This window comes from Novosphingobium lindaniclasticum LE124, from assembly GCF_000445125.1.
In the GTDB taxonomy this organism is placed as follows: Bacteria; Pseudomonadota; Alphaproteobacteria; order Sphingomonadales; family Sphingomonadaceae; genus Novosphingobium; species Novosphingobium lindaniclasticum.
In genome coordinates this window covers 1-55,003 of the sequence record NZ_ATHL01000095.1, presented here as the reverse complement: position 1 = coordinate 55,003, position 55,003 = coordinate 1, and the positions used below count along the sequence as shown (strand labels likewise).

Here is a 55,003-nt window from a genome sequence, read left to right as displayed (position 1 = left end):
CGATGGTAGCCAGCATCGCGATAGAATACCTCGGCGAGACGCATTATCCGGAAGCGGTAACGGTCCACGGCGCCGTGGAGCGTATCGGGCGAACCAGCCAGCAGATCCTTCAGGTGGTGACACAGGACGGCAATCCCGTGGTCTTTGCCCGCACCGTGATCGTCATGGTCGGCCCGAACGGCCCGGCCCCGCTGACGGATGACTATCTGGAAAACGCCCGGCAGTGGATGCTGGCGGCATGAGCGCGTCGGCTCACGATCTGGCCAGGGCCGCGCAGGCGCTGGCGAAGACCGGAGGCGACAATGTCCGGCGCCACATCTTCCTCTGCGCCGAGCCGCAGAAAGGCGAGTGCTGCGCGCCGGAGCAGGGCTCGGCCTCGTGGAAGTATCTGAAGAAGCGGCTCAAGCAGCTTGGCCTCGATGCTCCGGCAAGGCCGGAAGGCACGGTGGCCCGGACCAAGGCCGATTGCCTGCGCATCTGCTTCGCCGGTCCCATCGCCGTCGTCTGGCCGGACGGGGTCTGGTATCACTCCTGCACCGAAGAGGTCCTGGAGCAGGTCATCCAACGACATCTGATCGGCGGTGAACCGGTGGAAGAGTTCCGGCTGCGTCCTGCAGAGACCTGAGGGCGACTCACAGTTCGTGATCGTCGTCCAGAGGATTGACGACGGATTCGTCGTGTCCGGTGCCGCTCGACAGGAACGCCAGGCCCATCAGTGCCGAGGCGAGCAGCATCGTGAACCCGATCCCCAGGGCCGCCGCGATATAGAAATGCACCGAGACCATGCCGTTCGAGCGGTAGAGCAGAATCACCGAAGCGATCACCAGCGCCACCGTCACCGTCAGCATGTAGGTCATGATGCGGCGATAGCGTGCCCAGGCGTGGGCGGCCTTTTCGGGATCGTCCAGGGGCGAACGGGGTATCATCGGCTCCATGTGCGCTTTCGCGGCGCTACTCGCAAGGGTCGCGAAAGCGACTCATGGAAGATCGGCCAAGGCTGTGATACTCTCCCGATACAAGCCCCCGAAGAGGGTGCGGGAACGCGGGTCGAAGACCCGATACGGGAGAATGCGAAGATGACGATCGAGCGGATCATCGCTGGCCGAGAGGCCGTTATCACCTGCCAGTCCGACTGCACCGTGAGCGAAGCGGCGTCGCTTCTGGCCGACCGCCGGATCGGTGCGCTGCCGATCTTCGAGGGCGACCGGCTGATCGGAATTTTCTCCGAGCGCGATCTGATCTACCGCCTGCGCGAGTTCGGACCCAGCGTGCTGGGCATGCAGGTCAGCGAAGTCATGACGGCTCCCCCGGTTACGGTGACACCTTCGGCAACCGCGCTGTCGGCCCTGGCGCTGATGACGCAGCGCCGCGTCCGCCACCTGCCGGTGATGGTGGACGATCGCATGGTGGCTTTCGTCTCGATTGGCGACATCGTGAAGTATCGGCTGGAAAAGGTGGAGTCCGAAGCAGCGGCGATGCGGGACTACATTCAGACGGCGTAAGCCGCTCCGGCACTCCGTTTAAGCTCCAAGCCGCAGGATGGCGCGCGTCCTCTCGCCCCATGCGCGGCTTTCGTCCCAGAAGCGGCCCCGCGGACGCACGCTCCCCTCCTTACCCACGCTCCCCTCCTTACCCACGCTCCCTGCCGCAAGCGCGCTCTCCCTGGGTCATGGCGAGCGCAGCGAAGCAATCCAGGGGCACTCCGGCGCCGCTGCAGATCGCTTGCCACCTTCCCCGCCTGACGGAACCTTCAGGCCGCAGCCACCCTGCTACCTTGCCGCAAGCGGCCGGGAGGCCTACATCGCGGCCATGGACCAGCAAACCGTCACACTCAGCCCCTCGGCCGCCTCACGCGTGGCCGCCATTGCCGAAAAGCAAGGCAAACCGGCGATTCTCCGCCTTTCGGTCGAGGGCGGCGGCTGCTCGGGATTCCAGTACAAGTTCGGCCTCGCCGAAGCACCCGAAGCGGATGACACAGTGGCTGAAACCGACGGTGTGCGGCTGCTGGTGGATTCCGTCAGCCTCGATCTCGTCAGCGGCTGCGTGGTGGACTACGTGGAATCGCTAGGCGGCGCGGCCTTCCGGGTCGAGAACCCGCAGGCCGCCGCAGGCTGTGGATGCGGCTCGAGCTTCTCCATATGAAGAAGATCGCCACGTTCAACATCAACGGCATCAAGGCCCGCTTGCCGCGGCTCCTCGAATGGCTGGAGGAGACCCGTCCGGCGGTCGCCTGCCTTCAGGAGATCAAGACGCAGGACGAGGGCTTCCCGATCGCCGAGTTCGAGAAGATCGGCTACAAGGGCATCTGGCACGGCCAAAAGGGATTCAACGGGGTCGCGATCCTAGCCGATGGGGAAATGCCTGTCGAAGTCCAGCGCGGTCTTGCCGGCGAGCCCGAGGACGAACACGCGCGCTATCTCGAGGCCGATGTGTTCGGGCTTCGCGTGGTCTGCATCTATCTGCCGAACGGCAACCCGGTGCCCGGGCCCAAGTTCGACTACAAGCTGCGCTGGATGGAACGCCTGCGCCGCCGCATGGACGAGATCAAGGCCGAGGAAGTTCCGGCGATCGTCACCGGCGACTTCAACGTCATTCCCACCGATCGCGACGTCTGGTCTCCGCCGGCCATGGCTGCCGATGCCCTGATGCAGCCGGAGTCGCGCGATGCCTATTACCGCCTGCTCGGCGACGGCTGGACGGACGCGATCGCCACGCACAACCCGCGCGGCGGCGTGTGGACATTCTGGGACTACCAGGCCGGTGCCTGGCAGCGCGACCACGGCTTCCGCATCGACCATGCGCTGCTCTCGCCCGAATTGGCCGACAGACTGGTGGCCAGCGGCGTGGACAAGAGCTATCGCGGCCGCGAGAAGGCCAGCGATCATACCCCGGTCTGGGTTCAGCTGCGGGACTGAACGCGCTGGTTGCCTGGACTCACGACGGGGCGGCTTGAAACAAAAAGGGGAGCGAAACGGCCCGTTTCGCTCCCCTTTTTTCATGCCGCCGAAAGCGTGATCTCAGCGGTAGAAGATATGATTGTCCACGCGGGCGAGCCGCGTCAGCCGCCAGTTCGGTTCGACACGCGTGGCGTGGAAGAACAGCGCGCCCTTGACCGGGCTCTTCCAGCTCTTTTCCACGGCGATCTTGGCGATCGCCACAGCCTCGCGCCAGCCGCTGGACTGTTCGCGCACCTTGGGCATCTTCTTGCCCTGGATGAAGGAGAACTGCGAGGGCTGGTAGACGACGCCGCAGTAGCTGGCCGGGAAACGGCCCGATTCCGCGCGATTGATGATAACGCGGCCCACCGCCAGCTGCCCTTCCAGGGTTTCGCCGCGCGCTTCGAAATAGATCGCGCTGGCCAGGCAGCGCATTTCGCTGTTCAGGCGACCGGGAACGGACTGCTGCGCAACGAGCTGCGCGAGCGTATCGGCATCGACCGGAGTGTCCTGCGAAGCATCATCCTGATCTTCGAGCGCGGTTCCGTCCGTCGCATCTGCCCCATCTTCCGAAGGGAGGGACTGGACGACCGGCTTCGAAACGAAGATCGGATCGAGGTTCGATTGAGCCTGGACCAGAACCGGTGCCAAGGCCGCGGCGCCCGAACCCTGTGCGCCGAAAAGGGTGGTCATGATCGTAGCGGCCAGCGCCAACGCGCTTGCCCACTGAACTTTGCTCCGCATCAACTCTAGATCAAGGGCGGTGAACCAGTCCGACGCAGGCGGGAACGAATTGCCGTCAAGCGGCGTTCAATTCCAGACAGACCTGCCGACGATTCCCCGTCTGCGTGCTAGCCGGGCTGGCCGAAATGCTGCCCGAGCCGCTTCCGCGTCTGGGACAGGCCATTAACTTGCACGGCCTGCAAGTCAACCCGGTTATACACCAAGGCCGATGAACCGTTCGGGCTTCGCGACGTCCAGTTCCACGATCCACAGGTCCGGATCCTGGAATCCGCGCTTTTCAATATAGTCGGAAAAAGCGAGTCTCGAGTCGATCAGGGCCGAAAAATCTGCGCCGGGTTCCTGCCGCCTGGTGCAATGCCAGGCCCGTGTTCCGTCCAGGCCGGGCATGCGTTCGTAGGCGCGGGCGTGTTCACCATTCTCGACCAGAACAAGCATTATCGTCCCGGCGTCCCGTTCGCCTTTGCTGAGAACCGTACCGAAGCCTCCCTCCGCCTGGACAGCACGAATGAAACCGGAAACTTCGACGTGGGCAGGAAGCCTCGCCTCCATGGATCAGACCACGACTTTGGAGGCCGAATATCCGGGCAGGCCGGACAAGGCGATCCGCGAGCGCATGAAAGTGCCGGTGCCGCGACCGACTTCATCGCCGTCCCGATCGACCAGTCGCGCTTCCGCGACGAGCACGCGCCGACGGCCGCTGACCCATCGCCCTTCGGCAACGATCGTCCCACCCTTGATCGGCTTGCTCAAAAGCAGGTTGAATGAGGTAGTTAACAGAAAGCGGTCGGTCACGAGCGTATTCGCCGCATAGAAGGCGGCATCGTCCAGCATCTTGAAGTAGATCGTGCCGTGCGCCGCACCGGCGGCATGGAAGCTGTCAGGCTCTACGTCGAACGTGATGCGCGAGGTGCCTTCGCCGGTAATCTCCAGCCGCGAACGAAACATCTCGTTGATGGGCGCAGAGGCGTAGAGGCTTTCCAGCGCCCGCCAGTGCAGGGCAGCGCCGGACATGTCCGCAGCGCCGCCTCCGGATGCGTCAGGCTGCATCGCGATCGATGACGTTGCTGAGCAGGCTGTAGAGCGCTTCCGGACCCGGCGCCTCGATCAGCGCCGCGTGCATGCGCTCGTCGCGCATCATGCGGGAAATGGCGGCAAGCGCGTGAAGATGAGTGGCACCGGCATTTTCCGGCGAGAGCAATCCGAACACCAGATCGACCGGTACGCCGTCGGCGGATTCGAAATCGACCGGATTATCCAGCCGCATGACGACCGCCACCGGGCGGCCGAGTGCCGACATCCGCGCATGGGGTATCGCCACGCGGCGACCGAAGCCGGTGCTGCCCATTTCCTCTCGCTCATTGATGCGTGCCAGGACCTTTTCGCGATCGAGGTTATAAACCTCGGCGAACATGTCGGCGAGCTGGCCGAGAATCAGAGCTTTGCTGTCTGCGCTGGAAGTGACGACGGCGTCAGGCAACAGGGTAAAAAGACTGCTCATTGTGCGTTTCTGGTTCTGGCCCAAATAAGGGTTGCCTAGGATCAAACGTCCATAACCCCCGGAAATCCGGGGGTTATGCCTGCTCCTTGAATAAGAAGTGTAGACGCCTGATCAGCGCCCCGGTTGGCTTCAGTGCGGCTCAACCCAGCCAATCGAACCGTCGCCGCGGCGGTAAACCATATTATGGCGTCCCGTACCAGCATTTTTGAACAGCAATGCCGTGGTGTTGCGCAAATCGAGCATCATCACCGCATCCGAAACGGTAGCTTCGGGAACGTCGACGCGAGTCTCGGCGATGACGACGGGTGCATCGGCCTCAAGCTCCTCTTCCTGCTCAGCCGCCTGCTCTTCGAAGATCGTGTAGGCGGCTTCTTCCACGGCCACCGCGTGCGCTGCCTGCTCGTGGCGATCATGGATGCGTCGCTTGTAGCGACGGAGCTGCTTGTCGATCTTTTCGGCAGCCTGATCGCAGGCGAGGTGCGCGTCCTGCGCCATGCCGGTACCTTTGAGCACCAGATTCTGCATCACGTGGACCACGATATCGCAGCGGAAAGCTGCGGCAGGGGCGCGGCCGAACGTGACTTGCGACGACAGCGCACGGCTGAAGTACTTGTCGACGATGGCGGTCAGGCGCTCGCTGGCGTGGGTCTGGAGGGCTTCACCGGTGTCGACCTGATGGCCGGAAACGCGGATGTCCATGGGTGATTACTCCTCTGCTGTGATTCAGGCGCCCCAGAGCGGGGCATCGACCGATTTGAGAAACTCCGCGTGGATGAGAAGTTCCTCTTCGGTAGCCGCGTGGGGACGCGGCTGACGGAATGGACGGTCCTTTCGAATCAGGATCCGCGATTCCGTCGTGGCCTCGGCGGTTTCGGCGAGAAGCTCGAGGCCGATCTGGCGACCGCCCCGCAGCTCCACATAGACCTGCGCGAGCAGCTCGGCGTCTAGCAAGGCGCCGTGCTTGGTACGATGACTTCGATCAATTCCGTAACGGGTGCAAAGGGCGTCGAGCGAGAGCTTGGCACCGGGATGGCGAACCTTGGCAAGCGCCACGGTATCGACCATCCGGGTCAGGCAAACCTCGGGCAACCCGCATTTCGCCAGTTCGAAGTTGATGAAGTTGAAGTCGAAGCTCGCATTGTGCGCGATCATCGGCGCGTCGCCGATGAACGCGACGAAATCCTGCGCGCAATGCGCGAAAAGCGGCTTGTCGGCGAGGAAATCGTCCGAGAGACCATGAACCGCTTCCGCTTCGGCCGGCATGGTGCGTTCGGGGTTGAAATAGGCGTGGTAGGTCTGGCCGGTCGGCACTCGGTTGATCATTTCGATGCAGCCGATTTCCACCATCCGGTCCCCGTTCCTGGGGTCGAAACCAGTCGTCTCGGTATCGAAGATGATCTCTCTCATCCCTCTCCATATCTGCCTGCCCGCCACACTTCGCAAGGGCCAGCCAGTTAATAATCTGACTCGGCCAGCGCATCCACGATGCGGCCCACCTGCTTGCGGGTTTCTGCCAGCGACGCACCGGTATCGATGACGAAGTCCGCCCGCGCGCGTTTCTCCGCGTCAGGGACCTGCAGGCTCAGGATCTGCTCGAATTTCTCAGCCGTCATGCCGGGCCGGGCGAGAACCCGTGCGCGCTGGACCTCGGCCGGCGCCGAAACCACCGCCACGCCGTCCAGCCCACGATCTCCCGCCTTCTCGTAGAGCAGGGGGATATCGAAAACGACCAGCCGTGCGGCACGGTGCTCCGCCAGGAAGCGGCGCCGCGCTTCCGCGACGGCGGGATGGACGATTCCCTCGAGTCGCGCGAGCGCGTCACGGTTTCCGAAGACTGCCGCACCGAGAGTCTGGCGCAGGACCCCTTCCGGCCCGGTGGTGCCGGGGAAAGCCGCTTCGATTGGCGGAACCAGCGCGCCGCCAGGCCCTTGCAATGCATGAACCACCGCATCCGCATCGAAGACCGGAACGCCCCGCTCCCGGAACATATCGGCCACGGTCGACTTGCCCATGCCGATCGAGCCGGTGAGTCCCAGGATCTTGGGCCCGGCCGTGCGGGTCATGCCAGAAGCCGCTCGCGCAGTTCGGTGTCGAACGCGCGCGGCGCCTTGACGCCGAAGAAGCGCTCGAAAGCGACATCGGCCTGGCCGATCAGCATCGAGAGGCCATCCACCGTGTCGAATCCCGCCGCGCGCGCATCCTTCAGGAAGGGCGTGTCGAGCGGCGCGGTGACGATGTCGTAGACCACGCTGCGCGGCGGCGCGTGACTGAAATCGAAGGCGAGCGGCGGCTGACCTGCCATGCCGAGCGGACTGGCATTGACGACCAGGTCGAGACACTGCTCGCGGTCGTCGAAGGCGAAATCGGTAGGCTCGGCGAAGTGCCCCAAATCGATGGCGTGGTGATCCTTCTGGGTGGTCAGTTCGTCCAGCATGGTCCGTGCCTTGGCCGGATCGCGACCGGCCAGAACGATGACGAACCCGCGCTGTGCCAGAGCCGCCACGATCGCGCGCGAAGCGCCGCCGGTACCCAGCACGCGCGCCATGCGGAACAGGTGAGTCTGGTCCAGCAGCGGCTGCAGGGGCTCGAGGAAACCGGGAGCATCGGTGTTGTAGCCGGTCAGCGTGCCGTCGGCTTCGCGTACCACGGTGTTCACTGCGCCGATCTTCGCCGCCAGGGGGTCGAGACGATCCAGCAGCGGAACGATCGCCAGCTTGTGCGGCATGGTCACGTTGCAACCGCGCCAGTCCGGATCGCTACGCCGCTGCGCCAGATAGTCCGCAAGCCCGTCTTCCGAAACGCGTTGCCGCGCATAGCGGCCGCGAAGATCGAGCTTTTCCAGCCAGAATCCGTGAATCACCGGCGACTTGGACTGTTCGATGGGATCGCCGATCACTTCGGCATAGGGCAGGGTCATTGTGAAATCGCTCCCAGACGGCGCAGCGCCGCCTGAACTTTCAGCAGCGGCATGCCGAGAATGGTGAAATAGTCTCCGTCGATCTTCTCGAAGAGCTGAACCCCGCGTGCCTCGATGCGGAAGACGCCGACGCAGCCGGCCACTTCAGGCCATTCGGCGTCCAGATAGTCGGCGATGAAGCTTTCCGAAAGAGGGGCGACATGAAGCGCCGCCACGGCATCCTCGGCCCATAGCACGTCACCGTCGCGAACGAGGGCCGCGGCGCTATGGAGCTTCATGACTTTGCCGGAGAAGAAGCGAAGGTGATCGGCCGCAGCCTCACGGCTCGGGGGCTTGTCGAAGCGACGGCCGCCGCACTCGACCAGGGAATCGCTGCCAAGCACCATTTCGCCCGGCGCCGTTTCGGATACTGCCGCAGCCTTGGCACGGGCGAGTTGCAGCGCGATTTCGGCCGGCGATCGGCCGCCCAGACCCGCCTCGATCGCGCGTTCGTCGACATGGGCCGGCTGGGCACGGAAGGGAATGGCGGCGGCTTCGAGCATGGCGCGCCGGGAGGCGCTTTGCGATGCCAGAACGATCATGGCGTTATCCTGAAAATGTCAGATCGGCTTGGGGCCGACCGGATCCTGAGGCCCTTCGGCCTTGCGTTCGTTGTAAAGATTGATGATCGCCGCTGCGGTCTCCTCGATCGAGCGGCGCGTCACGTCGATCACCGGCCAGGAATTGTCCGCGAACATGCGCCGCGCATATTTCAGCTCGTTCTCGACTCTATCGCTTTTCACGTAATCGGTATCGGGAGACTGGCTCAGCGACAGCAAGCGATTGCGGCGGATCTGGATCAGACGCTCGGGCGCGGTTGTCAGGCCGACGACCAGCGGGCGCTTCAATCCGTAAAGCAGCGGCGGCGGCGGACTTTCCACCACGACCGGGATGTTAGCGACCTTGTAGCCGCGATTGGCCAGGTAGATCGAGGTCGGCGTCTTGCTGGTGCGCGAAACTCCCGCCAGCACGATATCGGCCTCTTCCCAGTCCTCCCAGGCGATGCCGTCGTCATGGGCGATGGTGAACTGAATCGCATCGACGCGGGCGAAATAGGCATCGTCCAGGCGGTGCTGGCGGCCCGGCCGGCCTTTTGCCTCCTGGCCAAGAGCCGCCTCGAGCGCGTCGGTCACGCCGTCGAGCACCGCGATCGCCGGCAGGCCGAGCTGCTGGCAGCGCTCTTCAAGGCGCCCGCGTGTCTCCTCGTTCACCAGGGTGAAAAAGACGAGGCCCGGATGGGCGGCGATTTCGCCCATGATCCGGTCGAGGTGCTGCTGCGAGCGCACCATCGGCCAAAAATGCCGCAGAACGTCGGAATCGTCGAACTGGGCGAGGGCGGCCTTGGCGATCATTTCCAGCGTTTCGCCGGTGGAATCTGACAGCAGGTGGAGATGAAAACGCGCCATTCGAGGCTTTTTCCGGACTCTTTCGGGTGAAGAACCTCCGAGACAACCCGGCGGTCTGTGGATATGTGGCGGCATAAACCACGGGACAGTGCTGGTGACAACTCGCTTCCCGGTTTCGCTCCACATTGAACCGATTTCGTCGCGAGAGTCGTAAACATGATTCAAATCCGCCCCACACCCTGTGGGTAACCGGGATAAAGAGTCTTTGACTCACGCGCCCCGGAGAGTCGCTGCGCGAATTTGAACCTGTTCGTCGTGGAATGAATCGGGCAAGATTCAAAACTCCCCGATATCCACAGGACCAACAGACTCCATCATCCTTCTAAGAATCTTTTATTTTTTTGATCGGACCTGAATCTCGATGCCTGGCCTCCTTCTCGAAAACCTGCTTGGAACGAACACGAGCAAGCGTCCCGTCTGGCTGATGCGCCAGGCCGGAAGATACCTTCCCGAATATCGTGCCTTGCGCGCCGAAAAGGGCGGATTCCTGGCGCTCGTCTACGATACCGACGCTGCAGCCGAGATCACGTTGCAGCCGATCCGCCGTTTTGGATTCGATGGCGCGATCCTGTTCTCGGACATTCTGATCGTGCCTTATGCGATGGGACAGAATCTCGAGTTCCTCGCAGGCGAAGGTCCGAAACTGTCTCCGCGTCTGGTGGACTCAGCTCTCGAGAATCTCACCGCGGTTCCCGAGCGTCTGACTCCCATCTACGAAACCGTGCGCAAGGTTCGCGCCGGGCTGGATTCCGACAAGACGATGCTCGGTTTCGCCGGGAGTCCCTGGACGGTCGCCACCTACATGTGCGCAGGCGAGGGCAGCCGGGACCAGCATGAGACTCGCGCCATGGCCTATCGCGACCCTTCGGCGTTCGCGGCGATCATCCAGGCTATCGTGGGGGTGACTGTCGAATATCTCAGTGGCCAGATCCAGGCCGGAGCCGAGGCCGTGCAGTTGTTCGATTCATGGGCGGGCTCACTCTCGCCGGCACAGTTCGAGCGCTGGGTCATCGCTCCCAATGCCGCCATCGTTTCCGCGATCAAGGCGCGCCATCCCGAGACTCCGATTATCGGCTTTCCCAAGGGCGCCGGCGAAAAACTTCCCGCCTATGCCCGGGAGACCAGCGTGGACGCGGTCGGAATCGACGAGACCATCGATCCGATCTGGGCGGCGCGCGAACTGCCCGGAGGGCTTCCGGTGCAGGGGAATCTCGATCCGCTGCTGCTGCTTTCGGGCGGCGCCGACCTGGAGAGTCAGGCCCGCCGCGTGCTCGACGCTTTCGCCGATCGCCCGCATGTCTTCAATCTGGGCCACGGAATCGGCCAGTTCACGCCGATCGAGAACGTGGAGCGACTGCTGGGAATCGTCCGCAACTGGTCCCGTTAGTCCTACCCGGTTTGGTGGGGCGATGAAGAGACGACACCGCCGCCCCGCCTCCCTAGCGACCTAGATTCATGGCGGAATCGTCTTGCCCCGCGTCGACCAAGGGTGCAGGAGGGCCGCCCCTGAACCGTCGAGACTCGTGGGATCCATGCAGGAAGTTCTGTCCATGCTCTATCTCTGGCTCAAGGCCGGACACGTCATCTTCGTGATCTTCTGGATGGCCGGGCTGTTCATGCTCCCGCGCTATTTCGTCTATCACCAGGAGTCGGAAGCCGGCTCTGCAGAGGAACTGCGCTGGATCGATCGCGAGGCCAAGCTGCGCAAGATCATCCTGACGCCCGCGCTGATCATCACCTGGGTTCTCGGCATCGCCACCGCCACGGCGATGGGTGCCTGGGGCGAAGGCTGGCTCCATGCCAAGCTGCTCTTCGTGCTGGGTCTCTCCGGCTATCACGGGTGGCTGGTGGGCTACGGCAAGAAGCTGGCGCGCGGCGAACGCCCGCTGACCGGCAAGAAGCTGCGCCTGCTGAACGAGGTTCCGGGCCTGGCCGCAGCGGTGATCGTGATCCTGGTCGTCGTGAAGCCGTTTTGAATCGGCCATTAGCGTCGTCCCGGACTTGATCCGGGACCGCTGGCCAAGCCGCGCCTCGCTCGCGAAGTGGCCCCTCAAGAGCAGACCACGGTCCTGGATCGGGTCCGGGACGACGAACGGCGCGATCCATTCGGCCCGCCCCAGTGCCGCTTGACGGATTGACTCGTTGACCGAAACCGGCGGAACGCTTATCTGAGCCTTGTTCCGGCACAGGGCGGCGAGCCCTTTCTCCCGCCCGGATCCGCTTTCCCCAAGCCCTTCGATCCCGCCGGCCGACACGCAATTTCCATCCGGAATCCAGACAAATGCATCTCAAAGAGCTCAAGAAGAAATCATCGGCCGATCTGGTCGAAATGGCTGAGGAACTGGGCGTCGAAGGCGCTTCCACGCTCCGCCGCCAGGACCTCATGTTCGCCATTCTCAAGGAAGTGGCCGAGGACGGTGAGGAAATCATCGGCCAGGGCACGATCGAAGTGCTGACGGACGGCTTCGGCTTCCTGCGCAGCCCCGAGGCGAACTATCTTGCCGGCCCGGACGACATCTACGTCTCGCCGAACCAGGTCCGCAAATGGGGCCTGCGCACGGGCGATACCGTCGAAGGCGAAATCCGCGCCCCCAAGGACGGCGAACGCTACTTCGCCATCACCAAGCTCATCAGCGTCAACTTCGACGATCCCGACGTGGTGCGCCACCGCGTCAACTTCGACAACCTGACGCCGCTCTATCCCGATCAGCGCCTGAAGCTCGATTGCCTGGACCCCACGGTCAAGGACAAGTCGGCCCGCGTGATCGATCTCATCTCGCCGCAGGGCAAGGGTCAGCGCGCCCTGATCGTGGCGCCGCCGCGCACCGGCAAGACGGTGCTGCTGCAGAATATGGCCAAGGCCATCACCGACAACCATCCGGAAGTCTTCCTGCTGGTGCTGCTCGTCGACGAGCGCCCGGAAGAAGTCACCGACATGCAGCGTTCGGTGAAGGGCGAGGTCATCTCCTCGACCTTCGACGAACCGGCCCAGCGCCACGTCCAGGTCGCCGAAATGGTGATCGAGAAGGCGAAGCGCCTCGTCGAGCACAAGCGCGACGTGGTCATCCTGCTGGACTCGATCACCCGCCTCGGCCGCGCCTACAACACCGTGGTGCCTTCGTCGGGCAAGGTGCTGACCGGCGGTGTGGACGCCAACGCCCTGCAGCGCCCCAAGCGCTTCTTCGGCGCCGCGCGCAACATCGAGGAGGGCGGTTCGCTCTCGATCATCGCCACGGCCCTGATCGACACCGGCAGCCGCATGGACGAAGTCATCTTCGAAGAGTTCAAGGGCACCGGTAACTCGGAAATCGTCCTCGACCGCAAGGTGGCGGACAAGCGCATCTTCCCGGCGCTGGACGTCGGCAAGTCCGGCACCCGCAAGGAAGAGTTGCTCGTCCCGAAGGACCAGCTCACCAAGATGTGGGTCCTGCGCCGTATTCTCATGCAGATGGGCACCGTCGACGCGATGGAGTTCCTGCTCGACAAGATGAAGGACTCGAAGACCAACGAGGACTTCTTCTCCACCATGAACCAGTAAGAGGAGATCGGGGGCTTGAGTATCCTTCAGACTCTGGTGGCCACCTCATCCTTGGGTGGCCCCGCCGAGATCTGGCAGCACATCGTCAACGATTTTTCGAACCTTGGGACGCCGGCAGCGATGTCGGCGTTCTTGCAGGTGCTGATGATCGACGTCGTGCTGGCAGGCGACAACGCTATCGTCGTCGGCGCCCTGGCTGCCGGGCTTCCGGCCGACCAGCGCAAGAAGGTCATCGCCATCGGGGTGATCGCGGCGCTGGTCCTGCGCATCGGTTTCGCGCTGATGGTGACCTGGCTGCTGGGAATCGTCGGCCTGATCTTCGCGGGCGGACTCCTGCTGCTGTGGGTGGCGTGGAAGATGTACCGCGAACTTCATGCGGGTGCCCACTCTCCGGGCTCGCCGGAGATCGAAGGCGACGAGCACTCCGGGGTGAAGCCCGCCAAGAGCTTCCTTGGAGCGGCGATCTCGGTGGCCGTGGCCGATATCTCGATGTCGATCGACAACGTGCTGGGCGTGGCCGGCGCGGCGCGGGACCATCCCGGCATCCTGATCGTCGGGCTGGTCTTCGCGGTGGCGCTGATGGGTATCGCTGCCAACTTCATCGCCCGGTATATCGAGCGCTATCGCTGGATCGCCTGGCTCGGCCTTGCGGTGATCCTCTATGTGGCGGTGAAGATGATCTACGAGGGGTGGGTGGATCCCCATCTCGGGATCGTCACTCTGATCTGACGGAAGAGGGCTCGGGTTTCCGAGCCCTTTTTCTATTCGGCTAAGGGAAGTCCTGAGGGATGACCGCCTAGACCCTCGAATGTCGGCCGTGCGCGTCGGCCGGTCATGGAGTGCAGCCGAATTGAACCCTGCCTTTCCTCTTCATCGCTTCAGGGAATCAGCACCGTAGACCCGGTGGTGGCGCGAGACTCCAGCGCGCGGTGCGCTTCGGCAGCGTCTTCCAGCCTGAAGGTCTGCCCGATCTGCGGCTTCAGAATCCCGTTGGCGATCCGGTCGAACAGCTTCTTTGCGCTGATCGCAAGTTGCCCAGGAGTGGCGACATAGTCCGCCAGAGTCGGCCGGGTGAGATAGATGGAGCCTGCCTTCATCAGGTCCAGCGGCGGCAAGGGAGGGACGGGGCCGGAAGCATTGCCGTAAGTCACCATCAGTCCGCGTCTGCGCAGCGAAGCGAGCGAGGCCGACCAGGAGGCGGCGCCCACGCCGTCATAGACGACATGGCACATCTCGCCTTGCGTGATCTCCCTGACGGCGGCGGCCAGGTCGTCGAAGGCGCAGTGGAGCGAGTGCTCCGCAGCGACGCCGGCGGCTTTCTCGGCCGAGCCGGAATGGGCGATGACGGTGACGCCGCGATCGAGCAGCCAGGGCACCAGCAGCGATCCGACTCCGCCTGCTGCGGAATGGACCAGCGCGATATGGCCCTTTTCGGCCGGGAACGTGTCTTCGGCAAGATAGCAGGCCGTCAGTCCCTTGAGCATGACGGCGGCGGCGATGTCGGGTGCGATGCCCTCGGGGATGCGCATGGCCTGGGCAGCATCGATCAGGCGATGAGTGGCATAGGCACCGCCCGCGTGAGGCGTGCCGACCCGGTCGCCGATCGCGAACCCGGTCACTCCGTCACCAAGCGCTGCGATCCGGCCGACGCTTTCGGAGCCGAGCTGGATCGGCAGCGGATCGGCGTAGAGTCCCTTGCGGTAGTAGGTGTCGATGAAGTTGAGTCCGACGGCCTCTGTTTCGATGAGCAATTCACCGGAGCCGGGGGAGGGGACTTCGAAGTTCTCGCGTTCGATCACTTCGGGACCGCCGTGAGTCCGGGCGATCATTCGATATCCGGTGGTCATCGTCTTGTCCTTGAATTCGCGGTTGGAAGACGCTGCCCGGCCGCGCCTCTGGAAAGCGTTCGCCGGGCAGCCGTCATCTCGTCAGCCGACGTGTTCGGCGAAGAAATCGGCGGTGCGCTTGTCGGCCAGCTGCGCACCGGCTTCGTCGCGGCGCGCGCCGATCTCGGCGGCGAAGCCATGATCGAGGCCTTCGTAGTCCCACAGCGTGACGCGCGGGTGGTCGTCCAGGCCCTCGTGAATCGCCTTCTGCGCGGCGGCATCCACGAAGTGGTCAGCGGTGGGAATATGCAGCATGAGCGGGCGGGCAATGGCATGCTTCTCGTTAAGCATCTGGTCGATCATGACGCCGTAATAGCCCACCGAGGCATCGATGTCGGTGCGCGCGGCGACCATGTAGGCGATCTTCCCGCCCATGCAGAAGCCGACGAGGCCGACCTTGGGCACGCCTTCCTCGCGGCGGATCCAGTGAATCACGGCCTCGAGATCGCGGATGCCGAGATCGAAGTCATGCGCCGCCATGTGGTCCAGGGCCTGCGCCATTTCCTCCTCGACATAGGGGCTCAGCTCGATTCCCGGCTTCTGCCGCCAGAAGCTGTCGGGTGCGACGGCGAGGTAGCCTTTGGCGGCCCAGCTGTCTGCCTTTCGACGAATGCCGGCATCGACGCCGAAGATCTCCTGCTGGACGATGATGGCGCCGCGCGGGGTGCCTTCGGGACGTGCGACATAGGCCGGGATCAGGCCCTTGCCGTCGAGAGTCGGGATTTCCGTGTTGGTCATGGATCAGTCTCCTTCAAAGCGGCCAGGAAGCCCATTCAGCGCGCGAACCTAGGCACGAGCGATGGACTTTGCCATCGCCATGTGCCACCCAGGATGCACGAATTCCAAATGGGAGGCCGTGATGAAGGTCAATGTCGAGGTTGAATGCTCGCCTGAAGAGGCACGGCGGTTCCTCGGTCTGCCTGACGTCACCAAGGCGAACGACGTCTATGTCGATGCGCTGGCCAACGCGATGCAGGGCGTCGGCAATTTCGATCAGTTGCAGGAATTGAGCAAGCAGGTCGCCCCGATGGGCCAGATGGGCCTGAAGCTGTTCCAGCAGATCCTGGAAAGCGGCGCGGCCATGGCCATGAGCGGTGGAAGCGGCAACAAGCCGAAGAAGGCCGACTGACCGGGCAGGGCTTCACCTCGCGGCCGTGCTCCTGTAGCGCGGCGCTCATGCCACAAGACTTTCAGGACACGATCTTCGCGCTTTCCAGCGGCGCGCCGCCCGCCGCGATCGGCGTGGTGCGAGTGAGCGGGCCTCGGGCCGGCGAAGCGCTGACCCGTCTGGCCGGCAAGCTCCCGAAGCCACGCTATGCCCGCTACCGCGTGCTGCAGGACGCGCAAGGCGCGGTTCTCGATCAGGCTCTGGTTCTCTGGTTTCCCGGACCGGCTACGGCCACGGGCGAAGACCTTGCCGAACTGCATCTTCATGGCGGCAGGGCCGTGGTGGCGGCAGTGGAGGCGGCGCTTTTGGAAGTCGCTGGCCTGCGGCGCGCCTTGCCTGGCGAATTCACGCGAAGGGCGTTTGCGAATGGCCGGATCGACCTTTCCGAAGCGGAAGGCCTCGGGGATCTCCTGTCCGCCGAAACCGAATTGCAGCGCCGCGCCGCGCTCGCCATGGCCGGAGGGGCGTTCTCCCGGCAAGTGGAGGACTGGCGCGAGCGGGTCTTGCGGGCATCAGCCGCAGTGGAAGCCGTGCTCGACTTCGGTGACGAGGACGATGTGGCGGAGTTGCCTCGCGACTTCATTGAAACGCTCGGCCGGTTACAGGGCGAGCTGAGGGCATGGCTGATCCGTCCCCGTGCGGAAGCTCTGCGGGAAGGGTTCCGCGTGGTGCTCGCGGGTCCGCCGAACGCCGGGAAGAGCACTTTGTTCAACGCCCTGGTCGAGGATGAGGCGGCAATAACCTCGCCTTTGGCCGGGACGACTCGCGATGTGCTCACGCGGGCCGTATCTATCGGCGGCATTCCTTTCCTGTTCGGCGACACCGCGGGACTGCGAGACGAGACCGGAGACGAGATCGAAGCGATCGGCATCTCACGCGCCCTGGCCGAAGTCGATCGAGCGGATCTCGTGCTATGGCTTGGACCCGAGGGAGAAGGGCCGGAAAGGGCTTGGGAGATCGCCGCGCAGTGCGATCGGTTCCACGTGGAACAGAAAGCTTCGGCACGGCACCGGGTTTCGGCGGTGACGGGAGAGGGCGTCGATGCCCTTCGCCGTGATCTGATCTCGGCAGCGACTACCGCCATGCCCCGCCCGGGTGACGCGGCCTTGAACCAGCGGCAACATGCTCTTGTCAGCGATGCGGCGGCGGCTTTACAGAGGGCCGGTGAAGAGAGAGATCCCTTGCTTGTCGCGGAATCCCTGCGGCTGGTGCGCGTGGCTTTCGACGGACTCATCGGGCGAGCAACGACCGAGGATATGCTCGATGCCCTGTTCGGGCGGTTCTGCATCGGCAAATAACGATGTTCCACGTGAAACAGTCTTAGCATCTTTGACGTATCGCGCGGCTTCGGGTAAGCGCGTCACCCATGCATTCCTTCGATGTAATCGTGATCGGCGGCGGCCATGCCGGCTGCGAGGCGGCGGCCGTCGCCGCGCGGATGGGTGCTCGGGTCGCCTTGATCAGCTTCGATCTCGACACGGTCGGCGCCATGAGCTGCAATCCGGCTATCGGCGGTCTCGGTAAAGGGCACCTGGTCCGCGAAGTTGACGCGTTCGATGGCTTGATCGCCAGGGCAGCCGATGCCGCGGCGATACATTACCGCATGCTCAACCGTTCGAAAGGCAGCGCGGTGCAGGGACCGCGCGTCCAGGCGGACCGCAAACTGTTCAAGGCTGCGATTCACCGGTTGCTTGAGGAGCAGGGTGACCTGACTCAGATCGCCGGAGAGGCGGCGGCGCTCGTGATCGAGCAAGGCCGTGTATTGGGGGTCGATCTCGCAGACGGTACCCGCATCGCCGCGCGGGCTGTGGTTCTCTGTACCGGCACATTCCTGGGCGGCACTCTGTTCCGGGGCGAGGAGCGCCTGACCGGCGGACGCATCGGCGAGTCTTCCGCGCAGCGATTGTCCAGCCAGATGCGCGATGCGGCCTTGCCGATTGCCCGACTCAAGACCGGAACGCCCCCTCGACTGGATGGGCGCACCATCGATTGGGCCAGGCTGGAGGAACAGCCCTCGGATCGCGAAGACTGGACCATGTCCGCCATGGGAGAACCGGGAGCCGGGCGGGGTCGGCAGGTGCCGCAGGTCTTCTGCGCGATCACGCGGACGAATGCGCGTACGCACGATCTGATCCGGGAGAACCTTCACCGATCGCCGCTGTTCACCGGGGCGATCGGGGCGTCCGGCCCGCGATACTGCCCCTCGATCGAAGACAAGATCCATCGTTTCGCCGACCGCGACGGCCATCAGGTGTTCCTGGAACCGGAAGGACTGGACAATCCGCTCGTCTACCCGAACGGTATCAGCACCTCGCTTCCTGCAGACGTTCAACTCGCCATGCTCCAAACCATGGCGGGGCTGGAGCGTGTCGAGATGGTCGTGCCGGGCTATGCCGTTGAATACGACCATATCGATCCGCGCGCCTTGCGGTCGAGCCTCGAACTGCGCGAATTGCCGGGGCTTTATTGTGCCGGGCAGATCAATGGCACGACCGGTTATGAGGAAGCGGCCGCCCAGGGGCTGGTCGCCGGCATGCATGCAGCGGCCATGGTGCTGGGGCGTGAGCAGCCGGCGCTCGATCGAGCCAACAGTTATATGGCCGTGATGATCGACGACCTTACGCTGCATGGCGTAAGCGAGCCCTATCGCATGCTCACGGCGCGCGCGGAGTATCGCCTGCGCCTGCGCGCCAACAATGCCTCGACGCGCCTGACCCCGCTCGCCATTGCGATAGGCGCGGCCGGTGCGGCGCGCAGGGCCTGGTTCGACCGGCGTCTCGCCGAACAGGAAAAGCTGGATAGCGCGTTCGATTTCCAGATCTCCGGCCATCAACTGGTTCAAGCCGGATTGCCCGTTCGTCCCGACCTCGGCCGTCTGCTGGTAAGAGAATGGTTGCGATTCGGCGGTGTCGATCTGACGGCACTGTCGCCCTGGATCGACCCGGAACTCCTGCAGGATCGGGATCTGGTGGAAGAGATGGTCGAGGACGCGGCTTATGCTCCATATCTCGAACGGCAAGAGCGCGAGCTTCGCGAGCTTCGCACGAGCGAAGGGATGCGGCTCTCGGACGACTTCCGTTACGAGGCGGTTCCGGGTCTTTCGCGCGAGATGGTCGAGAGGTTGAGCAAGGCTCGTCCGGAGAACCTGGCCGCAGCCGGACGCATACCCGGAATTACCCCGGCGGCGCTTGCGGCGCTGCTGGTCCATGCCCGCAGGGAGGCGGCGTGATTACCACAGAAGACGAAGCGCGGGATTGGCTGCGTAAACTGCCGGAGTGCGACGAGGCGGCCTGGGTTCGGCTCGAGACACTAATCGCCATGCTGGTGGAGGAGAACCGGCAGCAGAATCTCGTCTCCGCCGCCAGCCTGGAGCAGGTATGGCTCCGCCACATTGTCGATAGCGCCCAGCTTCTGCCTTATGTTTCACGTGAAACATCACGCCCCTGGCTGGACCTGGGGACCGGCGCCGGATTTCCCGGACTGGTGGTCGCTGCGCTTCGTCCCGAGTGCGAAGTGGTCATGGTGGAATCGCGAACACGGCGGATAGAGTGGCTCGATCGTGCCCGGGTCGCCATGGGCTTGGACAATGCGCGCATTGCAGGTCAGCGTCTGGAACTGGTGGAGAGCTTCCCGGTCAATGTGATTTCGGCCCGCGCTTTTGCGCCACTTGAAAAACTTCTGACAATTTCCGCACGTTTTTCCACAAGCGACACGGTTTGGCTGTTGCCCAAAGGGCGGTCAGCAAAGCAAGAACTGGAGGACCTTCGCAAGTGGCGGCACATGTTCCACGTGGAACAGTCCCTGACGGACCCGCAGGCAGGCATAATTGTCGGCAAGCTGGCCGACAGGAAGGGTAAGACCGAGTGATCCGTATCGCTATCGCCAACCAGAAAGGCGGGGTGGGTAAGACGACGAGCGCGATCAACGTCGCGACCGCATTGGCTGCCACCGGCTGGAAGACCTTGCTCATAGATCTCGATCCTCAGGGAAATGCATCCACCGGGATCGGCGTATCGGCTTCCGACCGCGACCGCACGTCCTACGATGTGCTTGTCGATCGCGCGCGCGTGGCCGATTGCGTCATGCCCACCAGCATTCCGGGCCTGGACCTGCTCGCCGCCACCGTGGATCTATCGGGTGCGGAAGTCGAGCTGGTGAATGCCGACGATCGTGCCAACCGGCTTCGCTCGGCCCTGCGGGGCGATCTGGGCTACGACGTCTGCTTGATCGATTGCCCGCCGTCGCTGGGGCTGCTGACACTTAACGCCTTGACCGCCGCCGACACGCTGCTGGTGCCGCTCCAGTGCGAATTCTTCGCGCTGGAAGGGCTCAGCCAGCTGCTTCAAACGGTCGAGCGCGTGCAGCAGCGTTTCAATCCCGACCTCGGGATCATCGGCATCGCGCTTACCATGTTCGATCGCCGCAACCGCCTGACCGATCAGGTTTCCGAAGACGTTCGCTCTTGTCTGGGCCAGCTTGTTTTCGAAACGACGATACCGCGCAACGTGCGTCTCTCCGAAGCGCCCAGCCACGGTGTGCCGGCGCTGATCTACGATCATGCCTGCGCGGGCAGCCGCGCCTACATGGCCTTGGCCCGCGAACTCATCACCCGAATGCCCGAGAAGAGGAAGGCGGCATGAACGACGAATCGATCGTCCGCATCAGCGTACCCAATGCCCTGAAAGCCGTCAGCGGTGCCGCAGCGAAGCAGAAGCCGAAAGGGCTCGGTCGCGGGCTGGGCGCCCTGCTGGGCGAGACTCGGCGTGAGGAGCCTTTGGGCGCGACCGGAAGCGCCGAGAGCAGGGGCCCGGCCTTGCGGGCAGGGGGGCTTGCCGTCCTTTCGATCGCCGACATCACGCCGCACCCGGATCAGCCGCGCCGGATCTTCGACGAGGAAGCGCTTGAGGAACTGGCGGCGTCGATCGCGCATCGCGGCGTGATTCAGCCGATCATCGTGCGGCCGATGGACAATGGACGCTACCAGCTCGTCGCCGGTGAACGTCGCTGGCGCGCGGCGCAGAAGGCGCAGCTCCATGAGATCCCGGCACTCGTCCGCGAGCTCACCGAGCGTGAGGTCATGGCACTGGCCCTGATCGAGAACCTTCAGCGCGAGGATCTCAATCCGATCGAGGAAGCGCGGGCCTACAACCGCCTTGCCGAGTTCGAGGGCATGACCCAGGCCGAGATCGCCCGAATGGTCGACAAGAGCCGCAGCCATGTCGCGAACTTCCAGCGTCTGCTGGCGCTGCCGGACGGCGTGATCTCGATGGTGGAAAAGGGCAGCCTGTCGATGGGCCATGCCCGCGCTCTGATCGGCTGCGACGATGCGGAAGAAATCGCCGATGCAGCGATCAACAAGCAGATGTCGGTGCGTGAAGTCGAGAAGCTGGTGCGCAAGAAAGCGCGCGGCGATGTTGCGCCCCGCCGGGCGCGTACGGCCCGCAGCACACATGAGGATGCCGACATCGTCGCCGTGCAGAGCCACCTGGAGGAGTTCCTTGGACTGCCGGTGAAGATCAATGCCGATGCCGATCCAAAGTCGGGCACGGTGACGATCCGTTACGCTACTCTGGATCAACTCGATCTGATCTGCCAGCGGTTGACAGGCGGCGCGATCTGAATCGACCCCAGCAGGGGAAGGACATTCCGTCCTACTGGGCGCTTTGCAAGTCCCCGTTTGTTGCCGGGCGGCGGGGGATTGAACGCCGGGCCGGGCGGACCCTGGATTCTTCGGCATAGGCGATCGGCTTCCCGGCACTGTCGATCGCCTGGACGACCGGGATCGAAACCATGCGCGGAGCGACGGGATTCTGGTACTGCACCGGATAGATATAGACATAGCCCGGCGCGGCATGTCCCTGTACCGGCACGGCGACTTGACCTTGCCGGTAACGGGCGAGATAGTCGTCCAGGTGGGCCTCGCACTCGCCATGATTGCCTTGGCCTTCGCGAACGGTCCCGGATCGCGGCCGGTTCGCCGCGACGGTACGATGGCAATCCGCCAGCCATGCTTCCCGCTGCGCAGGCTCGAACTCGTAATGGCGTGAGGGGGCGGCCGCGCGGGGCGTAGCGTGCCCCTCCATGTAATCAGCGCCTGGACGCTCTGCAGCAAGAGCCGGTATGCTGACCAACCAGGTTAGCACGAGACTTGCGGTGCAGAGAGTCGAACGCATTCGCTGGGCCTTTTCACGGGTTCATGGGCATTAGCCGCGTCTGTTAACAAGACGTTTAGCATGAGAGCCCGTGAAAGGCCAAGCATCCCAGGTCAGTCATCGATCCCGGAGAGAAACGGTCAGATCGAGGCGGCCACGATCGCGGCCAGGGCCTCGATACCGGCGGCGTCTTCGGCATCGAAGCGATCTGCGATCGGGCTGTCGAGATCGATCACTGCTACGACCTTGCCGCCTTGCAGAACAGGCACCACCAGTTCGGAACGGCTGTCGGCATCGCAGGCGATATGGCCGGGGAAAGCGTGGACGTCCGGCACGACCTGAGTCTCGCCGCTCGCCGCAGCCGTGCCGCAGACGCCGCTGCCGAAGGGAATGCGAATGCAGGCCGGTTTGCCGACGAAGGGACCGAGCACCAGCTCGTCCTCGATCGTGCGGTAGAATCCGGCCCAGTTCAGGTGTGGCAGGAACTGCCAGATCAGTGCGGCGACATTGGCCATGTTGGCCACGCCATCGGGTTCGCCCTGGACGAGCGCTTTGGCGGCTTCGGCAAGGTCTGCGTAGAGTTCGGGCTTGGGCTGGTCGCCCCGGGGAGCAAAGTCGTACATAGCGCCTTCGATACTCCAAGTCCTTGTTGCCGCATAGGCGGTAGCGGCTTATCTCAGCCACATGCGCTCCATTCTCATCAAATCTGCCTTGGCCCTCGGTGCCGTCGTTCTCGTCGGCGGCGGCGTGATCGCCTGGTCCCAGTATTCCAACACCTCCGATCTGCCGTTCGACGACACGGTGGGCAAGGACCCCAGGCTGGTGGAGCCGGACCCCCAGTGGATTCCCAGCGTCAAGCTGGTCGAGACCGTAGGCTGGGCCGCCAGGGAAGCGCCCAGGCCCGGGGAAGGGCTTGCGGTCGCGCGCTTCGCCGAAGGTCTGGACCACCCCCGCACCATGCTCACGCTGCCGAACGGCGACGTTCTGGTGGCGGAAACCAACGCGCCTGCGGGTAACAAGCCCAAGGGCCTGACCGGCGTGGTGATGAGCTGGATGTTCAACAAAGTCGGTGCCGGAGAAGCCTCGCCCGACAGGATCGTGCTGCTGCGGGATGCCGATGGCGACGGAAAGGCGGAGCAGCGCTTCGATTTCCGCAGCGCCGACATGCACTCGCCCTCCGGGATGGCCTACCAGGACGGCAAGCTCTACATTGCCAACCATGACAAGGTGCTGGAGTTCGCCTTCCAGCCCGGTGCGACCAGGCTGGACGGCAAGCCGCTACGCACGATGATGGACCTGCCGCCCGCCGGCAACCATTGGATGCGCAACCTCCTGCTGAGCCAGGACGGCAAGCAACTCTATGTCGCCGTGGGCTCGGCCAGCAACATCGCCGACGAGGGCATGGAGGCGGAGACCGGCCGGGCCGCGATCTGGGAAATCGATGTCGGCACTGCCCGTCGTCGCCAGTTCGCGGCAGGCATGCGCAATCCCAACGGCCTCGGTTGGAACCCCTCGACCGGCGAGATGTGGGCGACGGTGCAGGAGCGTGACATGCTCGGCCCCGATCTCGTGCCGGACTATCTGACCAACGTGCCGGTTGGCGCGCAATACGGTTGGCCCTGGATCTACTGGAAGACGACGTTCGACGAGCGCGTCCAGTGGCCGATGCAGACCTACATGCTCGAATATACCCGCAAACCGGAATATGCGATGGGTGCCCACGCCAGCACGCTCGGCATGGTCTTCGCGAACGGCGGCAACCGCATGGGTTCCAAGTTCGCCAATGGCGCCTTCGTGGCGCGCCATGGCTCTTGGAACCGCCGCCCGGCTGTCGGCTACGATGTGGTCTTCGTACCCTTCGATGCCAATGGCAATCCGCAGAACGGCAAGCCGATCCCGGTACTCTCCGGCTTCCTCAAGGACGCCTCCCATACGCACGGTCGCCCGACCTGGCTGGCCTGGGACAAGAGCGGCAGTCTGCTGGTCAGCGACGATACCGCCGGTGTGGTCTGGCGCGTGCAGGCGCCGGGTGCTGCGCCTTCCGCTGCGGTCAAGCCGGTGGAGACGGAGCACATGAAGCCGCTGAAGGAGATCAAGGATCCGACGATTCCGGGGGCCAGGGGGAACCTGGAGGCGGGGTTTACCAAGGGGCCGGACAAGTTGCTTCCTACGGGGCACTGAGCGGGAAGGGGCCCTGGCGTTCTTTTTTGGAACAAGGAAGTGACCAGGGCCATCGCCCCCGAGCCCCCTGCTGCCGGCGTGTGCGCGCATAGGCGTGGTGCGCGTAACCTCTACGGTGATGGGGGCAGGGGGCTATGTTCCCCTGCGTTCTGTTAGATCACCTTGCCCGCGCGCCCGGCGACTTCAGTGACATACTGCCAAGCGACACGTCCCGACCGCGCTCCTCGGCGGCGGGACCATTCCAGCGCATCGTGCTCGTCGAAGGTCAGGCCGAACTGCTGCGCATAGCCTTCGATGATCGCGAGGTAGGAAGGCTGGTCGCAGTTATGGAAGCCGATTGAAAGGCCGAAGCGGTCGGCAAGGGCGAGCCGGTCGTCCACCACGTCGCGCGCGTTGATGGGGTCGTCCTGTTCAGACATCGAGCGTGAGACGATCGCACGGCGGTTGGCGGTGACGGCCAGGCGGACGTTGTTCGGGCGCGCCTCGACACCGCCTTCCAGCCAGGAGCGGAGCAGGCGCGGTCCGGCCCCGTCGTTTTCCTCGAAGCCGAGATCGTCGATGAAGACGAGGAACTGGCGGTCCACTGTACCGAGCAGGGCGAAAAGGGCGGTCACGCCGTGGAGAGCTTCCTGCGCCACCTGCACCAAGGCGATGCGGCCGGGGTGCGCGGTCTGCGCGGCAACGATCGAGGCGCGTATAACGGCGGACTTGCCCATGCCGCGCGACCCCCAGAGCAGCATGTCATGCGCGGCATGGCCGGCGGCGAGGCGCTCGACATTGCCGACGACGCGTTCCTTCTGGGATTCGATGCCGCGCAGCAGGCCGAGGGGCGGCGCGAGCAGTTCGGCAACGCCGCGTGCCTCGCTGCCGGTCCAGACATAGGCGGGGTGGGCCAGCCAATCGACTTGCGGGGCGGCAGGGGGCGCAAGACGTTCGAGGGCGTCGGCGATGCGGTTAAGCACTTCGATCTGGTCGATCATGATTTGGGTTCTTCGCCTCTGTCGGTTCGTAGATGTCAATTCGTGGAAGAAGAGGCCCACCTTTTCGCATGAGGCGGGGTGTGGGCCCCAGATGGTCGATAAACAGCGGCGCCGCCATCTTTTTCGGAGGGGAGGGCTGGAGGCAATCTAGATTGTTCCACGTGAAACTTGGATCGCGCGGTCAAGGTGATCAGGCTCATGCTCGCGGTTTTTCTTGGCTTTCGGGTCCGTGGCCTATAGCGGCGACGTATGGAGCGCAACTTTGGACCCGAATTGCTGGCACCGGATCACGCCGGTGTCGCACGAGCTGCAGAAATGCTGGTCGAGGGCAGGCTGGTCGCAGTACCGACCGAAACGGTCTATGGCCTCATGGCCCGTGCCGATCGGGATGAATCGGTGGCGGCGATCTATCGCGCCAAGGGCCGGCCGAGCTTCAATCCGCTGATCGTCCATGTCGCCGATCCGGCTTCGGCGCAGGATCTCGCGGTGCTGGACGATCGGGCGCTGGCGCTGGCGGAAGCGTTCTGGCCCGGCGCTCTGACTCTGGTGCTACCCTTGCGGGACGGCGCGGCGGTGGCGCCGGCGGTGACCGCAGGCCTTTCTACCGTGGCGCTACGGTGTCCTGCTCATCCGCTGATGCGCTCGGTGATCGCGGCCTCGGGTCTGGCGCTGGCCGGACCGTCCGCCAACCGCAGCGGCGGGGTGAGTCCGACTCTGGCGGAGCATGTCGTTTCGTCTTTGGGCGCGAATGTCGATGCGGTGATCGACGGTGGACCTTGCGATGCCGGCGTCGAATCGACGATCGTGGCTCTGCGCGAGGGCGGCCGTTGGCAGATCCTGAGGCCAGGGCCGATCCCGCGCGAGGCTATTCGCAAGATTCTGGGCACAGAGAGCGATGCCGTGACCTCTCAGGCGATCGAGGCGCCGGGGCAGCTTGCCAGCCACTATGCGCCGGGCAAGCCGGTCCGGTTGAACGCCGAACAGGCAGAGGCGGACGAATTTCACATTGGGTTCGGCGGTGTGGCGGGAGATGCGAATCTCTCTGGCTCGGGCGATCTCGTGGAGGCAGCGTCGCGGCTCTATGCCTTGCTGCATGAAGGTGCGGCGGCGGGTAAACCACGCATCGCCGTGGCGCCGATTCCGGGTGAGGGTGTGGGGGCTGCCATCAACGATCGGCTGAGCCGAGCGGCGGCCTGAACTTCGCCGTCGTCCCGGACTTGATCCGGGACTGCTGGCGGTGAACAGCCCAACTCTCGTCAGAGCGTCTCGTCGCCCGCCGGCGCGTAAAGACCGCCAGCGGCGCCGGATCAAGTTCGCGACGACGAGGGCCCTGGAGTCAGCGCCTCAGGTACTGCATGTCGGCATAGTCGTTGCGGGCCTTGTCGCAGGCCTGCTGGTCGCCGCGATCGCATTGACGCAAGTGCTTGTCATACTGCCGCTGCATCTTGCCGAGCTTCTCTTCGCGTTTCCGCAGTTCGCGGCCGCGCTTTTCGTCGGCTTCGGATTGGCTGGTGGTGACCGCGTCCACGGCAGAGCCGGCGACGCGCACCGGCGCGGTGATGATCTTGCCGGCGGTGCTCAGACAGCCCGAGAGCAGAAGTGCAGCAGCAGGAGCGAGGAGAGCGAGGGTGCGTTTGGTCATCACCGCCGAGCCTCTCACGGAGTCGCTGTCTCTGCAATGAACATCCGGACCGCCAATAACGAAAGGGGCCGCTTCCGATGTGGAAGCAGCCCCCTTGCGTGCGAGATGACGCTGCGTCTGATCAGACTGCTTCAGCGCTCTCGTAGTACTTCGGCGCATACTCGTTGAGGATCGAAAGGATCTTCTTCAGAGCCGCCGGTTCATCGGTCTTTTCCATGGCCGCGAGTTCGCGGGCCAGGCGCGAGGAAGCCGCCTCGAAGATCTGGCGCTCGGAATAGCTCTGCTCCGGCTGATCGTCGGCACGGAACAGGTCGCGAGTCACTTCGGCGATCGACACGAGATCGCCTGAGTTGATCTTGGCTTCGTATTCCTGGGCGCGGCGCGACCACATGGTGCGCTTCACCTTCGGCTTGCCCTTGAGCGTGTCGAGTGCTTCGCGCAGGGTCTTGTCCGACGACAGCTTGCGCATGCCGATCGATTCGACCTTGTTCACAGGAACGCGCAGGGTCATGCGCTCTTTTTCGAAACGCAGCACGTAGAGGTCGAGCTGCATCCCGGCAATTTCCTGCTTCTGCAACTCGATCACACGGCCTACGCCGTGCTTGGGATAAACGACGTAATCTCCAACATCGAAGGCATCGGCCCTGGTTGCCATGTATCGTCCTTTCACCTGCAGGTATTCGTTGCCATACTTACGGTGAGAGAAACCCGGGTGGATGCGACTTGAAGATGCGTAAAGCCTCTTCGCCGCCCGGTCAGATCACTCTCCCAGCCGTTTGCTTTCGAACCCTGCCTCGCAATGCAAATGCCTGCCAGACGGGCAGAAGGCCCGGGCAGTTGCTGGATTATATAGCATCGATGTGACAAAATTACCAGAGGCGAGCAGACGGTTAGCAGTCGCTCGCCTCCGGGTATGTCGGTGCGAAGCCGAAAGCCTCGCCAAGTCCCTCATTCACTAGGGAAAGCGGTGTTCCCGAATGAGGTTGCGGTGCAGCAAATCAGTCGCCTTCGCCGGGCTCGGGCGAGAAATATTTTTCCAGCTTGCCTTCTTCGCCGCGCATCGCGTCGGCGTCTTCCGGCGCGTCCTTCTTGGTGGTGAGGTTGGGCCATTCCGCCGAATACTTGGCGTTCAGCTCCAACCACTGCTCCAGGCCGCTCTCGGTATCGGGCAGGATCGCCTCGGCCGGGCATTCCGGTTCGCAGACGCCGCAATCGATGCACTCGCTGGGGTTGATGACGAGCATGTTCTCGCCCTCGTAGAAGCAGTCCACCGGACAGACTTCAACGCAATCCATGTACTTGCACCGGATGCAATTGTCGGTGACGACATAGGTCATGGCTGCGTATTCCTCTTAGAAGGCCTCGTTTCGGTTGGCCGCTGCTATGGGAACATCGGCCCCCGCGTCAAGCACTCTATAGCAGGCCTGGGCTTCCGGGGCGGGTCCGCGGCGCTGCGGAAGGGATAGGATTTCTATCACCCGCACGCCTCCAGCTGTCGGAACGGTGAGAACGTCGCCGGTGCCGACCTTCTGATGGGAGCGCTCGACCCGGCGGCCGTTGAGCCGCATGTGGCCTTCTTCCGCCATGGTCTGGGCCAGGGGACGCGTTTTGACGAGACGCAGGAACCAGAGAAGCTTGTCGATCCTCATGCCCGTGCCGTTCTCCCCCTCTATCTGCCCAGCATTTCGCCCAGCGCTGCAAAAGCGCCATCGCTGCGGATTGGGGCAGGGCGCGTTACTTCCGCGGTACGTTCGCGCTGTGGCGGGCGCCAGCGCCAGCGCACCGGCGCAGGGGCGCCATGCACACCGTCGGCAAGCGGGCGCGGCATCATCGCCTGGAAGCCGCCGAAGCGCAGCAGGCGGGCATAGCTGGCGGTCGTCAGGCCCATCGACACGGCGCGGGCCGGATCGAGCGAAAACGTCCGCGAAGGCCCCTTGTAGCCACTGGCAGCAGAGCGCGCCTCGTGCGCCTCGCGCAGCAGCTTCTCGGCCATGTCGAGACGGACCAGTTGCTTGCCGAGGTTGCGGTAGCCAGGCGCCTTGTGGCGCTTGGTGGCATCCATCGTCGGCGGCATGGCGGCATCGGGTTCGCCGCCGGGAGTCTCCTTTCCGGCGATCCCGGCGAGCTGGCGCCAGAGCGCGATCGGGCCGGGGCGCAGCATGGCAGGCAAGAACAGATCGAGCGCGCCCACGCGGACGCCAAGCCTGGCGAGCATCGTGCGCCGCGCCTTGTCCAGCCGGTCCACGCCGGAACCGTCACGGGCGATCATGCCGCCGCGCTCGACGAGGGTGATGAGCAGGGCGCGGAGGTCCGGCCCGGCCTCTTCGGTGCGGCTCGCCTCGTCCAGCTTCGCCAGCGGGGCGAGGGGTTCCAGCGCGGTTTCGAGCCAGGCCTCGAGCGCGGCGACCAGAGCCTTGCGGGCGGGAGCGGGAATCGCGTCCAGCACGCGATCGGGCACGAGGGTCGGCGCGAGCAGCGAGCGGCCTGCGGAAAGTGCGGCGATCTTCTCGCCGTCCCAGCTCAGCTTTCCGTTTTCCAGCGCCAGCGGTGCCGTGCCTTCGTGGACGGCGGCGGTCAGTGCTTCGGCGCGTGACTGGAGCAGGGCGGGCAAGTGGCGCTCGGCAGCGGCCAGCAGCAGCTTGCGGTCGGCATGGCGGGCAGCGGGATCGACCTGGAAGGCGAAGCCGTGCAGAGAGCCGATGTGCTCGCCTTCCACCAGCACTTCCGCGTCTTCGAGGCGAACCAAGAGCAGTCCGGCATCGGGGCCGAGTTTTTTCATGAGCACTGCGGTCCTGCGATTGATGAATCGTTCGGTGAGTTTGCCATGGAGGGCATCGGAAAGGCGAGCCTCAACGGCACGGGCACGCGCGGCCATTTCCTCGCGGGCCAGCACCCAGTCCGGGCGCTGGGCGATATAGGCCCAGGAGCGGATCGCGGCGATGCGGCCTTGCAAGGTGTCGATATCGCCGCCAGTCAGGTCGAGCCGGGCGATCTGCTGCGCCATGTAGTCGGCGCCGAGTTCGCCGTGGCGGAGATCCTGCCAGAGCCGTGCGACGAAACGGGAGTGAGTCTCCACGCCCTGCTGGCGGAAGTCGGGCAGGCGGCAAACTTCCCAGAACCGGCGGACCATGGCGTGGCCGCGCAGGCTGTCCATCACGGTGCCGTCTTCGGAGAGCCGCTTGAGAACGGCGAGGTCGATCGCTTCGGGGGCGAGAACCAGTCCCTCGCGGTCGGGCGGGGTTTCCAGATCGGAGATCAGGGTGGCGACGCTGTCGAAGCGGGGCTCGGGATCTCGCCAGAACAGCTTGGCCAGCGGCGGGAAGCGGTGTTCCTCGATGGCATAGACTTCGTCGGGCTCGAATTCGGAGTCGTGGCCGCCGGAACCGGTCAGCGTGCCGAACGTGCCGTCCCTCTGGTGGCGTCCGGCCCGGCCGGCGATCTGCGCCATTTCCGAAGTGGTGAGCCGGCGGTGGCGCTGGCCGTCGAATTTGGAAAGGCCGGCGAAGGCAACATGCTCGACATCGAGATTGAGGCCCATGCCAATGGCGTCCGTCGCCACCAAATAATCGACTTCGCCCGACTGGTAGAGCGCGACCTGGGCATTGCGCGTCTGCGGGCTTAGCGCGCCCATGACAACTGCGGCGCCACCCCGAAAACGGCGCAGCATTTCGGCGATGGCGTAGACCTGCTCCGCCGAAAACGCGACGATCGCGCTGCGCGGGGGGATGCGGGATAGCTTCTTGGCACTGGCGTGAGTGAGAGTGGAGAAGCGTGGCCGGGTGACCACTTCCACGTCGGGGACGAGTGCCTTCACCATCGGCTCCAGCGTGGAGGAGCCGAGGATCATCGTCTCTTCGCGGCCACGGGCATGGAGCAGGCGGTCGGTGAAGACATGGCCGCGCTCGCGGTCGGCGCCGAGCTGGGCCTCGTCAATGGCGACAAAAGCGAGGCTGCGTTCCGTCACCGGCATCGCTTCCACGGTGCACAGCAGGTAGCGCGCGTCCTTGGGTTCGATGCGCTCCTCGCCGGTGATCAGGGCGACGTTCTTCTCGCCCTTGATCTTGCAGACGCGGTCGTAGACCTCGCGCGCAAGCAGGCGGAGCGGGAAGCCGATGGCTCCGCTGGAATGGGCGCAGAGACGCTCTATGGCGAGGTGGGTCTTGCCGGTATTGGTAGGACCGAGCACCGCCTTCACCCCGCTGGGGGCGTCCTTTCGCGACGAGGCATGCCGGTCGTGAACCATTGCCGGTGAATGTGGCACTGCCTCCAGCCCCCCGCAAGTCTCGGCTCATCGAAAGACAGGTGAAAATCCCCGGAATTAGCGGGAGGTTAACTTTGATGGCGCAGAAGGCCGCCTTCGACGTCAGCTTGTCCGCGGGATTGGAAAGAGACTGATGACACGGTTCGCGGCGCTTTTTTCCGGGTAGTGGTGGGGAAGGGGCATCTTGTTCAAGGCTCTGGAAATGACGGAGGGAGGTACCGCGCGGGTCGCGGCCCTTTCGCACGACCAGATGGTTCGCGAGGCACTGCAAACGGCTGACGCGGCGCCTGGACCTTCGGCTGTGGAGCGTTGGAAGCTTGGCATCGAGCATTGGTGCCACAAGGTGGAGATTGCCCCCGATCTCGCCGAAAATATCGGAAGTCGCCGCTGGTTCCGCGGACTGGCGACGATGCTGGGGCTGAGCGCAGCCGCGTTCGCCTGCTGGCCGGATTTTTCGGCGGTGGAAGCGGCCACGACAAGACCGTTGGCCGACCGCAGCCGGGATGAGTTCCGCAGCCAGACCATTTCTCCGCTTGCGTTCGGCGCCGACAGCGGCCGCCACATGGGGGCCAGTCCGCTGGTACGCCCGCTTGCCAAGGTACCGGAACGCCCATCGATTCAGCTTGTCTCCACGCTGGGGCAGGGAGACAGCTTTTCCCGTATGCTGGAGCGAGTGGGCGTAGGATCGGCCGACGCCTCCCGCATCTCCGGCCTGGTGGCGCAGGCCACGCCCATCGACGACCTGTCTTCCGGCACCCGCTTCGACATCACCCTGGGGCGCCGACCTTCGCCCGATGCGCCGCGCGCTATCGAGTCCCTGGACTTTCGGGCCCGTTTCGATCTCGATCTTTCCATCGAGCGTGGACCGGGTGGGAATCTCTCGCTCGTTCGCCGACCGATCCGCGTGGACGAGACTCCCTTGCGTATTCGCGGCAAGGTAGGTTCCAGCCTCTATCGTTCGGCTCGCAACGCTGGCGCGCCGGTGGGCGCCATCCAGGATTATCTGCGCGCTATCGACAAATACCTGAGCCTGGAAAGCGACATTGCTTCGCAAGACGAGTTCGACATCGTCGTGGCCTACAAGCGCTCGGCCAAGGGTGAACGCGAGGTGGGCAACCTGCTCTACGCCGGTCTCGAACATGGCGGGAAACCGCGTGTGCAACTGCTTCGCTGGGGGAAGGGGGGCGAAATGATCGCTTCTTCCGCTTTGACCCAGGCGCGAGGAGCGCCCGGCGGGATGCCGGTGGCAGGCCGCGTGACTTCGCCTTACGGAAAGCGGCGTCACCCACTGCTCGGCTTCGTTCGCATGCATGCCGGGATCGACTACGGCGCGCGACATGGCTCACCGATCTACGCGGTGGCGGATGGCGTCGTGAACTTTTCGGGACGGCACGGCGGCCACGGCAACTATGTGCGCCTGAGTCACGGCGGCGGGCTGGACACCGGGTATGGCCACATGAGTCGCATTGCCGTTTCACGTGGAACAAGGGTCAAGGCCGGACAGGTCATCGGCTACGTCGGCTCGACGGGCCTCTCCACCGGGCCGCATCTCCACTTCGAAGCCTATCGCGGCGGACGGACGATCAACCCCGCAGGCCTGCGCTTCATTGCGCGCCCGCAGATCGACGGCAAGGAGAAGGACGCTTATCGTGCCAGGCTCAAGGCGATGCTCGGCGTTAACCCGGGTGCGGCACTTGCTGCAATCGCCGTGCCGGTCGAATCCCCGAAGGATGCGCAGCGCGAGATCGATCGACTGGCGCCCGCCGGCGAGTAGGTCAGGCCACTCGCGCTGCAATCGCATTGCACGCTGGGACAGTCCGTCACATTGAACCCGCCGGACTTTTCCGGCAATTACCGGCGATGACCGGAGCATATCCCCACACCCGCCTGCGCCGCGCGCGCGCCACGGCCTGGAGCCGTGCCATGCACCGCGAGACGGTGCTTACCCCCGCCGACCTCATCTGGCCCGTTTTCGTGACCGAGGGCGAAGGCGTCGAGCAGCCGATTTCCTCGCTCCCCGGAGTCTCGCGGTGGTCGGTCGATCTACTGGTCGAGCGGGCGCGGGAAGCCGCCGATCTGGGGATTCCCTGTCTCGCCCTGTTCCCCGATACCCAGCCCGAGCGCCGCAGCGACGACGGCGCCGAAGCGCTCAATCCCGACAACCTCATGTGCCGTGCCCTGCGCGCCATCCGGACCGAACTGGGCGACCGGATCGGCCTGCTGACCGACGTTGCGCTCGACCCCTATACCAACCATGGGCAGGACGGGCTGCTGGGCGAGGACGGCTATGTCCTCAACGACGAGACGATCGAGGTTCTGGTCGGCCAATCGCTCAATCAGGCGCGGGCAGGGGCGGACATCATCGCGCCGTCGGACATGATGGATGGCCGCATCGGTGCGATCCGCGACGCGCTGGAGGACGAGGGCTTCGTCAACGTGCAGATCATGAGCTATGCCGCCAAGTACGCCTCGGCGTTCTACGGCCCGTTCCGCGATGCGGTGAACACGCGCGGTCTGCTGAAGGGCGACAAGAAGACCTACCAGATGGACCCCGCCAATACCGAGGAAGCGCTGCGCGAGGTGGAGTTGGATCTGGCCGAGGGCGCCGATAGCGTCATGGTCAAGCCGGGCCTGCCCTATCTGGATATCGTGCGCAGGGTGAAGGAGACGTTCGAGGTTCCCGTCTTCGCCTATCAGGTTTCCGGCGAGTACGCGATGATCGAGGCGGCGGTGGCGGCCGGGGCGGCGGACCGCGATGCCATGGTGCTGGAGACTCTGCTGGCCTTCAAGCGTGCGGGCTGTTCGGGCGTGCTGACCTATCATGCGGTCCATGCCGCGCGTCTGCTTCAGAAGTGACGACCGATCTCCGTCTGGAAACCGATCGCCTGATCCTGCGCAACTGGCGCCCGGGCGACATCGTGCGCTTCGCCGAAGTCACCAACACGCCGGACGTGATGCGCTGGCTGGGCGGCGTCATGGATGCGGAGCGGCTGGCGGCATTGGAAGGCCGCGTGTCGGCCTTTCACGAAAGCTACGGCCACACGTTCTGGATCGTCGAGCGCAAGAGCGACGGCGGCGATCTCTCCGGCGAGATGCTGGGCTTCTGCGGTCTCAAGAAGATCGATGCGCCGGGGGCATCGTTCCCTGGCGCGTTCGAGATCGGCTGGCGCCTTCGCAGCGATTCGCACGGCAAGGGCTATGCGCGGGAAGCCGCCACGGCTTCGCTCGATGCCGGTTTCGACCGATTCGGTGCCCAGGAAATCTTCGCGCTCACCGTGATCGGAAACACGCCGAGTTGGGGCCTGATGCGCCGGCTGGGCATGCAGCGGCGCGAGGAACTCGACTACGACGACGTTCGCTTCGAGCCGCCGCTGCGCCATACTATCGTCTATTCGATCACGCAGGCAACATGGACCGCGCGACCGCGCTAACCGGACGCGGTCAGGGAGAGTGGCAATGAAGCAGGACCGGACCGACATCACCGTGGCAGCCATCCACGGCAAGGCGCCGCGGATTCACTCCAGCGCCTTCATCGCGCCCGGCTGCCGCATCATCGGCGATGTCGAGATCGGCCCGGACGTGAGCATCTGGTACAACTGCGTCATTCGCGCCGACGTGAACCGCGTGGTGATCGGCGCGCGGACCAATGTGCAGGACGGCACGGTGATTCACTGCGACAGCCCCAAGCCGTCGCGGCCGAACGGTTACCCGACGCTGATCGGCGAGGACGTGCTGATCGGGCACCTGGCGATGGTGCATGGCTGCACTTTGGAAGACCGCGCCTTCGTCGGCCTGGGAGCGATCGTGATGGACGGCAGCCATATCGAGCGCGGCGGGATGTTGGCAGCCGGAGCGCAGCTTACCGGCAAGCGCATCGGCGCGCGGCAGCTCTGGATGGGGCGACCGGCGAAGTATCTGCGCGATCTCGACGACGCGGCGGTCGCAGCGAATCTGCGAAGTGTGCAGGGCTATGTCGTCAACGGCCGCCTTCACGCCCAGGCGCTGGGCCTGAGCGGCTGATGGCAAAAGCGAAAATGCCCCTGCCGCCGATGGAAGCCTTGCGCGACCTGATCGACCGGGAAGGGCGCCTCGCGGTTCGCGTCACACCGGGCGCGAGAGGGGAAGCGCTGGAGATCGTCGGGGGTCGGCTCATGGCGAAAGTCCGGGCCAAGCCGGAGGACGGCAAAGCCAACGAGGCGGTTCGCATCCTGCTGGCGGCGGCTCTCGGCCTCGCCGCCTCTCGCGTCGAACTGCTAGGCGGCGTGACATCCCGTCAAAAACAGTTCCACGTGAAACTTCCTACCCGAGCCGGGGAGGGCGATCATGCGCAGCATGGCGGAGAGGCAAGCGCGAGTTCTCCCGAGGGTTGGTAAGCTCCTCCACCACCTTGCGGGTGGTTCGGCTCTTCCTGATCTGCGACCTGTTCCACGTGAAACGTTTTTCCCGTCAATTGCGGACGAGCGCCTTCAAGGCCTCGATCCGATCGGCCTCATGCGCGGGCTTGTCCATGCGGATCCGGTGGATGCGGGGAAAGCGCATGGCAAGACCGGACTTGTGTCGCTTGCTGAGATGGACGGAATCGAAGGCGACTTCCAGTACCAGCGATTTGTCCGTCTCGCGCACCGGCCCGAACCGGTTGACGGTGTGATTGCGGATATAGCGGTCGAGCCATTTCAGCTCCTCGTCGGTGAAGCCGAAGTAGGCCTTGCCCACCGGCAGGAGTTCGGCGCCGGAGTCTGGATCGCCGTCCCAGCAGCCGAACGTGTAGTCGGAATAGAAAGAGGATCGCTTGCCGCTGCCGCGCTGGGCATACATCAATACGCAGTCGATCAGCAGCGGATCGCGTTTCCACTTGTACCAGAGCCCGGTCTTGCGTCCGGCGAGATAAGGGCTGTCCCGGCGCTTGAGCATGACGCCCTCGATGGCATCGTCTCTCGCCCTTTCGCGGATCGCGGCAAGTTCCGCGAAGTCGGTCGCAGGAATCACCGCGCTGAGGTCGAAGTGCCCGGGATCGAGCCGGGCCACAAGCGCCTCGAGCCGGGCGCGGCGTTCGAGCCAGGGAAGGGGCCGCAGGTCTTCGCCCTCGACGATCAGCACATCATAAAGGCGGACGAAAGCCGGGTAATCGGCGAGCATCTTCTTCGAAACCAGCTTGCGGCCCAACCGCTGCTGAAGCGCATTGAAGCTGGCCGCACCGCCTTCCTCGCCGCCTTGGTGGACGCCTCTCACCAGCAATTCGCCATCGAGCACCGCGTCCACCTCAAGCGCGGCGGCGATCTCGGGAAAGGTGCCGGAGATGTCGTCGCCGGATCGGGAGTAGACCCGCGTATGGCCGGCGACGCGCACCACCTGAACGCGAATGCCATCCCACTTCCATTCGGCGGCATAGTGGGCCAGGTCGAGCTGCGCGTCTTCCAACGGATGCGCGAGCATGAAGGGTCGGAACAGCGGCAGATGTTCCGAAGAAGGTGCCTCGGCGCCATGAGCGGCCCAGTCGAACAGGGCGCGATAGGGCGCTTCCTGGCCGTGCCAGTGCTCCTCCACATCCTCTACCGAGACATCGAAGGCCTGCGCGAAAGCCGTCTTGGCAAGCCGGGACGAAATGCCGATCCGCATGGCGCCCGTCGCCAGCTTGAGCAGGGCATAGCGTCCTTCGGCATCGAGGCGATCGAGCAGGCGGGGCAGATCGGCCATGACATTGGCGCGAGTCATAAGGGCAAGGGCGTCCACCGCTTCGCTCACGGTGGGCGGCGGATCGTTCGAAATCGTCTCGGGATTGGGCCAGAGCAGGCTGGCGGTCTCTGCTGAATCCCCGACATAGTCGCGGCTCAGCGTCCAGAGAATGGGATCGATCCGCTCGCTCATCAGGTTGCGGATCGTCGAACTCTTCACCGCGGGAAAATCCAGCCCGTCGGTCAGCGCGGCCAGGGCCCATCCGCGATCCGGGTCGGGAGTCTCGCGCAAGTAGTCGGCCAGGAGCCTGAGCTTGGCGTTGCGGCTACGGGTATAGACCAGCGCGTCGAGGAGGGCGGCGAAGCGTTCCATTCATCCATCCACGTGGAGGCGCGGAGGCGCGGAGAAGAAAGGAAATGGTTCGCGCAAAGATCCAGCTTTCGTGGCAAAGCCGCTTTCGGATGGTGAGTTCGCATATTGCGCGATGAAAAAACCGGGAAAGACTCCTGCGGCGCAGCGCATCCTCTTTGCGCCTTTGCGTGAGTCCTCCTTTCCTCCTCGTTCTTCTCCGCGCCTCCGCGCCTCCGCGTGATCCCTCTCAATCATCTTCGTCCTCGTATCCCACCAGAGCGAGCGCTCGCGCGCGGCGTTGATGCAACTGACACCAGCGTAGCATCGCCTCTTCGCGCCCATGGGTGATCCAGGTTTCCGCCGGGTTCACGTCGATCACCGTCTGCGTCAGCTCGTCCCAGTCGGCATGATCCGAGATCACCAGCGGCAGTTCGACCATGCGTTGTCGGGCCCGCTGGCGAACGCGCATCCAGCCGGAGGCCATGGCCGTGACCGGATCGGGCAGGCGCCGGCTCCAGCGGTCGTTCAGCGCGGAGGGCGGGGCAAGAACCACGCGTCCCGCCAACGCGCCCTTCGCCGCGTCGCTGACGAGTCGCAAGTCGCCCAGATCCACGCCCAGTTCCTCGTAGAGCCGACACATGCGCTCCATAGCGCCATGGAGGTAGATCGGTTCGACATGGCCGGCCCGGCGCAGTTCGGCAATCACGCGCTGGGCCTTGCCGAGCGCATAGGCCCCCACCAGCACGCAGCGATCGGGGTTGGCGGCAAGTGCGGAAAGCAACTTGGCGATCTCATGCTCGACGGGGGGATGGCGGAACACGGGAAGTCCGAAAGTCGCCTCGGTGATGAGCACATCGCAAGGCGTCACTTCGAACGGCGGGCAGGTGGGATCGGCGCGGCGCTTGAAGTCGCCGGTGACCACGATGCGCTCGCCCGCATGTTCCAGCAGGATCTGCGCCGAGCCGAGGACATGACCGGCAGGAATGTAGGTGGCCGACACGCCGCCCTGAAGGCTCAGCGTCTCGTGATAGGCGACCGGCACGGCGCCTTCGCAGGTCGCATAGCGCAGCTTCATGATCGCCAGTGTTTCCGGGGTGGCCACCGTCTCGCCGTGGCCGCCGCGCGCGTGATCGGCATGGCCATGCGTCACCAGGGCGCGATCGACGGGTCGAGAAGGATCGATCCAGCAATCGGCGGGGATGACGTGAATTCCCCAGGGTTCGGGTCTGATCCAGGAAAAATCACGGGCCATGGATGAAAAATGGGGCGGGAACCGCGTGGTTCCCGCCCCGTCGATTTCAATTCACGGAAGTTCAGTCGTCCGCGTTGGCTTCCGGCTGCGGACCGGGCTTCTTGGAAGAAGCCTTGGCCGGAGCCCTCTTCTTGCCGACCACCTTGGGGGCGGCGGGCGTCAGTTCGAAGTTCAGCCCATCGTCCTTCACCGAAACGTGGACTTCGCCGCCATGCGCGAGCTTGCCGAACAGCAGTTCCTCGGCCAGCGGTTGCTTGACCTTCTCCTGGATCACGCGGCCCATCGGGCGCGCACCGTAGAGCTTGTCGTAACCGCGATCGCCCAGCCAGGTGCGTGCGTCGGAGTCGAACTGGATGTGGACGTTCTGGTCGGCCAGCTGGAGTTCGAGCTGGAGGATGAACTTGTCCACCACGCGGCTGATCGTGTCCTTGGCGAGGTAGGCGAAGGGCACGATGGCGTCGAGACGGTTGCGGAATTCCGGCGTGAACATCTGCTTCACCGCCTCGTCCCCGGCATCCGCCTTGGACGTGTCGCCGAAGCCGATGCCCTGGCGGGCCATGTCGGACGCGCCCGCATTGGTGGTCATGATCAGGACAACGTTGCGGAAGTCCACGGTCTTGCCGTGGTGGTCGGTCAGGCGGCCGTTGTCCATCACCTGCAGCAGGATGTTGAACAGGTCGGGATGGGCCTTCTCGATTTCGTCCAGCAGCAGCACGCAGTGCGGATTCTGGTCGATCGCATCGGTCAGCAGACCGCCCTGGTCGAAGCCGACATAGCCCGGAGGCGCGCCGATCAGGCGGCTGACCGAGTGACGCTCCATGTATTCAGACATGTCGAAGCGCTTGAGCTCGATGCCCATGATCGACGCGAGCTGGCGGGCGACTTCGGTCTTGCCGACGCCGGTGGGGCCGGAGAACAGGAACGAGCCGATCGGCTTGTCCGGGTCGCGCAGGCCCGCGCGGCTGAGCTTCATGGCGGTGGAAAGAACGCCGATGGCCTTGTCCTGCCCGAATACCACCCGCTTCAGGTCGCGTTCGAGATTCTCGAGCGCCTTCTTGTCGTCGGAGCTGACCGACTTGGGTGGGATGCGCGCCATGGTGGCGATCACGGCCTCGATCTCGCGGGCGGTGATCGTCTTCTTGCGGCGGCTGGGGGGCACCAGCATCTGCATCGCGCCCACTTCGTCGATCACGTCGATCGCCTTGTCGGGCAGCTTGCGATCATTGATGTAGCGCGCCGAAAGCTCGACGGCGGTCTTGATCGCATCGGGTGTGTACTTGACCTTGTGGTGCTCTTCGAAGGCCGAGCGAAGGCCGCGCAGGATCTTGATCGTGTCTTCCACCGTGGGTTCGTTCACGTCGATCTTCTGGAACCGGCGCAGCAGGGCGCGGTCCTTTTCGAAGTGGTTGCGGAACTCCTTGTAGGTGGTGGAGCCGATGCAGCGGATCGTGCCGCCCGACAGCGCGGGCTTGAGCAGGTTCGAGGCATCCATCGCGCCGCCGCTGGTGGCGCCGGCGCCGATCACCGTGTGAATCTCGTCGATGAAGAGAATCGCGTGCGGCATCTTCTCCAGTTCGGAGACGACCTGCTTCAGGCGTTCCTCGAAGTCGCCGCGATAGCGGGTTCCGGCCAGGAGGCTGCCCATGTCGAGCGAGTAGATCACCGCTTCGGCCAGCACTTCCGGCACTTCGCCCTCGACGATCTTGCGCGCGAGACCCTCGGCAATGGCGGTCTTGCCGACGCCGGGATCACCCACGTAGAGCGGGTTGTTCTTCGAGCGGCGGCAGAGGATCTGGATCGTGCGGTCCACTTCCGGGCCGCGACCGATCAGCGGATCGACCTTGCCGTTCAGCGCCTTGTCGTTGAGATTGACGGTAAACTGGTCGAGCGCCGAATCCTTCTTTCCGGCATTCTTGGCCTCTGCCTTCTCCTCGGGCGTGGGAGCGTGCTCCTCGCTGCCCTTGGTGCCCTTTTCCTCGACGCGCTTTCCGCCTTTGCCGATGCCGTGGCTGATGTAGCTCACGGCATCCAGGCGGCTCATGTCCTGCTGCTGCAGGAAGTAGACCGCGTAGGAATCGCGTTCGGAGAACAGCGCGACCAGCACATTGGCGCCGGTGACGGTGTCCTTGCCCGATGACTGGACATGGAGGATGGCGCGCTGGATCACGCGCTGGAAGCCGGCAGTCGGTGCCGGATCGCCCTTGTCCTCGGTCTTGAGCGACTGGTATTCCTGGTCGAGATACTGACGGACCACGTCACCGAGGTCGCCAAGCTCCACGCCGCATGCCTGCATGACCTGTGCCGCGTCCGGATCGTCGATCAGGGCGAGCAGCAGGTGCTCCAGCGTGGCGTACTCGTGGCTGCGCTCGGAGGCGTGCGACAGGGCCGAGTGCAGTGTCTTTTCCAGGCTTTGCGCGAAACTTGGCATCTAGAAAACTTTCATCTGGAAGGGGGGACTCTCCTTGGCGGGGAGTTTGGCCGGGCAGTGTTCATTTCATAATATAGGGACGCTCCGGTTGGTTGCGAGGTTGCCGTTAAGGAGTGTGGCGCCGATCATGCTTTCCTCGATCTGAACAGCGCTTCGGCCGCAAGCATATGCGCTGAGGCTTTCCCGCGATGGGCCTTGATCCGTTCGATCTCTGATTCGAGAAGCGCGATGCGTGCATCGAGTTCGTCCAGCGAAAAGCGATCCAGGCTTTCGCTGGCGAGAAGGCTGGCAGCTCCGAAGTCGCCTTCGGCTGACCGCCGCCGCGGTCGATCGTCCTCGTCCATTGCATCGCAGCATCGGACTGTAGTCTAAGCCTGTCAATGCCGAGAAAATATGTTCCACTTCAAAGTGGGACTGTGGCAACAGGACAAGCATGTCAGCTAATCTACCTTTGACGATGACCGCGATCGGCTTCGACGAGCCTGGCGGCCCCGAGGTTCTCCAGCCCGTAACCGTGCCGGTTCCGGTGCCGGGGCCGGGAGAGGTCCTCGTCAAGGTCGCCTTCGCGGGCGTCAATCGGCCCGATGTGGTGCAGCGCCAGGGCAAGTACCCCCCGCCGCCGGGGGCCTCGCCGCTGCCGGGGCTGGAGATCTCCGGGCGGGTCGTGGCTCTTGGCGAGGGCGTCACCAAACTGGAGCCCGAGCAGAAGGTCTGCGCCCTGGTGGCGGGCGGCGGTTATGCCGAATATTGCATCGCCAAGGTCGGCGCCTGCCTGCCGGTTCCCGAATCGCTGGCGATGGAAGAGGCGGCGGCACTGCCCGAGACTCTCTTCACCGTCTGGCACAATGTTTTCGAACGGGGCTGGGCGCGGGAAGGGGAGACCATCCTGATTCATGGCGGCACCAGCGGCATTGGCACGATGGCGACGATGCTCTGCCGCCAATTCGGCCTCACCGTGATCGTCACTTGCGGTTCGCCGGACAAATGCGCCCGCGCGCTGGAGATCGGCGCGGATCATGCGATCGATTACCGGACGAGCGATTTCGTAGAGGAAGTCGCGCGGATCACCCATGGCCGGGGCGTCGATCTGGTGCTGGACATGGTGGCGGGCGACTATGTGGCCCGCAACCTCAAGTGTCTGGCGCTCGATGGCCGCCATGTCACCATCGCCGTACAAGGCGGCATGAAGGCCGACCTCAACATGGCCGTGGTCATGACCCGGCGCTACACGTTGACCGGATCGACCCTGCGGCCGCGCACGGATTCGTTCAAGGCCCTGCTCGCGCAGGAGATCCGCGCCAATGCCTGGCCGCTGTTCGAGGATGGCGTTCTGCGCCCGGTGATGGACACGCGATTCCCGCTGGCGGAGGCCGCCGCCGCTCATGCCCGCATGGAAGCGGGGGATCATATCGGCAAGATCGTGCTGGAAATCTGATCGCCTTCGGTCGAATCGTTGCGGCGCCGCGTAGAACAGAGTTGCCGAAAGCAAGGCTTTTGCTTGCCGAATGGACAAAGTTTCCCTAAATCGGCTCTGTACGGCCGCTCCGCGAAGGGGCGGCCCTTATTGTTTCCGCCGGAGATAGAGACATGAGCCAGCCCACTCCGCTGATGCCGCACGCGACCGCCTCGTGGCTGGTCGACAGCACCGCGTTGACCTTCGAGCAGATCGCAGAGTTCTGCGGCCTGCACATGCTCGAAGTGCAGGCGATGGCCGATGACCTGGCATCCAGCAAGTATACCGGACGCGATCCCGTGCGTTCGGGTGAACTGACCATGGAAGAGATCGAGAAGGGCCAGGCAAACCCGGAGTACAAGCTCCGCATGCACAAGGTTCCGGTCACCTCCAACCGCACCAAGGGCCCGCGCTACACGCCGGTCTCGAAGCGCCAGGACAAGCCGGACGGCATCGCCTGGATCCTGCGCAACCACCCCGAGGTTTCGGACGCGCAGATCGGCAAGCTGATCGGTACGACCCGCAACACGATTGCCGCCATTCGTGACCGTTCGCACTGGAACATCGCCAACATCACGCCGAAGGATCCGGTGACGCTGGGTCTCTGCTCGCAGCGCGAACTGGACGGCATCGTGTTCAAGGCCGCGAAGAAGGCGGGCATCCAGGACAACGGTCAGGGTGACGAACGCCTCGGCGACGACCGCCAGGCCCTGATCGACGAACTGCGCGCCGAGCGCGAAGCGGCCTCGCGCGCCGCCAGCGAAGCCGCGCAGGAAGCCGAAGTCGCGGCCTGGCTCGAAGCCAAGCGCGCTGCCGAGGCCGCCGGGGAGGACTGATCGCCTCCCGGCCGATCGCCGAACACAAAAAAGCCCGCGACAGGTGGCTGTCGCGGGCTTTTTGCTGGAAAGCGGGAGCCGATTTACTCGGCGGCGATGACGACTTCGGCCCCGTCGTCGGAAACTGCGTGCGGCAGGCGGGCGAGAGCCGGCGGCATCTGGCCGCCATTGGGGCTGAGGCGGCCTTCGAGGCGGGCGCCCTGCTCGATGGTGAGGGCGTCGTAGGCCACGTCGCCGATGATCTGCGCGCTCTTGAGAATCACCACTTCACGGGCGGTGATCGTGCCGCGCACGATTCCGGCGATGCGGACCGATTCGGCGGAGATCCCGCCGGCGATTTCGCTGTCCTCGCCCTGGACCAGGGCCTTGCAGGTGATGTCGCCGATAACGCGTCCATCGATGTGCAGGTCTGCCGAGGCTTCGACGTTGCCGGTGAGCGTGATGTCGTTTCCGAGCATCGAGAAGCCCGAAGTCGGGCCGGTACGGTGATTGGAGAAGTTCTTGACCATGGTGCTATCGGGCTTCTTGCTGAACATTGCGGGCGGCCTCCAGGAAGGGGCGCGGATTCATCGGACGATTGTTGACGCGCACTTCGAAGTGAAGGTGCGAGCCGGTGGAGCGGCCGGTGCTGCCCATCGCGGCGATGCGGGTTCCGCCGTCCACGTCCTGGCCGACGCGAACGCCGAAGGCGGAAAGGTGGCCGTAACGAGTCATCAACCCGTTGCCATGGCTGATCTCGATGCAGTTGCCGTAGCCCTGGCGCTGGCCGACGAAGGAAACCTTGCCTTTCGCAGCCGCGTAGATCGGCGAACCCATCGGTCCGGGGAAGTCAAGACCGGCGTGGAATGCCGCTCCGCCGGTGAACGGGTCGGAGCGATAGCCGTAGCTGGACGACACATAGGCGACGTGGGCAGGCTGAACCTGCGGGATCGATGCGAGGCCGCTTTCCAGCGCATCCATGCGCGCGAGACTGAGGCCGAGGCGCTGGAATCGTGGGTCCAGCGATCCGTCGGCACCGGTGGCAAGGCTTTCCAGCGGACCACCTTCGGCGACCTTGGACCGCGCGCGGGCCATCATCGGCGCAGGGTTGAGGCCCAGCTTGCGAATGGCATCGGAAGCGAGTGAAGCACGATGATCGGCATAGCGGGTCAGGCGCTCGACCAGAGCGACCTGCTCGGCCTTGATCTGGGCGAGCTTGCCGGCAGCGGGCAGGGCGGCGCTGATCTTGTCGGCGGCTTCGGGAGCCTTGCCGGTTGCGGCGGCACCGGCTTGCGCCTCTTCCGGAAGCTCACCGATATGCGCGTCGATCATCTTCTCGATGAACTGCTGGCGGCGGGCGAGGTCTGCCACGGTGCCGTTCAGGTCCTCGCGATAACGCGCTACCTTGCTGGCCGCGCTGGCGACTTGCGCCTCGCGCGCTGCAAGGGCGGCTTGTTCGCTGCGGGTGGAAAATTCGGATAGCGCCAGGGCACCCATCGACAGGCACGATGCGCCGACCAGAGAGGCCATCAGCGCGGCACCGGCCTTCTGCATGCCTGAAGAGATACGGATGAAGCGGACCTGTCCCTGCGATCGCACGATCAGTTCGCGATCCGGGAACGCCGCCTTGAGACGCTTCTTGAGCGCCCCGGCAGATGTGATTAGCAAAACGACCCCGCGTGATTTTTCGCTTGAACCCGGGGCCGCGAGCTAGCAGCCGGGCGGCGGCAAGGCGAATCGACTTGCCGTGACTCCTTGCGGAATCCGGTCGAACAGGGCCTGGTTCACGATGAACGGAGGAACTTGTGGCGGGCGAGGGCTGAGCCGTTCATCTCCCGTTTGGGTTGATTCGTCAAAAAATGCCGGTTTATCAACGCCAGCACGCCGTCTCTATGGGAAGGCGGAGCTATCCGTGACAGCGCAGTTCATCGATGCTAGTCCGCTTGTCATGAACGTGCTGACTACACTTGCCGCCGACAATCAGCCTGCCGGAGACGAATCTCCCGAGGCTCTGGTCGCTCGTCTGGCTACGGCCGGCCGCGCCGCGCAGCGCGTTCTGGCGCGGCTGACCGATGTACGGAAGGCGGAGGCGCTGCGTGCCGCCGCAGGCATGCTGCGTGCGGCGGAAAGGGATATTCTCGAGGCCAATGCCCAGGATATCGCGGCGGCCGAAGCCAAGGGGCTGACCGGCGCCATGCTCGATCGTCTGCGGCTCGATGCGGGACGTCTTGCCGGAATCGCCGATGCGGTGGAGCAGGTCGCGGGCCTGCCCGATCCGGTAGGCGAAGTGATTTCTAAGAGCGAGCGGCCCAACGGCCTGCAACTCTCGCGCGTGCGGATCCCGATCGGGCTGATCGGCATTATTTATGAAAGCCGCCCCAACGTCACCGCCGATGCAGCCGCGCTTTGCCTGCGGTCGGGCAACGCCGTGCTTCTGCGCGGCGGCAGCGAGGCGCTCCAATCGAATCGCGCGATACTGGCAGCGATGGTTGCCGGCCTCGAGCAGGCGGGCGTCCCTGCGGCTGCGGTGCAGCTCGTGCCCACGCAGGACCGCGCCGCTGTCGGCGCGATGCTGACGGCAGCGGGCCTGATCGACATGATCGTCCCGCGCGGCGGCAAGAGCCTGGTCGCTCGCGTCCAGGCCGATGCCCGCGTTCCCGTGCTCGCCCATCTGGACGGCATTTGCCATACGTACGTCCACGCCTCGGCAGATCCCGAGATGGCGCGCCGCATCGCGCTGAATGCCAAGCTGCGCCGCACCGGCATCTGCGGGTCGATGGAGACCCTGCTGCTCGACACCCAGTTCCCGGCCTCGGCCCAAGTGGTGAAGGCGCTGGCCGATGCCGGATGCGAACTGCGCGGCGATTCCCGGGCGCAGGCGCTCGATCCGCGCGTGCTTCCGGCTGGTGACGAGGACTGGGACACCGAGTATCTCGACGCCGTGCTTTCGGTAGCGGTGGTGGACGGACTCGAGGCGGCGATGGACCATGTCGCCGCGCATTCCTCGCATCATACTGACGCCATCGTCGCAGCCGACCCTGCGGCGGCGGAGCGATTCCTGGCGGAAGTCGACAGTGCGATCGTCATGGTCAATGCATCCAGCCAGTTCGCCGACGGCGCCGAATTCGGGCTGGGCGCGGAAATCGGCATCGCCACGGGCCGCCTTCACGCCCGCGGCCCGGTCGCGCTCGAAGGGCTTACGACCTACAAATGGCTGGTGCGTGGCACCGGGCAGGAGCGGCCCTGATTTTCGCATGCGGAGGCGCGAAGGCGCGGAGAAAGATCGGGAAGTGCGCAGAAACGCAGAGACGCAGAGGTGTCTTGCCGCGCCGCGGGCTTTCTATCCATTCAACGGTTTGCCTAACCGCATGTTCATGGGAAAAGCGGCTCCACCGGACGCGCGACATCTCTGCGTCTCTGCGCGAATCAAGGCTTATCGTCTCAGCGCCTCCGTGCTTTCGCGTGAACGCTTTCCATGTCTGATCACAAGACTCGCCCCGGCCCGACCGTCGGTCTGCTCGGCGGCAGCTTCAACCCGGCCCATGGCGGGCACCGGCGCATCAGCCTTTTCGCGGCGGGTGCGCTGGGGCTGGACGAAGTCTGGTGGCTGGTTTCGCCGGGCAATCCGCTGAAGCCGAAAGCCGGCATGGCGCCGCTCGCCGCGCGGGTGCTCTCGGCGCAGCGGCAGGCGCGCCGCGCGCCGATCCGCGTCACGGCGATCGAGCGTGAACTGGGGACGCGCTACACCGTCGATTCGCTGAAGAAGCTGTTGCGGCGCTATCCGAAACGGCGCTTCGTCTGGATCATGGGCGCCGACAATCTGGCCCAGTTTCATCGCTGGAAAGACTGGCGCGCCATCGCTCGACTCATGCCGATTGCGGTAATCGCCCGTCCGGGGTATGATGGCGCTGCCCTCGCGAGCCCCGCGATGGTCTGGTTGGGGAGGTTCCGGAGGCCCCGTCCCAGTCTTCGTGGTCCGGAAAGGTGGAGCGCACCCGCGCTGGTGACATTGCGATTCGACCCCGATACGCGGTCGGCCACGGCGATACGCCAAGCCGATCCCGAGTGGGCCCGGAAGCTGATGAACAGGCTTCCGCAGGCTGACTCATCTGGTGCGGTATCGCTCAGAGACAACGTCACCCACCGCCCGATACCCGGAGATGCAGCGTGAGCAGGCGTCCAGCCTCTCGTTCGCATGCCCGGAAACCCAATGATCAGATCGTGCGCGGCAAGGCATTCGATGCGAAGCATCCGATGCCCGGCCGGGTCGGTCGCTGAAAGGAGCAGACCCTACTTAAGATGCCACAGGCACAGATACAGCCGGCCTCAACCGGCGCAACGCCCCTCGCCACGGTGGAGTCAGACGACCCGCAATTGGCGCTCGTCCTGCAGTCCCTGGATGACGACCAGGCGCAGGACATCGTGACCATCGACCTGGCCGGCAAGTCGAGCATCGCCGAATTCATGGTGATCGCTTCGGGCCGTTCGACCCGCCAGGTGGCGGCCATGGCCCAGAAACTCGGCGAACGCCTCAAGCACGGCGGCTTCGGCCACGCCCGCGTAGAAGGTCTGCCCGCAGCCGACTGGGTGCTGGTGGATGCAGGCGGCGTGATCGTCCATCTCTTCCGTCCGGAAGTGCGCAGCTTCTACAACCTGGAAAGGATGTGGGGCTTCGACGGGCCGTCCGGCGCGGCCTGAGCCGCGCCCGGAAGGCGGAAGAAGGCACTGACCCGGCCGCAGGCGTGGCCGGGCTCCGACTGGATATCGCGGCGCGGCGCACAAGCCGTGCCCGTGATGCCCGTCCTTTCCGCATCGCGGCCAGCGTTTTCGCATGCTTCTTCACATCATCGCCCGCGGCAAGATCGCGCGCTCGCCCGAGGGGGAGCTGCTTGACCGCTATGCCAAGCGCCTGACCTGGCCGTTCCGGCATAGCGAACTGCCCGACGTGGGCGGCAAAGTGCCCCCGCCGGCGCATACGCCGTTCCGGGAAGTGCTGCTCGACGAGCGCGGCAAGGCCATGAGTTCGGAAGAGTTCGCCGCCCTGCTCGGCCGCTGGCGCGACGAGGGCGTGCGAGAGTGCCGCTTCCTGATCGGCGCCGCCGATGGCCACGGCGACGAAGCCCGCGCGCGGGCGGACCACCTTCTCTGCTTCGGCAAGATGACCTGGCCGCACCTGATGGCGCGCGCGATGCTGGCCGAACAGCTCTGGCGCGCGACCGCGATCCTGGCGGGGCATCCCTATCACCGTTCCGGCTGAGCGGGGCTGGTGGGGTTCCAACCCTTCCTCCGCCGTCGTCCTGACCTTGTTTTCAGGATCCCTTCCGGGCCATCAACGGCGGGGCGATCGGCGCGATGAGGAAGCGTCGGCGCGCGCTTTATGCACCAGCCGGTGCCTCTGGATCATGAGGCCTATGCCTCTAGACCGTGACGCCTATGCCTCGAGACCGTGACGCCGTCTCCCGGAAGCCTGAAAGCTTTCCTCTTTTCGCCGGACTCGCGCTGCCCTAATCAGCCGGACGTGAAGCCTGCATCCCGCAATCTCCTGATGACCGCCTCGGCCGCGCTCGCCATCGGTCTTGCCGCGCTGGCGGGTGAGGGGCTGACCCAGTCCGGCGCCCTGGCAGTGCTCGACCCGGCGGTGGACGCCGCTTCCGCACAGCGCGACATGGCGCTGGCGCGGCGGGAAAGCGACGCCGCGCGGCAGCGGGCCGAAAGGCTGGAAGCCAAGGCGCGCCAGGTGAGCGAGCAGGCCGAAAAGACCGCCCGCGAAACCGCCGCCATAGCCGCCCGCATCCAGCAGACCGAAGCCGCCATTGCCGCGCAGAAAGCCCAGGTACGGCTGATCGCGCTCGAGCGTATTCGCTTGCGGGAGCGGCTGGCCGAGAAGCAGGCGCCCCTCGCGCGGCTTACCGGCTCGCTCCAACGCCTTTCGCGCCGCCCGCCGCTGCTGGCCGTCTTGCGACCGGGATCAGTGCGCGATGCAGTCTATCTGCGTGCCGTGATGGATACAATGCTGCCGGAAGTCGAGCGCCGCACCAAAGGGCTGCGCGCCGAAATCGAGAGGGGGCGCGCGCTGGAACAGCAGGCGCGCGCCGCCGGGCATCAGCTGGCGCAAATGGAAGGCGAGATGCGCCAGCGGCGCCGTGCGCTGGCCGCGCTGGAATCGCGCCAGCGGCTGGCCGGGCGCGCTGCCAGCGGCATCGCCGCGCGCGAGGGTGAGCGCGCCGTGGCTCTTGCCGAAAAGGCCCGAGACCTGAGCGATCTGGTGGACCGCATCGGCGAGCAGGGCGCTTTGCGCGAACAGCTTGCGGCACTGCCCGGCCCGACCATGCGCCCGCCCCGGCCGGAGGAGGCGCGCGTGATCGGCGCCGCGCAATTCGTTCCCGTCCCGGAAGGCTTGGCCAGCTACATGTTGCCGGCAACCGGCCGCCTGCTGACAGGATTCGGCGAGATCCTGCCCGGCCAGGCGCCTTCGAAAGGCCTGACGCTGGCAACGCGCGCCCATGCGCAAGTCGTCTCGCCTGCCGCCGGGCGGGTCGCTTTCGCCGGGCCTTATCGCGGATATGGGCAGATCGTCATTATCGAGCACCGGGGCGGCTGGACGTCCCTGCTCACCGGCCTGACGCGGCTCGATGCGCAAACCGGCAGGCAAGTCGTCGCCGGTGCGCCGATCGGCACGATGGGGCCCAAGGCGCCGCGCATCATGGTCGAACTGCGGCGGCAGGGTCAGGCGGTCAATCCTCTACAATATATCCGCTCGCTTTGAGCGCCGCAGCCACTTCATTCCCGGTTCGTTCATCAACGACCTTATACCGTCAGTGCAGTTCCGCGCGTTCTTGGCAATTGTGCGCGCGGTGCTGTAGGATTACAGTCGGGAATTCTCCCGGCTTCCAGCTGGCGTGACCTACCGAAAAGGCCCCTAAGCCCGATGAAATTCGCACCCCTGATGCGCGCTGCCCTGCTGGTGTCGGCCGTAGCCGTCCTTCCCGCGGCGACGTCCGGTCTTGCCGCGGTGGACAGCCGCGTGAATCCCGAATTCAGCAAGCTTTTCACGATCTACGAACTGGTCAAGGCCAACTACGTCGATCAGGTGGACGACGACAAGCTGATCAAGGGCGCGATCGACGGCATGCTCGCCAGTCTCGATCCCCACTCGAATTATCTCGACGGCCCTTCGCTCCAGCGGCTGGAGACGATGATCGACGGCAATTACACCGGTCTCGGCCTCTCGGTGGTCGAGGATGATGGCGCGGTGAAGATCATCTCGCCGTTCAAGGGCAGCCCGGCTGAGAAGGCGGGGTTGAAGGCAGGCGACTACATCACCCACCTTGACGGCGTGCTCTACTATGAGCGTGACCTGGACGAGGCCGTGTCCAAGATGCGCGGCCAGGCTGGCACCTCGATCCGCCTGACGATCTATCGCCCCGGCCGCGACAAGCCGTTCGACGTCACCGTCACGCGCGGCGTGATCGAACTGGAGCCGGTGACCTGGGAGCTGAAGAACGACGTCGGCGTCATCTCGGTGAACGAGTTCTCGCGCGATGTCGGCAACTTCGTGAACCGGGGCATTGCCGACCTCAAGAAGCAGGCGGCCACCAAGGGCGTCAAGCTGGACGGTCTGGTGCTCGACTTGCGCTCCAATCCGGGCGGTTCGCTGGATGAGGCGGTGGCGCTTTCCGACCTGTTCCTCGACAAGGGCGTGATCGTCTCGCAGCGCGGCCGCATCGCCAGCGAAAACCAGTACTACCGCGCCGAATCGATGTTCAAGGGCGATGTGGTCAAGGGCATGCCGATCGTCGTGCTGGTCGATGCCGGATCTGCCTCGGCCTCCGAGATCGTCGCCGGTGCGCTGCAGGACCAGCACCGCGCCGTGGTCATGGGCGAGCGGACTTTCGGCAAGGGCTCGGTCCAGTCGTTCATCCAGCTCGACAAGAACAGCGCCGTGAAGCTCACGACTGCGCGCTATTTCACGCCTTCGGGGCACTCGGTGCAGGAGGGCGGCATCGTGCCCGACCTCAAGGTTCCGCAGCTTTCCGACCCTGACGCGCGCGCCCGGGCGGAGCGCGCGGTGCGCGAATCCGATTTGCGCGGCCACCTCATCAACGAGGCTTCGCTGGACGACAAGGAACTGGAAACCGACAAGAAGGAAGATCCGCGCTTCAAGGCCACGGCCGAGGATCTGAAGAAGCAGGGGATCGAGGATTTCCAGCTCGCCTATGCGATCGACACGCTGCGCCGCACGGCCGGCAAACCGGCTCTCGCCCGCTACAGCGCGCCGGTCGCGACGGTTCCGGCCCAGGCATCGGCCGCGCCCAAGACCGTGCAGAAGGACTGAGATCGCCGCAATGACCGTTGCCGTTGCCGCTCCCCTGCGCGCCGCCCGCGCTCTGGCCCTGGCCGTTCCGATTGTCCTGCTCGGCGGCGCCTACGTCAGCCAGTACGTTTTCGGGCTCCATCCCTGCGAGATGTGCTGGTGGCAGCGCTACCCGCACATGTTCGCGATCGTCTTCGCGGCGCTTGCGTTCTTCTGGCGGCCGGTCCGCCCGCTGGTGGCCGTGGCTGCCGTGGGAATTCTGGCTTCCGGTCTGATCGGCGGCTTCCATGCGGGCGTCGAATATGGCTGGTGGCAGGGCATGACCGCCTGCACCTCCACGCCGTTCGCGGCGGGCGTCGACCCGATGGATGCGATCCTGAATGCGCCGGTGATCCGCTGCGACGTGGCGCCCTGGACCCTGGGCGGCATCTCCCTGGCTGGCTTCAACTTCCTCATCTCCACCCTGGGTGCCCTGGCCGTGTTCGGCCTCGTCGCCCGCAGCCGCAAGGTTCCGTCATGACGTCATCGAAGGCTGCGCGGATGATCCGGGTCGACCAGGCCGGAGAGTTCGGTGCCACGCGCATCTATGCAGGGCAACTCGCCGTCATGGGCGCCCGCGCTCCGCACTCGACCGAAATCGCCGGAATGGCCGAGCAGGAGGCGGAGCATCAGGCCCGCTTCGATGCCATGATCGCCGAACGCGGCGTGCGGCCGACGCTCCTGCAGCCGGTGTGGTCGGTGGCCGGCTATGCGCTGGGCGCGGCGACGGCGCTGATTGGACCCGAAGCGGCCATGGCCTGTACCGCGGCGATCGAGACAGAGATCGACCGACATTACACCGAACAGCTTGAAGACCTGGGCGACGAGGATCCCGAACTCGGCGCGGTGATCGGCAAGTTCCGCGATGAAGAGCGCGAGCACCGGGACGCGGCCCTTGCGGCCGGTGCGGAGAAGGCCCCGGCCTATCCGCTGCTGTTCAATGCGATAAGGCTGGGTTGCCGGGTGGCGATCAAGCTTTCGGAAAGAATCTGAAATCCGGACGTTATAGTCACGCCTCACAAGGGCGGCATGATAGCATATGACCATAAAGGCTGACGGTGCCGCATCGGCCCCGCAACCAAGACCAAGCTGGAGCAATTCCATGACGCGCCTCCTGACCACTGCCGCAGCATTCGCCACGTTCGGGCTGGGGCTGTCGATGGGCGCTCTGCCCGCCGCCGCACAGGATTCCTCCGTGGCGGACGATCTCGGCTCGGGCGACAAGGTGAACCAGCTCATCGTCTATGGTGACGACCCTTGCCCGGCCGGCACCAACGGCGAGATCACCGTCTGCGCGCGCAAGGCCGAGGCGGAGCGTTTCCGTATCCCCGAACCGCTGCGCGGCATCGATCGCCCGCAGTCGGAGGCCTGGACCAACAAGGTGCAGGCTTATGAAACCGTGGGCGCGTTCGGCAACATGAGCTGCTCCCCGGTCGGGCCGGGCGGGGCATCGGGCTGCACCCAGAAACTGATCCGGCAAGCTGCGGCAGAGCGCAAGAACGGCTCGGAAGTCCGGTTCAGCGAATTGATCGAGGCCGAGCGCGAGAAGCGCCTCTCGACGATCGATGCCGAGGCCGCCGAGCAGCAGAAGCGCGTCGAGGAAGCGGAAAACGCCTACTTCGAACAGCGCAAGCGTCAGGAAGCCGAAGCCGACGCGAAGGCGGACGCTACCGACGCCGCGCTGCCTCAGCCCAAGGCGAAGAAGTAAGCAGAGGGGGAGGGGCGCAAGGCGCGAGGCACGGTTCAAGACGTTACGTGCAAGAATTCGCGGCCTGCCAGTCGGCCACAACAAGGGAGGGAGGGCATTCTCTTCGCCTGTAGTATCTGGCCGGGATCAGCCGATAAGGTCTCGCAAAACAGGCGGCGCGGCACCTCCAGCCCCTATGCGCAATTATCTTGCGTTTTGCCGCAGCGCACACTAAATGCATCCCGACAACCGGCGCGTAGGGTTCTTCCCTGCCGCAATCCGTGAGCAGCGTGACGTCCCGATGCGGACCGGCCCGGATGAGCGGTTGTCCTTTTGAACCAGCTTCCTTCTTCACGCAGGGTCGCCCGTAACGACACCTTGCTGTGTGCGCGGGCCAAGTACCTTCCGCGTGCCCCGCACCTTGTGAAAGTGACACATGTCCTATTTTTCCGAACTTGGTCTGGCCGAGCCGATTCTCCGTGCGCTCGCGGCCAAGGGCTACACCGATCCCTCGCCCATCCAGCGCCAGTCGATTCCCGCGCTGCTCGAGGGCCGTGACATTCTCGGCATTGCGCAGACCGGCACCGGCAAGACCGCTGCGTTCTCGCTGCCGTCGCTGCACCGCCTCGCCAATGACCCCAAGCCGCGCCAGAACGCCGGTTGCCGCATGCTCGTGCTCTCGCCGACCCGCGAACTCGCGGCGCAGATCGCCGAGAACATGCGCGGCTATGCCAAGTTCCTGAACCTTTCGGTCCAGTGCATCTTCGGCGGTGTGCCCGCCGGCAAGCAGGCCCGCGCGCTGGAGCGCGGCACCGACATCCTCGTCGCCACGCCCGGCCGCCTGCTGGACCTGATCGACAGCCGCGCACTGACCTTGCGCCATGTCGAGATCTTCGTGCTCGACGAAGCCGACCAGATGATGGACCTCGGCTTCATCGTCCCGCTGAAGCGCGTTGCGAACCTTCTGCCCAAGCAGCGCCAGAGCCTGTTCTTCTCGGCCACCATGCCGCAGGCGATCGCCGAATTGGGCAAGCAGTTCATCAACAACCCGGTGAAGGTCGAAGTCGCCCCGCAGTCGACCACGGCGGAGCGTGTCGAACAGTACGCCACCTTCATCAACCAGGCCGAAAAGCAGGCGCTGCTGACCCTCAGCCTGCGTGAAGGCCTGGCCGAGGACGCCGCCGAGAAGGCCGCCCATGGCGCCATCGACCGCGCGCTGGTCTTCACCCGCACCAAGCACGGCGCCGACCGCGTGGTTCGCCACCTCGTCGCCGCCGGCATCCCGGCCGCCGCGATCCATGGCAACAAGAGCCAGGCCCAGCGCACCGCCGCGCTCGGCGGCTTCCGCCAGGGCACCATCCGCATCCTCGTCGCCACTGACATCGCGGCGCGCGGCATCGACGTCAGCGGCGTGAGCCACGTCTACAACTTCGAGATCCCCAACGTGGCCGAGCAGTACGTCCACCGCATCGGCCGCACCGCGCGCGCCGGCGCGGACGGCGTGGCGATCAGCTATGTCGCGCCCGACGAGAAGCCCTACATCCGCGACATCGAGAAGCTGACTCGCGTGAAGCTGGCGACGCTCGGCCTGCCCGAGGACTTCCAGAAGCAGGCCGCGCGCCTGCCCGCGCCTTCGCGCCAGG

General features: G+C 64.9%; 60 protein-coding genes and 1 pseudogene (1 of these 61 cut by a window edge). 34 read left to right on the top strand and 27 right to left on the bottom strand.

Annotation, left to right across the window (positions count from 1 at the left end; translation table 11 throughout):
* Both L284_RS39395 and L284_RS39390 read left to right on the top strand, forming a co-directional pair.
* Positions 1-242, top strand: the 3' portion of a protein-coding gene (locus L284_RS39395; protein WP_021234895.1) for an acyl-CoA thioesterase. It extends 190 nt beyond the left edge of the window; only the last 242 of its 432 coding nucleotides appear in the window; the start codon falls outside the window, past its left edge; the stop codon is at positions 240-242.
* The gene (locus L284_RS39390; protein WP_021234894.1) at positions 239-625 is read left to right on the top strand and encodes a (2Fe-2S) ferredoxin domain-containing protein; all 387 of its coding nucleotides are present in this window, start codon (positions 239-241) and stop codon (positions 623-625) included. The genes L284_RS39395 and L284_RS39390 overlap by 4 nt, the downstream gene beginning before the upstream one ends.
* A 7-nt stretch (positions 626-632) precedes the next feature.
* On the opposite strand, the gene L284_RS39385 is transcribed toward L284_RS39390, so the two are convergent.
* Entirely contained in the window at positions 633-926 is a 294-nt protein-coding gene (locus tag L284_RS39385) for a hypothetical protein (RefSeq protein WP_031342626.1), read from the bottom strand.
* Between the two features lie 150 nt (positions 927-1,076).
* Here L284_RS39385 and L284_RS0124450 point away from each other — a divergent pair, with 150 nt between their 5' ends.
* From L284_RS0124450 to xth, 3 genes are all read left to right on the top strand, one after another.
* The gene (locus tag L284_RS0124450; RefSeq protein WP_031342624.1) at positions 1,077-1,502 is read left to right on the top strand and encodes a CBS domain-containing protein; all 426 of its coding nucleotides are present in this window, start codon (positions 1,077-1,079) and stop codon (positions 1,500-1,502) included.
* A gap of 307 nt (positions 1,503-1,809) precedes the next feature.
* Positions 1,810-2,142 (top strand): iron-sulfur cluster insertion protein ErpA, encoded by a 333-nt coding sequence (erpA, locus tag L284_RS39380; RefSeq protein ID WP_021234891.1) that lies wholly within the window; start codon positions 1,810-1,812, stop codon positions 2,140-2,142.
* Positions 2,139-2,915: an exodeoxyribonuclease III gene (xth, locus tag L284_RS39375; protein ID WP_021234890.1), complete on the top strand. Its 777-nt coding sequence runs from the start codon at positions 2,139-2,141 to the stop codon at positions 2,913-2,915. The genes erpA and xth overlap by 4 nt, the downstream gene beginning before the upstream one ends.
* 102 nt (positions 2,916-3,017) lie before the next feature.
* Here xth and L284_RS39370 read toward each other — a convergent pair whose 3' ends face one another.
* The 10 genes from L284_RS39370 to L284_RS39325 all read right to left on the bottom strand — a co-directional run bounded on the left by L284_RS39370 (position 3,018) and on the right by L284_RS39325 (position 9,540).
* Entirely contained in the window at positions 3,018-3,680 is a 663-nt protein-coding gene (locus L284_RS39370; protein WP_031342620.1) for a cell wall hydrolase, read from the bottom strand.
* A gap of 192 nt (positions 3,681-3,872) precedes the next feature.
* Complete coding sequence (locus L284_RS39365; RefSeq protein WP_021234888.1) at positions 3,873-4,229, bottom strand: DUF1491 family protein; 357 nt, start codon at positions 4,227-4,229, stop codon at positions 3,873-3,875.
* A gap of 3 nt (positions 4,230-4,232) precedes the next feature.
* On the bottom strand, positions 4,233-4,691 hold the full coding sequence (locus L284_RS39360; protein WP_040713684.1) for a PaaI family thioesterase: 459 nt from the start codon (positions 4,689-4,691) through the stop codon (positions 4,233-4,235).
* A 25-nt stretch (positions 4,692-4,716) separates the two neighbouring features.
* Positions 4,717-5,178, bottom strand: a complete 462-nt coding sequence (locus L284_RS39355; RefSeq protein WP_021234886.1) for a PTS sugar transporter subunit IIA — start codon at positions 5,176-5,178, stop codon at positions 4,717-4,719.
* A 129-nt stretch (positions 5,179-5,307) separates the two neighbouring features.
* On the bottom strand, positions 5,308-5,877 hold the full coding sequence (hpf, locus tag L284_RS39350) for a ribosome hibernation-promoting factor, HPF/YfiA family (protein ID WP_021234885.1): 570 nt from the start codon (positions 5,875-5,877) through the stop codon (positions 5,308-5,310).
* Positions 5,878-5,901: 24 nt separating this feature from the next.
* On the bottom strand, positions 5,902-6,585 hold the full coding sequence (gene dnaQ / locus L284_RS39345; protein ID WP_021234884.1) for a DNA polymerase III subunit epsilon: 684 nt from the start codon (positions 6,583-6,585) through the stop codon (positions 5,902-5,904).
* 47 nt (positions 6,586-6,632) lie between these two features.
* Entirely contained in the window at positions 6,633-7,241 is a 609-nt protein-coding gene (gene coaE, locus L284_RS39340; RefSeq protein WP_021234883.1) for a dephospho-CoA kinase, read from the bottom strand.
* The gene (locus tag L284_RS39335) at positions 7,238-8,095 is read right to left on the bottom strand and encodes a shikimate dehydrogenase family protein (protein WP_021234882.1); all 858 of its coding nucleotides are present in this window, start codon (positions 8,093-8,095) and stop codon (positions 7,238-7,240) included. Before L284_RS39335 ends, coaE begins: the two co-directional genes overlap by 4 nt.
* Positions 8,092-8,676: a Maf family protein gene (locus L284_RS39330; RefSeq protein WP_021234881.1), complete on the bottom strand. Its 585-nt coding sequence runs from the start codon at positions 8,674-8,676 to the stop codon at positions 8,092-8,094. The genes L284_RS39335 and L284_RS39330 overlap by 4 nt, the downstream gene beginning before the upstream one ends.
* An 18-nt stretch (positions 8,677-8,694) precedes the next feature.
* The gene (locus L284_RS39325; RefSeq protein ID WP_021234880.1) at positions 8,695-9,540 is read right to left on the bottom strand and encodes a pyruvate, water dikinase regulatory protein; all 846 of its coding nucleotides are present in this window, start codon (positions 9,538-9,540) and stop codon (positions 8,695-8,697) included.
* A gap of 361 nt (positions 9,541-9,901) precedes the next feature.
* On the opposite strand from L284_RS39325, the gene hemE reads away from it, so the two are divergent.
* The 4 genes from hemE to L284_RS39305 all read left to right on the top strand — a co-directional run bounded on the left by hemE (position 9,902) and on the right by L284_RS39305 (position 13,807).
* The gene (hemE, locus tag L284_RS39320) at positions 9,902-10,927 is read left to right on the top strand and encodes a uroporphyrinogen decarboxylase (RefSeq protein WP_021234879.1); all 1,026 of its coding nucleotides are present in this window, start codon (positions 9,902-9,904) and stop codon (positions 10,925-10,927) included.
* Between the two features lie 163 nt (positions 10,928-11,090).
* On the top strand, positions 11,091-11,516 hold the full coding sequence (locus tag L284_RS39315; protein ID WP_407635847.1) for a CopD family protein: 426 nt from the start codon (positions 11,091-11,093) through the stop codon (positions 11,514-11,516).
* Positions 11,517-11,821: 305 nt separating this feature from the next.
* Positions 11,822-13,078, top strand: a complete 1,257-nt coding sequence (gene rho / locus L284_RS39310) for a transcription termination factor Rho (protein ID WP_021234877.1) — start codon at positions 11,822-11,824, stop codon at positions 13,076-13,078.
* Positions 13,079-13,093: 15 nt separating this feature from the next.
* Complete coding sequence (locus tag L284_RS39305; RefSeq protein WP_031342618.1) at positions 13,094-13,807, top strand: TerC family protein; 714 nt, start codon at positions 13,094-13,096, stop codon at positions 13,805-13,807.
* 149 nt (positions 13,808-13,956) lie between these two features.
* Here L284_RS39305 and L284_RS39300 read toward each other — a convergent pair whose 3' ends face one another.
* A complete protein-coding gene (locus L284_RS39300) occupies positions 13,957-14,925 on the bottom strand; it encodes a quinone oxidoreductase family protein (protein WP_031342617.1) in 969 nt (322 codons plus the stop codon).
* An 81-nt stretch (positions 14,926-15,006) separates the two neighbouring features.
* The gene (locus tag L284_RS39295; protein WP_021234874.1) at positions 15,007-15,702 is read right to left on the bottom strand and encodes a dienelactone hydrolase family protein; all 696 of its coding nucleotides are present in this window, start codon (positions 15,700-15,702) and stop codon (positions 15,007-15,009) included.
* 121 nt (positions 15,703-15,823) lie between these two features.
* On the opposite strand from L284_RS39295, the gene L284_RS39290 reads away from it, so the two are divergent.
* From L284_RS39290 to L284_RS39265, 6 genes are all read left to right on the top strand, one after another.
* Positions 15,824-16,093 (top strand): DUF6489 family protein, encoded by a 270-nt coding sequence (locus L284_RS39290; RefSeq protein WP_031342615.1) that lies wholly within the window; start codon positions 15,824-15,826, stop codon positions 16,091-16,093.
* Between the two features lie 47 nt (positions 16,094-16,140).
* Entirely contained in the window at positions 16,141-17,430 is a 1,290-nt protein-coding gene (gene mnmE / locus L284_RS39285; RefSeq protein ID WP_021234872.1) for a tRNA uridine-5-carboxymethylaminomethyl(34) synthesis GTPase MnmE, read from the top strand.
* 68 nt (positions 17,431-17,498) lie between these two features.
* Positions 17,499-19,361 carry a tRNA uridine-5-carboxymethylaminomethyl(34) synthesis enzyme MnmG gene (mnmG, locus tag L284_RS39280; RefSeq protein WP_021234871.1) on the top strand — a complete coding sequence of 621 codons (1,863 nt, stop codon included), beginning with the start codon at positions 17,499-17,501 and terminating at the stop codon, positions 19,359-19,361.
* Positions 19,358-19,999, top strand: coding sequence for a 16S rRNA (guanine(527)-N(7))-methyltransferase RsmG (rsmG, locus tag L284_RS39275; RefSeq protein ID WP_021234870.1), 642 nt, complete (start codon positions 19,358-19,360; stop codon positions 19,997-19,999). Before mnmG ends, rsmG begins: the two co-directional genes overlap by 4 nt.
* Positions 19,996-20,772, top strand: a complete 777-nt coding sequence (locus L284_RS39270) for a ParA family protein (protein WP_021234869.1) — start codon at positions 19,996-19,998, stop codon at positions 20,770-20,772. The genes rsmG and L284_RS39270 overlap by 4 nt, the downstream gene beginning before the upstream one ends.
* Entirely contained in the window at positions 20,769-21,752 is a 984-nt protein-coding gene (locus L284_RS39265; RefSeq protein WP_021234868.1) for a ParB/RepB/Spo0J family partition protein, read from the top strand. The genes L284_RS39270 and L284_RS39265 overlap by 4 nt, the downstream gene beginning before the upstream one ends.
* 31 nt (positions 21,753-21,783) lie before the next feature.
* Here the strand turns inward: L284_RS39265 and L284_RS39260 are convergent, their stop codons facing one another.
* Together L284_RS39260 and L284_RS39255 are read right to left on the bottom strand one after the other, a co-directional pair.
* Positions 21,784-22,215 (bottom strand): hypothetical protein, encoded by a 432-nt coding sequence (locus L284_RS39260; RefSeq protein WP_021234867.1) that lies wholly within the window; start codon positions 22,213-22,215, stop codon positions 21,784-21,786.
* A gap of 209 nt (positions 22,216-22,424) precedes the next feature.
* Positions 22,425-22,907, bottom strand: a complete 483-nt coding sequence (locus L284_RS39255) for a GAF domain-containing protein (RefSeq protein ID WP_021234866.1) — start codon at positions 22,905-22,907, stop codon at positions 22,425-22,427.
* Positions 22,908-22,968: 61 nt separating this feature from the next.
* On the opposite strand from L284_RS39255, the gene L284_RS39250 reads away from it, so the two are divergent.
* Positions 22,969-24,465 (top strand): PQQ-dependent sugar dehydrogenase, encoded by a 1,497-nt coding sequence (locus L284_RS39250; RefSeq protein ID WP_021234865.1) that lies wholly within the window; start codon positions 22,969-22,971, stop codon positions 24,463-24,465.
* 152 nt (positions 24,466-24,617) lie between these two features.
* Here the strand turns inward: L284_RS39250 and L284_RS39245 are convergent, their stop codons facing one another.
* Positions 24,618-25,445 (bottom strand): DUF815 domain-containing protein, encoded by an 828-nt coding sequence (locus tag L284_RS39245; protein ID WP_021234864.1) that lies wholly within the window; start codon positions 25,443-25,445, stop codon positions 24,618-24,620.
* Positions 25,446-25,694: 249 nt separating this feature from the next.
* On the opposite strand from L284_RS39245, the gene L284_RS39240 reads away from it, so the two are divergent.
* Positions 25,695-26,642, top strand: coding sequence for an L-threonylcarbamoyladenylate synthase (locus L284_RS39240; RefSeq protein WP_021234863.1), 948 nt, complete (start codon positions 25,695-25,697; stop codon positions 26,640-26,642).
* Positions 26,643-26,781: 139 nt separating this feature from the next.
* On the opposite strand, the gene L284_RS39235 is transcribed toward L284_RS39240, so the two are convergent.
* The 5 genes from L284_RS39235 to L284_RS39215 form a co-directional block, all read right to left on the bottom strand.
* Positions 26,782-27,087, bottom strand: a complete 306-nt coding sequence (locus tag L284_RS39235; RefSeq protein ID WP_021234862.1) for a DUF6726 family protein — start codon at positions 27,085-27,087, stop codon at positions 26,782-26,784.
* Positions 27,088-27,208: 121 nt separating this feature from the next.
* On the bottom strand, positions 27,209-27,742 hold the full coding sequence (locus L284_RS39230; protein WP_021234861.1) for a CarD family transcriptional regulator: 534 nt from the start codon (positions 27,740-27,742) through the stop codon (positions 27,209-27,211).
* Between the two features lie 343 nt (positions 27,743-28,085).
* A complete protein-coding gene (gene fdxA, locus L284_RS39225; protein WP_021234860.1) occupies positions 28,086-28,424 on the bottom strand; it encodes a ferredoxin FdxA in 339 nt (112 codons plus the stop codon).
* A gap of 15 nt (positions 28,425-28,439) precedes the next feature.
* Entirely contained in the window at positions 28,440-28,736 is a 297-nt protein-coding gene (locus L284_RS39220; RefSeq protein WP_021234859.1) for an RNA-binding S4 domain-containing protein, read from the bottom strand.
* A gap of 20 nt (positions 28,737-28,756) precedes the next feature.
* Positions 28,757-31,330, bottom strand: coding sequence for a helicase-related protein (locus L284_RS39215; RefSeq protein ID WP_021234858.1), 2,574 nt, complete (start codon positions 31,328-31,330; stop codon positions 28,757-28,759).
* Between the two features lie 220 nt (positions 31,331-31,550).
* Between L284_RS39215 and L284_RS39210 the strand changes: the two genes are divergently transcribed.
* From L284_RS39210 to L284_RS46930, 5 genes and pseudogenes are all read left to right on the top strand, one after another.
* Positions 31,551-33,122: a M23 family metallopeptidase gene (locus tag L284_RS39210; RefSeq protein ID WP_040713682.1), complete on the top strand. Its 1,572-nt coding sequence runs from the start codon at positions 31,551-31,553 to the stop codon at positions 33,120-33,122.
* Between the two features lie 86 nt (positions 33,123-33,208).
* The gene (gene hemB / locus L284_RS39205; protein ID WP_021234856.1) at positions 33,209-34,204 is read left to right on the top strand and encodes a porphobilinogen synthase; all 996 of its coding nucleotides are present in this window, start codon (positions 33,209-33,211) and stop codon (positions 34,202-34,204) included.
* Positions 34,201-34,779, top strand: a complete 579-nt coding sequence (locus L284_RS39200; RefSeq protein ID WP_021234855.1) for a GNAT family N-acetyltransferase — start codon at positions 34,201-34,203, stop codon at positions 34,777-34,779. Before hemB ends, L284_RS39200 begins: the two co-directional genes overlap by 4 nt.
* Before the next feature lie 25 nt (positions 34,780-34,804).
* Complete coding sequence (locus L284_RS39195; RefSeq protein ID WP_021234854.1) at positions 34,805-35,368, top strand: gamma carbonic anhydrase family protein; 564 nt, start codon at positions 34,805-34,807, stop codon at positions 35,366-35,368.
* Positions 35,368-35,643, top strand: a pseudogene (locus L284_RS46930) (DUF167 domain-containing protein); the annotation flags it as partial. The gene L284_RS39195 and the pseudogene L284_RS46930, both read left to right, overlap by 1 nt.
* A gap of 151 nt (positions 35,644-35,794) precedes the next feature.
* On the opposite strand, the gene L284_RS39185 reads toward L284_RS46930, so the two are convergent.
* From L284_RS39185 to L284_RS39170, 4 genes are all read right to left on the bottom strand, one after another.
* The gene (locus tag L284_RS39185) at positions 35,795-37,393 is read right to left on the bottom strand and encodes a cisplatin damage response ATP-dependent DNA ligase (protein WP_021234852.1); all 1,599 of its coding nucleotides are present in this window, start codon (positions 37,391-37,393) and stop codon (positions 35,795-35,797) included.
* A gap of 226 nt (positions 37,394-37,619) precedes the next feature.
* Positions 37,620-38,624 carry a ligase-associated DNA damage response exonuclease gene (locus L284_RS39180; protein ID WP_021234851.1) on the bottom strand — a complete coding sequence of 335 codons (1,005 nt, stop codon included), beginning with the start codon at positions 38,622-38,624 and terminating at the stop codon, positions 37,620-37,622.
* A 61-nt stretch (positions 38,625-38,685) separates the two neighbouring features.
* Entirely contained in the window at positions 38,686-41,052 is a 2,367-nt protein-coding gene (gene clpA, locus L284_RS39175; protein ID WP_021234850.1) for an ATP-dependent Clp protease ATP-binding subunit ClpA, read from the bottom strand.
* 125 nt (positions 41,053-41,177) lie between these two features.
* The gene (locus tag L284_RS39170) at positions 41,178-41,396 is read right to left on the bottom strand and encodes a DUF1192 domain-containing protein (protein ID WP_021234849.1); all 219 of its coding nucleotides are present in this window, start codon (positions 41,394-41,396) and stop codon (positions 41,178-41,180) included.
* Positions 41,397-41,485: 89 nt separating this feature from the next.
* Here L284_RS39170 and L284_RS39165 point away from each other — a divergent pair, with 89 nt between their 5' ends.
* A complete protein-coding gene (locus L284_RS39165; protein ID WP_031342610.1) occupies positions 41,486-42,487 on the top strand; it encodes an NAD(P)H-quinone oxidoreductase in 1,002 nt (333 codons plus the stop codon).
* A 152-nt stretch (positions 42,488-42,639) separates the two neighbouring features.
* A complete protein-coding gene (locus tag L284_RS39160; RefSeq protein ID WP_021234847.1) occupies positions 42,640-43,341 on the top strand; it encodes a DUF1013 domain-containing protein in 702 nt (233 codons plus the stop codon).
* A gap of 83 nt (positions 43,342-43,424) precedes the next feature.
* Here the strand turns inward: L284_RS39160 and L284_RS39155 are convergent, their stop codons facing one another.
* Entirely contained in the window at positions 43,425-43,850 is a 426-nt protein-coding gene (locus L284_RS39155; RefSeq protein WP_031342609.1) for a bactofilin family protein, read from the bottom strand.
* 4 nt (positions 43,851-43,854) lie between these two features.
* Positions 43,855-44,988 carry a peptidoglycan DD-metalloendopeptidase family protein gene (locus L284_RS39150; RefSeq protein WP_021234845.1) on the bottom strand — a complete coding sequence of 378 codons (1,134 nt, stop codon included), beginning with the start codon at positions 44,986-44,988 and terminating at the stop codon, positions 43,855-43,857.
* Positions 44,989-45,268: 280 nt separating this feature from the next.
* On the opposite strand from L284_RS39150, the gene L284_RS39145 reads away from it, so the two are divergent.
* The 10 genes from L284_RS39145 to L284_RS39100 all read left to right on the top strand — a co-directional run.
* A complete protein-coding gene (locus tag L284_RS39145) occupies positions 45,269-46,567 on the top strand; it encodes a glutamate-5-semialdehyde dehydrogenase (RefSeq protein WP_021234844.1) in 1,299 nt (432 codons plus the stop codon).
* Positions 46,568-46,795: 228 nt separating this feature from the next.
* Positions 46,796-47,491, top strand: coding sequence for a nicotinate-nucleotide adenylyltransferase (locus L284_RS39140; protein ID WP_021234843.1), 696 nt, complete (start codon positions 46,796-46,798; stop codon positions 47,489-47,491).
* A gap of 128 nt (positions 47,492-47,619) precedes the next feature.
* Positions 47,620-48,018 carry a ribosome silencing factor gene (gene rsfS / locus L284_RS39135; protein ID WP_031342608.1) on the top strand — a complete coding sequence of 133 codons (399 nt, stop codon included), beginning with the start codon at positions 47,620-47,622 and terminating at the stop codon, positions 48,016-48,018.
* Positions 48,019-48,151: 133 nt separating this feature from the next.
* Positions 48,152-48,577 (top strand): 23S rRNA (pseudouridine(1915)-N(3))-methyltransferase RlmH, encoded by a 426-nt coding sequence (locus tag L284_RS39130; RefSeq protein WP_021234841.1) that lies wholly within the window; start codon positions 48,152-48,154, stop codon positions 48,575-48,577.
* 261 nt (positions 48,578-48,838) lie between these two features.
* Positions 48,839-50,086, top strand: coding sequence for a murein hydrolase activator EnvC family protein (locus L284_RS39125; protein WP_021234840.1), 1,248 nt, complete (start codon positions 48,839-48,841; stop codon positions 50,084-50,086).
* A 162-nt stretch (positions 50,087-50,248) separates the two neighbouring features.
* The gene (locus tag L284_RS39120; RefSeq protein ID WP_021234839.1) at positions 50,249-51,655 is read left to right on the top strand and encodes a S41 family peptidase; all 1,407 of its coding nucleotides are present in this window, start codon (positions 50,249-50,251) and stop codon (positions 51,653-51,655) included.
* 10 nt (positions 51,656-51,665) lie between these two features.
* Positions 51,666-52,154 (top strand): disulfide bond formation protein B, encoded by a 489-nt coding sequence (locus L284_RS39115; RefSeq protein ID WP_021234838.1) that lies wholly within the window; start codon positions 51,666-51,668, stop codon positions 52,152-52,154.
* Positions 52,151-52,666, top strand: a complete 516-nt coding sequence (locus L284_RS39110; protein ID WP_021234837.1) for a demethoxyubiquinone hydroxylase family protein — start codon at positions 52,151-52,153, stop codon at positions 52,664-52,666. The genes L284_RS39115 and L284_RS39110 overlap by 4 nt, the downstream gene beginning before the upstream one ends.
* Before the next feature lie 109 nt (positions 52,667-52,775).
* Complete coding sequence (locus L284_RS39105; RefSeq protein WP_021234836.1) at positions 52,776-53,381, top strand: hypothetical protein; 606 nt, start codon at positions 52,776-52,778, stop codon at positions 53,379-53,381.
* 415 nt (positions 53,382-53,796) lie between these two features.
* Positions 53,797-55,003, top strand: a 1,207-nt coding sequence (locus L284_RS39100) for a DEAD/DEAH box helicase (protein ID WP_021234835.1), incomplete at its 3' end; no start/stop codon positions are given.

Coding starts and splice junctions, on each gene's coding strand:
- L284_RS39390 (WP_021234894.1), top strand. CDS start 239: ATGAGCGCGTCGGCTCACGATCTGGCCAGGGCCGCGCAGGCGCTGGCG.
- L284_RS39385 (WP_031342626.1), bottom strand. CDS start 926: ATGATACCCCGTTCGCCCCTGGACGATCCCGAAAAGGCCGCCCACGCC.
- L284_RS0124450 (WP_031342624.1), top strand. CDS start 1,077: ATGACGATCGAGCGGATCATCGCTGGCCGAGAGGCCGTTATCACCTGC.
- erpA (WP_021234891.1), top strand. CDS start 1,810: ATGGACCAGCAAACCGTCACACTCAGCCCCTCGGCCGCCTCACGCGTG.
- xth (WP_021234890.1), top strand. CDS start 2,139: ATGAAGAAGATCGCCACGTTCAACATCAACGGCATCAAGGCCCGCTTG.
- L284_RS39370 (WP_031342620.1), bottom strand. CDS start 3,680: ATGCGGAGCAAAGTTCAGTGGGCAAGCGCGTTGGCGCTGGCCGCTACG.
- L284_RS39365 (WP_021234888.1), bottom strand. CDS start 4,229: ATGGAGGCGAGGCTTCCTGCCCACGTCGAAGTTTCCGGTTTCATTCGT.
- L284_RS39360 (WP_040713684.1), bottom strand. CDS start 4,691: ATGTCCGGCGCTGCCCTGCACTGGCGGGCGCTGGAAAGCCTCTACGCC.
- L284_RS39355 (WP_021234886.1), bottom strand. CDS start 5,178: ATGAGCAGTCTTTTTACCCTGTTGCCTGACGCCGTCGTCACTTCCAGC.
- hpf (WP_021234885.1), bottom strand. CDS start 5,877: ATGGACATCCGCGTTTCCGGCCATCAGGTCGACACCGGTGAAGCCCTC.
- dnaQ (WP_021234884.1), bottom strand. CDS start 6,585: ATGAGAGAGATCATCTTCGATACCGAGACGACTGGTTTCGACCCCAGG.
- coaE (WP_021234883.1), bottom strand. CDS start 7,241: ATGACCCGCACGGCCGGGCCCAAGATCCTGGGACTCACCGGCTCGATC.
- L284_RS39335 (WP_021234882.1), bottom strand. CDS start 8,095: ATGACCCTGCCCTATGCCGAAGTGATCGGCGATCCCATCGAACAGTCC.
- L284_RS39330 (WP_021234881.1), bottom strand. CDS start 8,676: ATGATCGTTCTGGCATCGCAAAGCGCCTCCCGGCGCGCCATGCTCGAA.
- L284_RS39325 (WP_021234880.1), bottom strand. CDS start 9,540: ATGGCGCGTTTTCATCTCCACCTGCTGTCAGATTCCACCGGCGAAACG.
- hemE (WP_021234879.1), top strand. CDS start 9,902: ATGCCTGGCCTCCTTCTCGAAAACCTGCTTGGAACGAACACGAGCAAG.
- L284_RS39315 (WP_407635847.1), top strand. CDS start 11,091: ATGCTCTATCTCTGGCTCAAGGCCGGACACGTCATCTTCGTGATCTTC.
- rho (WP_021234877.1), top strand. CDS start 11,822: ATGCATCTCAAAGAGCTCAAGAAGAAATCATCGGCCGATCTGGTCGAA.
- L284_RS39300 (WP_031342617.1), bottom strand. CDS start 14,925: ATGACCACCGGATATCGAATGATCGCCCGGACTCACGGCGGTCCCGAA.
- L284_RS39295 (WP_021234874.1), bottom strand. CDS start 15,702: ATGACCAACACGGAAATCCCGACTCTCGACGGCAAGGGCCTGATCCCG.
- L284_RS39290 (WP_031342615.1), top strand. CDS start 15,824: ATGAAGGTCAATGTCGAGGTTGAATGCTCGCCTGAAGAGGCACGGCGG.
- mnmE (WP_021234872.1), top strand. CDS start 16,141: ATGCCACAAGACTTTCAGGACACGATCTTCGCGCTTTCCAGCGGCGCG.
- mnmG (WP_021234871.1), top strand. CDS start 17,499: ATGCATTCCTTCGATGTAATCGTGATCGGCGGCGGCCATGCCGGCTGC.
- L284_RS39265 (WP_021234868.1), top strand. CDS start 20,769: ATGAACGACGAATCGATCGTCCGCATCAGCGTACCCAATGCCCTGAAA.
- L284_RS39260 (WP_021234867.1), bottom strand. CDS start 22,215: ATGGAGGGGCACGCTACGCCCCGCGCGGCCGCCCCCTCACGCCATTAC.
- L284_RS39255 (WP_021234866.1), bottom strand. CDS start 22,907: ATGTACGACTTTGCTCCCCGGGGCGACCAGCCCAAGCCCGAACTCTAC.
- L284_RS39250 (WP_021234865.1), top strand. CDS start 22,969: ATGCGCTCCATTCTCATCAAATCTGCCTTGGCCCTCGGTGCCGTCGTT.
- L284_RS39245 (WP_021234864.1), bottom strand. CDS start 25,445: ATGATCGACCAGATCGAAGTGCTTAACCGCATCGCCGACGCCCTCGAA.
- L284_RS39240 (WP_021234863.1), top strand. CDS start 25,695: ATGGAGCGCAACTTTGGACCCGAATTGCTGGCACCGGATCACGCCGGT.
- L284_RS39235 (WP_021234862.1), bottom strand. CDS start 27,087: ATGACCAAACGCACCCTCGCTCTCCTCGCTCCTGCTGCTGCACTTCTG.
- L284_RS39230 (WP_021234861.1), bottom strand. CDS start 27,742: ATGGCAACCAGGGCCGATGCCTTCGATGTTGGAGATTACGTCGTTTAT.
- fdxA (WP_021234860.1), bottom strand. CDS start 28,424: ATGACCTATGTCGTCACCGACAATTGCATCCGGTGCAAGTACATGGAT.
- L284_RS39220 (WP_021234859.1), bottom strand. CDS start 28,736: ATGAGGATCGACAAGCTTCTCTGGTTCCTGCGTCTCGTCAAAACGCGT.
- L284_RS39215 (WP_021234858.1), bottom strand. CDS start 31,330: ATGGTTCACGACCGGCATGCCTCGTCGCGAAAGGACGCCCCCAGCGGG.
- L284_RS39210 (WP_040713682.1), top strand. CDS start 31,551: ATGACGGAGGGAGGTACCGCGCGGGTCGCGGCCCTTTCGCACGACCAG.
- hemB (WP_021234856.1), top strand. CDS start 33,209: ATGACCGGAGCATATCCCCACACCCGCCTGCGCCGCGCGCGCGCCACG.
- L284_RS39195 (WP_021234854.1), top strand. CDS start 34,805: ATGAAGCAGGACCGGACCGACATCACCGTGGCAGCCATCCACGGCAAG.
- L284_RS39185 (WP_021234852.1), bottom strand. CDS start 37,393: ATGGAACGCTTCGCCGCCCTCCTCGACGCGCTGGTCTATACCCGTAGC.
- L284_RS39180 (WP_021234851.1), bottom strand. CDS start 38,624: ATGGCCCGTGATTTTTCCTGGATCAGACCCGAACCCTGGGGAATTCAC.
- clpA (WP_021234850.1), bottom strand. CDS start 41,052: ATGCCAAGTTTCGCGCAAAGCCTGGAAAAGACACTGCACTCGGCCCTG.
- L284_RS39170 (WP_021234849.1), bottom strand. CDS start 41,396: ATGGACGAGGACGATCGACCGCGGCGGCGGTCAGCCGAAGGCGACTTC.
- L284_RS39165 (WP_031342610.1), top strand. CDS start 41,486: ATGTCAGCTAATCTACCTTTGACGATGACCGCGATCGGCTTCGACGAG.
- L284_RS39160 (WP_021234847.1), top strand. CDS start 42,640: ATGAGCCAGCCCACTCCGCTGATGCCGCACGCGACCGCCTCGTGGCTG.
- L284_RS39155 (WP_031342609.1), bottom strand. CDS start 43,850: ATGGTCAAGAACTTCTCCAATCACCGTACCGGCCCGACTTCGGGCTTC.
- L284_RS39145 (WP_021234844.1), top strand. CDS start 45,269: ATGAACGTGCTGACTACACTTGCCGCCGACAATCAGCCTGCCGGAGAC.
- L284_RS39140 (WP_021234843.1), top strand. CDS start 46,796: ATGTCTGATCACAAGACTCGCCCCGGCCCGACCGTCGGTCTGCTCGGC.
- rsfS (WP_031342608.1), top strand. CDS start 47,620: ATGCCACAGGCACAGATACAGCCGGCCTCAACCGGCGCAACGCCCCTC.
- L284_RS39130 (WP_021234841.1), top strand. CDS start 48,152: ATGCTTCTTCACATCATCGCCCGCGGCAAGATCGCGCGCTCGCCCGAG.
- L284_RS39120 (WP_021234839.1), top strand. CDS start 50,249: ATGAAATTCGCACCCCTGATGCGCGCTGCCCTGCTGGTGTCGGCCGTA.
- L284_RS39115 (WP_021234838.1), top strand. CDS start 51,666: ATGACCGTTGCCGTTGCCGCTCCCCTGCGCGCCGCCCGCGCTCTGGCC.
- L284_RS39110 (WP_021234837.1), top strand. CDS start 52,151: ATGACGTCATCGAAGGCTGCGCGGATGATCCGGGTCGACCAGGCCGGA.
- L284_RS39105 (WP_021234836.1), top strand. CDS start 52,776: ATGACGCGCCTCCTGACCACTGCCGCAGCATTCGCCACGTTCGGGCTG.